Raw genomic sequence first — 57,671 nt, forward strand, 5'->3', positions numbered from 1 at the left:
TGTTTCCCCCAGAACGTAAATTTGGCCAGAATATATCCCGTAATGGAATCAAACACGCAGACGCTCACGGTGGCAATGACGGCTACATATAAACTGTTCAACATCCAGCGGGGAAATGGGGTTCCCTGAAAAATAGCTGCATAATTGTCCCATGTGACTCTAGAAGGGATGAGGCTTAGAGAGTAGATTTCATCCAACGTCTTGAACGATGTCGATATCATCCATAGAAACGGAAACACCATCAAACCAAGTCCGAGCGTAAGTAAACCATAACTGATCAGTGACCCGGAACGTTTCCAGCGGAGCGTTGTTCGGGTATCGGCCCATGCGGCAGATCTGCTCATGCTTGCAGAACACCGTCCTTTCCTTTTACTCCTGTTGAAAACGGCCGCCCAGCACTTTAAGCTGAACCAGTGTCAGCATGAATATGATGGCAAACAGAATGACGGTTGCTGCCGAGGCCAGGCCCATATCAAAACTCTTGAAAGCCAAATTGTATATATGAAGCACGACAGATATGGTGGAGTCCAACGGTCCGCCGCCAGTCATATTCAGCACCTGGGTAAAGGATTGCAGAAATCCAATGCTTGCCATGACAACGGAGAGAAGCATGACCGGATTCAACAGAGGGATCGTAATATGCACAAAGCGCTGCCATCCCGTGGCTCCGTCTATGGCAGCCGCCTCATAATACAGTTTGGGGATGTTTTGCAGACCCGCCAGGAAAATGAGCATCTGAAAACCGATATTTTGCCATACCATCACCGCAATAATCCAGAAAATTGCCTGTGAGGGCGAATACAGGAAAGATTGTGGTCCAAGGCCCAACTCAATAAATAAGGCATTTACAATCCCGTTCTTCATCAGCAGCCACCGGAATATCCAGCTTACCGCCACTACACTGGTTACATACGGGATAAAGTAGGCCGTCCTGAACAATCCGCGCAGCTTCACCACTTGCTGGAGAAGAAGAGCCACGATTAATCCGGCAATCAACTGTGCAGGCACACCAACAACGACGTAGATCCCTGTGTTCACCAGCGACTTGAGAAATAGAGGGTCACTTAGCAATGTCGCATAATTATCAAAGCCCACAAAGGGTTTATCCGGTGACAGCATGCCCCATTCGCGAAAGCTCACGTTAAAGGAATACAGAATGGGCAAGATGCGGATGACTACAAAATAGATCAGCGGAATCAACAAACCGCCATAAATGAATAACCGCTGTTTATGTCTGTAATTGAGTCTTCCTATTCCCGATCCGAACCATACACGTCGTTTCGGCCGCGAAGGGATCACCCCGGTAGTCCTCATAGCTGCGCAGCCTCCTTGAATGAGAGCTTATTTTTTCTTATCCTGTTTCGCCCAGTAGTCGTCATAGAGCTTCTGGGTTTTGGCCACCAGATCATTGAAGGCCTGTTCTTCCGGCACATGATTGAGCAGCACCTCATCCACAGCGTTCACAAACAACGTACGCTCCTGCGTCTCATCAATGAAAAAGTGGGCGTTGGCATCGTTTAGTTGGGAGATGAAAGGGCCAAGCAGCGGGTCATTCACATACTTATCCTGAAGAGCCACTTCTTTCTGTGCGGGAAGTTCACCGACCTTCTCCACCCATTGTTCCTGAACACCCTTGCTGATCAAAAACTGTAGGAATGTTGTCGCTGCTTCCAACTTCTCTCCGGTAACATTGGCTGGAATCGCATTGGCCCAGAATGAAGCCTGTGTAGATTTTCCTTTATAACCTGGCAGCGGTGCGACAGCAAAATTCAAATCGGGTGCGTCTTTTTTGATAGATCCCAATCGATATGAACCATCCACGTTAATTGCGGCATGGCCGGTTTTGAATGCATTGGCATCATCAGTGTAAAATCCGTTAATGCCCACCTTATGCACGGTTGCAAAATCAACCAGATACTTGAATGCTTCAAGCCCAGCGGGTGTATCATTCCACAGGATTTTCCGACGATCCTCGCTCGTATCTTTGCCTCCTGCTTGATATAACAATCCGTCTCGGAACCAGTGATGAAGTTGGGAGCCCGGTTCCCACGCGAAACCCTCTGTCACCAACTGGCCGTTTTTGTCCGTTTCCGTTAATGCCTTGGCATCCGAGACGAGCTCTTCCCAAGTCGTAGGCGGTTTGTCGGGATCAAGTCCAGCCTTAGTGAACAGGTCCTTGTTATAAAACAACCCCAGCGTTCTCACGCCTGTAGGCAGAGCATAATAGCTTCCATTTAATTTGGCTGTATCCACAAAAGGGAAAAATGCCTCGGCGATGCCTGGAAAGCTGCTTTCAGGCAACGGCTGTAAATAACCGGATTGCACATATTTGGGCAACCAGCCGTAATACAGATTGATGACATCCGGTCCTTTTCCGGCGGGAACAAGTGTAGCAACCTTTTGATTGTACTGGTCGTACGGAAAATTGGTTTGTTTGACTTTGATGTTGGGATGTTCAGTCTCAAATTCCTGGATTAAGGTATTGATCAGTTCAACCTTGGCTGGAAATTCGTACTGCCAGTACTCAATCGTGATGGGCTCCGTCTGATCACCCGAAGCTGTTACACCTGCCGAACCAGACTCTTCGGATGGCTTGGTTGAGCAAGCTGTAATGCTCAATAAGAGTAAACCTGCAATCAAAAATTGCAGAGTCTTGCTTGGCCTGAATGAAAAATAACCGGATTTCGTCAAGTGAAGCCACTCTCCCCTCTTTTGCAACAAAAGTGTTATAACGTTCTCTATTTCCTTGGCTTACGCGTTGGTAGAACCGACGGCTTTGCCAACAGGCAGCTTCAACAGACGTCTTGCGTTATTTCCGAAGATGAGTTCAATGTCCGCTTCAGGGAAGCGAAGTTCACGACATACCCGGACCTGATCCTGTAAATAACGATAGGGATAACCACGCGGAAATCCGCTCGCATCCGTTCCAAAGATGATTCGCTCTGGACCCAGCAGCTCGTATGTTTTGCGGAATAACGTCTCCAGGTTCAGCTCGTAGGGCATCCAACGTACCCACTGATTGGAACCCGAGGTGTCGATGTATACATTAGGGCAGCTCCAACTTAGATGCAGAAGCTCCTGGAAATACCCTGCGCCAAAATGAGGGATGATGAACGGAATATCCGGATAGGCACGGGCTGTATTAAAGATGGCAAGCGGATTGATGTTGGGATGATGAACGATGCCTCCGGCATGACCAAGCATGCCAAAATGAATCAGGACAGGCAGGCGGCGCTCTGCAAGAAATGCCCACACCGGGTCGAGCGAAGGAGAGTCAAAGGCAATCTGGGTGAGGGGACCAAACAACTTATATCCTCGCAATCCGAGCTCATCAACTGCCCTACGCAGCTCGATGGATGCATCTTCATTTTCAATGGGATGATAGGCGAATCCGGTAAACCGATCCGGGTATATGGATATTTGTTCAGCCAAGTTGTCATTATCCAGAGCCGTCAGAAAGTTAAGTCCAGCAATATTGTATTTGTCTAATTCCTCTACCCACCGTTCGATTAACGGCCGTGCAGCTTCCTCTCCCTGCTCCTCCACCGCCGGGAAGTCCCAGGTTAGTCTCATTCGCTCACTGCGTTCCTTGCCATATCGCGTCACCAACTCATGGTTTTTATATGAGGAAAGCAAAAGTTTATAAGGCAGATGGGCATGGATGTCAAAAACTCGAAAGTCGGGATTGGAGAACATTGATTTTGCTCCTTCCATTTAGATTCTGTTAAGCCAGCCGTTTAGAATTAAATCCAGTTTTGCATCTACAGAACGGAGTTTATTAGTGGTATCAAGACTCCATTGTTCCTGTTTGCCGAGACGGAGCGCTTGGGCCTCCAATGCTCTTGCAACTTCCTCCGGATTGGGGCCACCACGTACATGCCGAATGTGTACAAAATGCTCGGGGCATATCGCTTCCTCTAATTGCTCAACGGTTAAAGCAAGCGGCTTGGCCGCAATTTCCTGCACCGCTGTATTCACAACATCCCAGTTCAATCCCGAAATGGAAGTACCGGACTCAGTCAACTGTGTTACAATGCGGCTCACGATGGAATGAGCTTGTCGAAACGATAATCCTTCGGTGCGGACCAGCGTATCTGCAAGTTCGGTAACCATGGCAAAGCTATGCTCTGCCCGTTCACGCAGCAATGACACATTCACCTTAAGTGTATCCATCACTTCGGACAGCAAGCGATATACGGATTCAAGCGTATTCAGACTTCTCCATACATAGGGCTGCATATCATCTTCGGTATCTACAATGTCACCAAAGGGCGTGTTATGCATCATGTTAAGAGCAGTTGCTGCATCCCCTTTGGCACTTGAAAGGAGTGAACGGGCGTGTTCAATCGATACCGGATTCCGTTTTTGCGGCATGATTGAACTAATCTGAACGTAAGGGGCAGCTACAATTAATGCACCATATTCCTGTGTGCACCATAACAGCAGATCCTGGACGAAACGCCCCAGATTGATAGCTGCCAGTTGGGCTACAGAGGCGGATTCACCTGCATAATCTGCACCGCTGACGGCATCATAGGCATTCTCAATAATGCCATCAAAGCCAAGCAGTTCTGCGGTCCGGTCTCGACAGACCGGAAAACCAGAAGTAGTGAGAGCAGCCGCCCCAAGACTGCTGCGATTGCAGCCTATATAGGCGGATCTTAACCGAGTAAGATCCCGTTCAAGGGAATCGCTAACGGCACAGATGTAGTGGGCAAGTGTTGTCGGCTGGGCTTGTTGGGTGTGCGTGTGAGCAATCATGAGGGTATCGATATGACGTAATGCAAATTCTCTTAGGCTTCGATGTAATGACAGCCCTGAGGAAATCGTTGAGTTCAGCTTCTCCCTCAGTACCATACGATAAATGGCGATTCCCATATCGTTTCTGCTTCTGGCTAAATGCAGATTCCCGACAGAGGGTCCGCCAAACTTCTCTAGTTCAACTTCGACTTGGTAGAACAAATCTTCAACGTGGGAGGAATATTCGCTCGTTCGGAGCCCATCTACATCCAGACTCTGTATAGCCGAAGCGATGTGGCACGCCTCTTGCTCCGGAATGATGTGTTGTTCACGGAGCATAATCAGATGTGCTTTGTTTACGGCCATCATGGGGTTCAGCAGATGCTGTGTGGCCTGGTTATAGGCGGGTTCAAGTACAATTTCGGCATAGGTTTGACTGGGAAAACCAGACGTTTGTGTTGGATTCGTTGACGTTGACTTCACCTTCCTTGCTCTTCATCTGAATATACAGAGATCTGAAATACCAACTAATCAGGTCGGAATGTTTAGTTCAAAACTCTACCACTATTTTGGTATACATACAACTTTATCCTTAATCAAAATTTTCTATTGTCGTATCGGCTTTCTCTATAACCTGTTCTATTGACTGCCGTAGATTTGAAGACTAGATTATCCTGTATAAGATTGGTCTGTGAAAAATAAGCGGAAGGAGGGATGGTTATATCACATTCCTGTGATGTCATTATCGTTGGAGCCGGATCGATGGGCATGAGTGCAGGTTATTATCTTGCGCGCAGTGGATTAAAAACATTGCTGATTGATGCCTTTGATCCTCCGCATACGGAAGGCAGCCATCACGGAGAACCACGGCTTATCCGCCACGTGTATAGCGGGGGACCTGACTATATAGCGATGGCACTTCTGGCGCAGGAACTGTGGGAAGAACTGGAGGATACTACCGGGGCCAAATTGCTTGTACCATCGGGCGTCTTGAATATAGTTGACCCGGACATCCATTCTTTTCATAATCGTTTAACCCATGCTGACGATGCGGGGATTCGGTATGAAACCTTGCGCGCAGCCGAAATCATGAAACGCTGGCCAGGCATTGAAGTCCCCGAACATTATGAGGGAATGTATGAGCCTGATGCAGGTTATTTATTCAGTGAACGCTGCGTGCTCGCCTTCCGTCAGGCAGCCGAAGCATCGGGTGCCACTCTCTTAACGAACACACGTGTTGAACATATCGAGTGCAGTACAGATTCTGTTGGAGTCATCACATCTGCTGGCGAGACGTATTATGCGAACCAGGTCATTCTCAGTGCCGGGGCATGGTTTCAGACGCTGAAACCGTTCGTGAACCTTCCCATTCGAGCTGTACGCAAAACCGTGGGATGGTTCGATGCACCGGAGGCATTGTTCGCCGAGGATCACTTTCCCGGTTTCACGCTGGCTGGAAAAGAAGGCGGATATTATGGATTTCCTAGCATTGGCGGGTCGGGTCTGAAGATTGGACGTCACGATACGGGGCAGGAGTGGACACCAGGCGGTACACTGGCTTCATTTGGCTCTGATAAGACGGATGAGGGTGATCTGCGGAGATTGCTTGAACTTCGGATGCCTCTGGCAGCGGGAAAGCTGAAGCGTGGTGCGGTATGCAAATACGAGTTCACACCGGATGAAGATTTTATTATCGACCGTCACCCTGCCCATAACCATGTATGGCTGGCAGGCGGATTTTCCGGTCATGGCTTCAAATTTGCAAGTGCAGTGGGCAAAATATTGTCTGACTTGGTGCAAACAGGGCATACGGATCAGGGTATTGGACGATTTGCCCTTTCACGTTTTCAATAGAGCACTAGCCCCCGGAGAAGGCTGAACTAGTACTGAACGTAAGCTAACTCGATTTGGTGTATCAGGATGAACTCCTTTCTTGAGCCGTGCCGTGTGGCATAGCGCGCCCTACTTCAAGAAAGGAGTATCCTTACCTTAGCAACGTTGAATCATTCTAAAGCGAGAGCAGTCCGCGCAATGAATACTCTCCTTTTTAATTCACTTTAACCAAACTCCATTGCTGATTGGCTCCACCATTGTCTGCCCATTGAATGGTCGAGGCACCTGCGGTTGTGGAGCTCTGGTTGATATCAACGGTCAAGCCGCTATTGCGGTTCACGAGCACAAGATATCCTCCGACATCCACCGGTAACCATTGTTGATTGTTGCCCCCGTTATCCTGCCACTGAATTAAGGCTGCTCCTCCTTGAGTAGAGCTCTGATTCACATCCAGCAGCAGACCACTGCCTACGTTACGGATCTTATAATAACTGTTGCCCGCAGACTCCAACTTCCATTGTTGGTTTGCTGCGCCATTGTCGTTCCACTGGATGATCGTTGCACCCCCGGCAGTAGAAGCCCCATTCACATCCAAAGCGAGACCACTGTTCCGATTGATCAGCTTATAGATCGCCCCGGATTCATATCCTGTGCTGCCATTATACGTCGCGCCAGATATGACATAGGTCGTAACCGAGCCCGCTTTGGCGGTCGCTGTAAACTTTTTATTCTGAATGTTGATGTTGGTCAACTGCTGCAACTTCTCCGTAGAGGAGGTCCGGTGTACTTGAGCAGACGATCCAACACTTGTAAACTGACTCAAATCATACGTCACCGCTGTATCACTCGAATCCGAATTGGTAGTCACCAGCACCACTTTACCTGAAGTAGCATCATAGGCAGCAAGCGTATTGGCATCACTCATGCCGATGATCTTGTAACCAGGACGAATAAACTTGCTGTAGTTGCCCATGACATAATATTTCTGATTCACAGTGTAACTGGTCGTTTGCGTGTTATTCAGTACGTTTTTGAAAAATCCCCAGCCATCCGCACTATCTACGGCCTGCCAGTAGACCCACGCACTCGCCCCCATGTTGCGTATATCCTTAAGGATCGTGCGTGACATCGTTAGTCCGCTGGCATCCCCGTCTCCATATTCTGAGGTCCAGAGATGTTTTCCCGCTGAAGTCGCTGTATTCCGCAATGATGCACGATTGCTTCCGCCATAGGTATGTGTGTTAATTTGACTGATCGCAGACTTCACTGCACTGCTGTAACTGTTGAAGGAAGTGGTTGTGTCATCCAGACTGTATTCTTCTGGTGCGCTCAGCTTCGTGGACAATCCCTTTGCTGTAAGTGAAGATTGCACCTGGCTCAGAATCGTGTTCTGATCTGCCCGATCAAAGTGCATACCCTCCTGATTATTGCCCAGCTTCCACCAAGTGGAGATCGGTTCATTAAGCGGGGTAACTGTGTCAAACGTGATGCCCCAGTTATCTCTGAAATGCTTCACGACCTCTGTGAGATAATCAGCAAAATCATCATAATAATCCGGCTTGAGATTATTGCCACCATTCGCGGCCCCGGACACACTTCCGCTAATGGTCATCCAATAGGGTGCCGAGTTCGCAAAGGCTTCAAAGACGTTGACTCCATATGATTTGGCGGCTTGGAGCATATACCTCTGATTGGCATCTGCATTCCAGTCATACACGCCCGGGGAAGGTTGATATCCCGGCACGGCTTTGCGATATTCCAGCACATTTGATGAAGGATTATCGCCGCCTCCAATGTTGTAACGCAGGACGTTCAGACCTAGTCCTGTTGTTGGGCTAAACATCTTTTCCACATACTCATCCCGGTTGGAGTACTCTCCGACCACTTTGCCCCACCAGGCAAGGGATGTTCCCCAACCTTCGATAGTCTGATATTGCTTCGAGGGATCAGCCGTGGCTGTATAAGAACCCGCGGCGGATGCTTCCGTACCCAAGCTCCCTGTTATAAGACTTCCTGCCATTAGCAGGGTGCCCAACCGTTTCAACCATTTCATTTGATTCACTCCTTCTGAAGTAAATGAGTTCAGTTTCTTAAGATAAAATGAGTTCAATTTCAATGGAAGAATCCAGAAGATTACTGTGCAATCTCCCTGAACGTAGCATCTGCCTTGTCAATCGCCGTAACGATGGATTCCAGACGCAGCACGTTGTTGTAATGTCTCAGGTACAAATTCGGATTGCTGAAAGAGGCGTAAGATGTCCAGCTGGTATTCGCGAGTCCACTCACCCGTTTGAACGTGGCATCATTTCGAAACGTAGCACTGCCGTCATTTTTCACCAGTGTGATGTTGCCATTATTATTGCGCAGGAAATAGCCTGGATAATTCATAGACTCAAATGAAATGCCTGTTGCATTCGCCAGCCCGGGAACGATGCGAAACTGTGCGTCCTCTGCGGGACTGACACTGGCATCGATTCGGGCCTGATAGTTATAATGGCGAATGAAGCTGCCTGGCACATTATAGGACTCCAGCTTGCGGATATCGCCAGGCTGCCCGGTTTCTTTCAACACGGTCATGTGCCGAACCAATCCGGTCAGACCGGCAAGCTCCTGCTTTGCACTCCAGGTCTGAAACCCGTCAGCAGAGTCGCTGTAATAATATTTTTGTGTAGAGTATCCGTCAAAATAGATTCGCCAAGAACCGTTATCCAGCTGGACAAGCGCAGGTCCCTCTACCCAGGAGCCCCAGCCTGCCCAATCCCCTGTCCCTTTGAATGTGTAAGGTCCGGTGAGGGAAGTAGCTGTAGCATATTCGATATACTTGGTGGTCTCATTCTTGGTGAATGCATGGTAGGTTGATCCTGTCTTGACGATGAAGGTATCGATGTAATTGGGTGCAATGCCTGCAAGCTCTGTGGCAGCAGACCATGTTGTGGAAGACAGCGTTGCATTGGTCGCTGTGATAACATAAGGTTTGAAGTTCTCATAATTGCCTGGGGAGATGGACACGATGATGTTCAGACTGCCGTTGCTGTCTTTGAACCATTCCGGTGCCCAGGTATGTGCAATCGTGGTGGGTGCAGATAGGGTAATATTGCGGACAAACGTCCAATTCACCTTATCTGTGCTTGATGCGATGCCTATCGTATTACCTGACCAGTTCGTGGTATAAACGACATAATACAGCCCATCCGTATGCTTCATGATGCTGGGATCACGGATCAGATTGGCCGGGGGTGTATAGGCAGGCCCTTTAAGCAAACCGTAATTAGTCGCATTGTAGGATTCATAGATATACAGATTGGATTCGCTCGTATTGGTAAAAGCCGAAATCGTGTAAACACTTGTTGCTGCTCTGGCTGTATTCGGGAATAACGTGATGAATAAAAGCAATGCTCCAAGCAGCATGATCATGCCGGACTTACAAGTTTTGAATAATCTTGTACTCCATCTTTTCCTTGTGAACATGGGTCATCTCCTTATCGAAAATGTGGGACAGGCATACCATTTGCCAAACATCACCCCCTTCACAGAACACGTAGCCCACAACGCCCTCAATATGTAAACGGTTTCAATAAAAGATACTAGCTATTCTCGTCGTCCATTCACCGTGCAAGAGCTGCCCGGAGATTCAGAATCTATAGATCCAAACATCCGAGCAGTCTCCGCAAAGAGAATAAATACGACGAGCTAGAACAGGACACGACTGATCAGAACAGACCCGATTCCCTTGTACGTACAATGAAAAGAAGATCTATTCGATCACAACCCATGGATACTGGGACAAGTTATCATACAAGAAACGCACCTGTTCTGGCGTTCGGCCTTCCTCATCAAATAACAGCAATTCATTCTCATCCTGCAGCCAGGATAAAGGAATTTTGTAATCCTCTTGCGGACCGATCTGCCAATAACGTCCCAGATGGTGCCCGTTCAGATGAAGTGTTCCCTTGCTCATCCCGGTAAGACGAAGCATCAGGTTCACTCGGAAGTGTTCGGGCACAGCTGACTTGGAGAAACGCCAGCGGTACCAGACAGGTTGACCGTACGAACCATTCCCCACCGACATGGCATTCCAATTGCCACTATAATCCGCATCCTGCCGATAGGTATCGAGATGACCTGAGACGTTCGGTGGCTCATATAATCCCCATTGTCGTGGAAGCAAGGCATCCGTACCTGCCATGCGCCAATCCTTCAGCTCATCTTCACTCCGGTACAAGATCAGTTCCAGCCGATTCAGCGGCGTCCTGCTATAAGGCATCTCCAGCGTATTGATCTCTCCGGGCCGCAAATAAAGGGAAAGATCCAACGTGTTAAACGAAAACCAGTCCTGATACCCTTCCATTGGCATATCTATGCCATTAATGCGCAATCCTTGGCTCACCGCTCCAACGAGAGTCGCACGGTCCATGCCATCCAGCGTAAAGCTTCTGCTCAGAAGCGGGGCATCCTCAAGATGATTCACCTCATCGAGATGCACCACCCCATGCTCCGCATGCCAATTCCGGCGTAGGTCCTGAGCGGAACCACCGATGTACACCGATCCTGCCAGACCTTTGCTTTCACCCAAATATGGAGAAAAATTTAGCCTGCCCATATGCTGTACCAGCACCTGAAGTGTATTCTTTCCTTTCGTCGTCTGCACCTGAACACCCGCTGCACCAACTTGACGAACCAGTGCCTGCTCTACACGATTGACATATATTCTGGCCGTATCCTGAAGGTCCGGCAGAATAAGGGTGGTGATTCCATCCACCGAACGGTCGAAATCGCACTCGTATAATAGATACCCGAAATCTTGTCCGTACTGGGAAAAATGCTCTGGTTGACCACTCGAAGCACGCTGTTCCGCTGTTAATGACACACGAGACAACTCGGGGGAATCCGACAGTTTCGGTGGCATAGGCAGCGTGGTGAAAAGATCATGCTGAATTGCTGCGGATGACTCCTGAACATGTTCATCCTGTATGCCGCTCTGTGAATCGTTTGCTTCTCCATATATGAACTCACGTCCAGTCAACGACCGTTCACCATCCGTCCAGCTGCCGAGAAGCAAAATATTCCGATCCGGATCAGAGATCATACCCGTGACCTGCCCGGATAGGGAGACATCTACATCATCAAATCCGATTGCGTAACGCAGCTGATTCGCCCCTCCCTCACCATCAATTCTCCACATGCAATCCATCGTTTCCTTGTCCAGAACCACGAACCGAATGGGGATACCACTTGCCTCCAGATGAATGATGCCTGGCTCACGGAAATGTACCAGTTCGAAGCGATAGGCTCCATTTAACGGATCACGTTCAACCAGTACCTGCATGCTGCTATCCTGTACATTCAAGACATTCGTCTCCAGTTCCACAACTGAACGCTGTCCCGCCTCCGCAACGATGAACAGGGTCAATTCTCCATTCACCACTTCATTGCCCGTAATCATCGCGCCACCTGTCAGGTATACATTCTTGGCAATCTCTACCCTGTCAAGTATCGGGATAATCTGCCCTGGGTTCAGGGCAACGGGAAGTGTCCGGCCTTCCTCCAGCGTGACGTGAAACGTCTCACGCTCATCCTTGTGACTCTCCAAGAACCATATCTTCTCGCTGCCTTTAGACCTGCCTCGTACAGAAACGCCTTGCGGATGACGTACCTTGATCTGCTCTGCTGGTACTTCCTCCGTCTCTATCAGCAATGCGCCAAACGCATGGACAAAATAGGATAACTTCTTCGCTACAGCATACTTGGCCGTTACCCTCCCGTACTCGTTCAGCGGCGCATCATAATCGTAGGAGGTAATCATGAAAATATCGCTGCTGCCCACGGTTCTGCCACCATATCCGCCAAAGTTGGTTCCGCCGTAGAACATGTAATGACTGATTCCGGTATAGCCGGTGCGAAGAATTTCCATCATGCGTTTCTCAAACAGTGGCGCCGTCTTCTGAATGGCAGAAGGCCCACCCCAATTCTCGAACCATCCCGTCCAAAATTCCGTAACGATCTTCGGTGTATCCGGCTGTTTCTCCCGCAGCTTCGCATAATGACCGTCAGCACCTGACCAGAAGTTGGCCCCTTCAATCGTGCCCTCCGCGCCACCTACACAGGTGATAAGCGGAACGTCAATCCCTCGCTGAAGCAGCCCGTCCCGAAGGTGGTTCATATGATTACTTGCTGCTGCATCATCCATCAGATACCCGTATTCGTTCTCGACCTGTACAAGAATAACAGTGCCTCCGGCAGATAGCTGGCGCTCACGAATGATTGGAATGATTCGGTCAAAATACAGATCTACATAATGCAGATAGGCTTCATTATTTTGTCGGAACTTGATTCCCTGCTTCGTTTCCAGCCAATAGGGGAAGCCGCCGAAATCCCACTCTGCGCAAATAAACGGACCCGGCCTCGTGATTACATACATGCCCAACTCTGCACACAGGTCCAGAAAGGCTCCACAATCATTGTCTCCTTCGAACGACCATTGTCCTTCCTCCGGCTCATGCACGTTCCAGGCAAAATAGGTATCAATGCAATTCATGCCAGCCAGCTTCGCCTTCATCAGAACCTCCCGCCATTCCTCCCTCGGCATGCGGAAATAATGAATGGTGGCACTGTTCAGAAATACTCGTTCTCCATTCATCATGAAGCTGCGCTGATCGTAAGTCAGTTCAGATCGAACGCCGTGCTCAGCCCTCGTCTTTGTATTCTTCTCCTCCTCCTGAAGCAAAAGGGATGTTTTCTCTGTCAAAGATAAGCCCTCCTTCTCTGTGTTTGAGTTCATATGTCCTGTAATTCATTTACTTTATAAGTTCAACTAATGCATATTCATACCAGCACTCAGATGACAGAAAATGATATATTGCTTAACCCTCAGTTCGCCTGCAACGTTACGCCTTCTAATACAACGGTGGTGATGGAATTGTCCACTGTTAGCACTTCCAGTCCATTCGCATACACCGGAACATTTTCAAGCTGCTCCATGTTCCGATCCGGTGACGTCTGATAAACCTGTGCTGTAGAAGTACTGCTGTAGTCAAATGCCCCCAGTTTAAATGCTGTGGTTCCGGCAGATAACTCATTGCGAATCACCAGTACCAATCTCTTCTGCTCTGCATCATAGGCAGCCAGTGTTCGCCCATCATCTGTTGGAATAATCGTTGCACCTGGACGGATGAATTTCGTAAACTGGGCCATGCCATAATACTGTTTTGTCATCTCGTACTGCTCTTCTCCATTAAAATTCGCATGAATGAAGCCCCAGTTATTGTTGGCACCTTCATCTTCAATGGCCTGCCAATATACCCAGGCAGAAGGCTGCATGATTTTCAGATCGAACATGATGCGCTCCGCGAGCTCCTGCACGGAAGTCATGTCCTCATGACTATGGGGTTCGCTGCCACCCGTCCCATACTCGGACATCCACAGTTTCTTGCCATACCGTTCGGCCAACGTGCGTAGTTCTTCCATTTTGCTACCATTATAGGAGTGCGTGTTAATCTGGTCGATCACATCCAGCGTATCCTGATCATAGAGGCTGAAATTGTGCACCGTCTCGTCAATGCTATTATCGTCCGCAGCACTGATGACCGTACCGTCCAACCCTTTACTTTTGAGCGACGCCGCAACCTTCTTGATAATCTCGGCTTGTTTGTCATTGGTAAAATGACTGCCTTCCTGCATGTTGCCTTTCTTCCACCAGTCCGAGGAAGGTTCATTGAGGGGGTCAAGTGTACGGAACGTAATGCCCCACTCATCGCGATAATGCTTCACGACCTCGGTTAGATAATCGGCAAACGCATCATACTGATCCTCTCGCAGATTGTTGCTGCCATCTACAGCACCCGTAACCGAGCCGCTGATCGTCATCCAGTAAGGGGGTGAATTGGAGAACGCTTCAGCAATGTTGACCCCACGTTCCAGAGATCCCTGTAATACGGCACGTTGTCCTGCATCTGCCTCCCAGTCCCACACGCCGGGTTCAGGCTGGAAACCGGGAACATCTCCTCCGGGCCGAAGCGCCTTCATATCAGGATTCTCCTCGCCGCCAATATTGTAGCGAACAATGTTCAGACCTAGCCCTTTCTCTGCATCAAACACCAGATCCATTACTTCACTGACTTTTGCTTGATCTTTCCATCCTCCAAGATCGTTGGCCCACCACGCAAGCGACGTACCCCAGCCTTCAAAATGATCATAGGATTGCTCCAGCTTCAGACGTATCGGCTCACCTTGGAATGTAAGTGTTTTGGATGATTCATTGGCAAAATGATTGATGATAATCCCTCCTCCCGCAAGGAGCGCGAACAGGGCCACACCCATCAGGATGTAACTCCGGCTGCGCCACCTGCGCTGCTTGTGATGATTATTGTTGTCATTTTTGAAAGGGTCCTTGTTGTTATTCATGATTCATGCAGCCCTTTATCGATGTGCGATGTAGACAGTTCTTGGTTTTTACCATTGGCTTCAACACTGCGTTCACCTCCCGTTACTTGATCCCGCTGCTGCCACCACTGATATTCGCTTCATAGACATAACGCTGTCCGAACAGATATACCAACACCATCGGAATGGTCAGGAACAGGGAAGCAATCATAACGAGGTTCCATGGTGGCATCTGTCCGCCACCGACCGTGGTCAGAAGCTGAACACCGAGCGCCAGTGGCATTTTCTCCGGATCATTGATGTAAATGAGCGGCCCCATGAAGTTCCCCCAGTTATAGGAAAACGAGAAAATGGCGATGGCGGCAAGTATCGGATATGTGAGTGGCATAATGATCTTCCAGTAGATTCCCGGATGTCCCATGCCGTCGATCATGGCAGCTTCATCAAGCGACTTCGGAATGCTCATGACGAACTGCCGAATGAGAAATACGTTGAATGCTCCGGCGAAAAAACTAGGCACAATCAGTGGATAGAATGTATTGATCCAATCCAGATGACGGAAGATGATGAACTGCGGCACCATCGTCACCTCGCCCGGAATCATCATCGTACTAAGCAGTACAATGAAGAGGAACCGACTGCCTCTCGCCTTGATCCGAGCGAAGCCGTAAGATACGACCGATGCTGACAACACCGATCCGATAATGGTAATGACGGTAATAATGACTGAATTTTTCAGATAAGTACCCAGATTGTTATTCGTGAAGATCGTATAGAAATTGGACCATTGGAATTCGAGCGGTATGAAGGTAAAGGCCGATTTTACTGTTGTAGCGTCACTCGCCAGTGCGATGGAGATCATGTACAGGAAAGGGGAAGCAAGCAGCACCCCAACCAGAATCAGAAAAATGTAAGATATCGTTTTCTCTACAGTGGATGGATTACTCATTTGCTTTTCCCTCCTCGTAATGCACCCATAGCGCCGACGAACGGAACACAACCAGGGTGAGCGCCATGATGATGATGAACAGCACCCAGGCAATGGCCGATGCATATCCCATCTTGTAGAACTGGAACGCATTTTGGAACAGGTAAGGAACAACCATCTGGCTGGCATTGTCCGGTCCACCCGCTGTAACGATGAATACCTGTGCGAACGTCTGGAGCGCCCCGATCATCCCGGTGACGAGATTGAAGAAGATGACGGGAGTCAGCATTGGAAATGTAATGTGGAAGAACGATTGCGAGCTCTTCGCCCCATCAATGGCAGCGGCCTCGTACAGCTCCTGAGGAATACCTTTCATACCCGCCAGCAGCAGTACCACGCCGCCCCCGACGCCCCATAGCGACATGAGAATCAAGGCTGGTTTAACCCAGTTCGGATCAAGCAGCCAAGCAGGGCCTTGAATGCCGAAGATGGCAAGCGCCTGGTTGATCAAGCCTTCCGTTGGTGCAAGCAGATGGATGAAGAGCAGTGAGCTTGCAACTACCGGAACCACAGATGGCAGATAGAACAGGATGCGGAAGAAGGTAATACCTTTGATTTTTTTGTTGAGGTAATACGCAATCCAGAGCGAGATGGACATGCCCAGCGGAATCGATATTAAGGCGTAGAAGAAAGTATTGCCTACGGATTTCCAGAAGATCGGGTCATCGGTCAACAGGTTTTTGTAATTGTCTATACCGATGAATTCAGGAGACTGGAACAGATCCCAATTGGTGAAGCTCATGTAGATGGAAAACAGGATCGGACCCAGGGTAAGTCCAAGGAATCCAATCAGCCAAGGCGAGATGAATATATAAAACCATTTCCCGTCCTTTTTTCTCACGTTAAGCCCTCCCATAACGAAGCGAGCAGACGAAACCCGGATTCATTCATGCCGAATTCCGTCTGTCCCCTGTCGATGCTATTTGTAGATTCTTTCCAGTCCACTCTGAATTTCAGTCACGGTATCATCCAGTGAGGCTTTATTGTTGAAGTAGACACCCAGCTTGTCGTTAATGAGCTTCATCATTTCATTCCATTGCGGATTGAACGGCTCGGCGTAAATGGTGGACTCGCTGAAAGCAGCCATGTTGATTTTCTTGCCGCCATATTCTGCATTCAGGAACTCATCGCTGGACAGGCCTGCTTTCGTTGCCGGAGCATCCTGGCCCGCTTTGATCATTGGTAATTGAGCTTCTGGTGTAGTCAGCGCCTCTATGATTTTGAATGCCTCTTCCTTATGTTTGGACGCGTTCGTAATCGTAAAGCCATTGAAGAAAGCGTTGGTCTCTCCCCATATCGGAGAAATGTCCCAATTGATGCCTTCCACCTTGGCAAGTGAACCGATATTCCAGAATCCCGTCGTCTCCATAGCAATCTTGCCTTGGGCGAACAATGGGTCAGCACCGATATTTCCCATGTCAGCAATCTCTGTTGGCGTTGGTCCCACACCATGGGTGAAGGTCAGATCATTCATGAATTGCAGTGCTTTACGTACAGGTTCGGTATTGAAGGTTGGTTTGCCGCTCTCATCGAACAGGGAACCACCGTTTTGGTAGATCAACTGCATCCATTGCGGCCACCAGCTGCCTGGGTAGTACCCCCATTGAACCGTTTTGCCATTCTCCTTCACTGTCAGCTTCTGAGCAGCGGCGAGCAGGTCTTCCTGCGTCCATTCCTTGGTCGGGTATTCCACCCCGGCCTTGTCGAACAGGTCTTTGTTGTAAAAGAGTACCATCGCGCCTGCACGGTCAGGCATTCCGAACTGTTTCCCATCGAATTTCATCAGGCTGGCGATGTCGTCAGAATAGCGCTCTGACATGTTCACATTGTTGGCCTGGATCATATCATCCAGCGAAACAATTTGGTTTTTGGAGGCGTACGCCTGATAGTTCTCGGCAATCATCATGATGTCCGGTGCGGTTCCCCCGGCGATCATCGTCTGAACCTTTTGGTCATAGTCCCCGGCAACGACGTTCAGTTTCACGTTAATATCGGGATAGGTCTGCTTCACAATGTCGAGCCTCTCCTGATAAATCTTCTTCTCGTCCTCCGAGCCCCAGATCGTCATGCTCAGATCGACCTTGCCACCAGCTGCACCGCTGTCACCCTTGCTACAGGCTGTCAGACCCATTACCATGACCAGCATCAATAACGAAATGACCTTTAAACTTTTTCTCATACCGTGCGCCCCCTTGAAATATGAATGGAAGATCAGACAACTGAAACCCGTTTCATGAAATGGGTTTCATAAAGTTTAAAATTAAAACCCGTTCCAGTTTATGAAAGGGGTTTCATTCACGACCTCATTATATTTCACCCTCCGAAGGAATGTCAACGCTTTCTTTTTCAAACATTCCCCATTTATCGTGGTGCGGGTCCAGTACTCTGGCGGACAACAAGCTCTGGTTGCAGAATGGTCTGTTTCTTCGGATTAGCCTGATTAATCAGTTCATGCAGCTTGTCCACCGCCAGCTTGCCCAGCTGATACGTATTCTGGGACACAGTCGTCAGTTCCGGTATAACGGCACTGGCGAGCGGCGTATCATCAAAACCGACAATGGAAATGTCCTTTGGAATCGATAAGCCATGCTCAATGGTCGCCTTAATCGCACCAATCGCCGTGTAGTCGTTCACACAGATCACCGCAGTTGGAGGGTTTCCACGGTCCAGCAGCTTAGACATCTCCCGTTTGCCATCTTCAATGGAGAAGCTTCCAAGCAGTTGACGCTCTTTCGGAATTTCGAGTCCATGCTCACGCAGTTTTTTCTGAATGGCCTTGACCTTAACCATCGTGGTGGACAACTCCTTCAAACCGCCTACAAAAGCAATATCCCGATGTCCCAGTTCGAGTAAATGTTCAGTAGCCAAAACAGCCCCCGCCCCTTCATCCGTGTACACCCGATGGAATCCGCCTTTGGCAATATTGCCATTGACCAGCACGATCGGCATACGTTTGCCCATATCAATCAATTCCTGAGCCATCTCATCCGGACAGACCTGCATGTTGATTCGTCCACCGAGAAAAATAATGCCATCTACCCGCTTCTCGCGCAAAATAGACAGATACTCGGACTCCCGGCTGTAATCCCCGGCCGTATTGCACAGGAAGAATGTATATCCCAATCCACGTGCCTCGTTCTCAGCCCCCCAGAACACTTCTGGGAAGAACGGATTCGTAATGTCCGGCAGGATGATCGCAATGGTTCCCGTCTCTTTCTTGATCAGACTGCGCGCCTGCGCGTTGGGTTGGAACTGGTGTTTTTCAATGATAGACATGATCTTCTCCCTTGTGCTAGCACGCACAGGTGCCGTATCATTCAGCACACGGGAGACCGTGGATACGGATACGTTCGCTTCTTTGGCGATGTCATATATGGTAATCGGTGTCATATGTGGAACCATCCTTTTTCTCTAATATTCCTGCTTATCATACCAGATAAGGAATCGGGATGAAATGGGTTTCATTCCGAGGCTCCATCACAGCATCTCCACCGATGATATTCAAGTAATTGAACCATTCGATTGGATGATCCACCAAAGTTGTAATTTTCATCGGATTCAGCCTGCTTTCCCTTCTATTTCACACCATTGTTCCATATATTAGATTGTAAGCGAATTCATAAGGTGATTAGAGGAGTGTGAACGACGTTATGATCATTCAGGTCAGTCCGCTGGCAGAATCAAGACTTAACGCGATGCTGGGAGATCGGCCGGGCTATTTCAAGCTGTTTTATGACACCGATGGATGCGGATGTGATGGTACTGCTGTGCTTCTGATCGTTAACGAGCCAGACAGTGATGACATTCGGATTGAATCCGATTCGCTTCCTTTCCTTATCAACAAACAGCAACAGATCTATTTCGAGCCTTGCCTTCGCCTGCAATCAGAGAACAGTTTCCCTTCCTACCGATTGAGCAGTGATTCCATGATATACGGCAATCATGTCAAAGCCCATGATATACGGGATACCGCAGACACTTCGCCGCAGCCGCTCAGTTGGTTCGTACGATAAAAGTTGGAAAATATGGACCTACGAAAAAACCTCCCAACCCTTGAAAATTAACGGGCTGGGAGGTTTCTTCTTTGTTTGTTTTTGTATGGCCTGCATCAGTTGTGTGACTGGAAAGTTATCTCTTGGACCAATCGCAGCATACCTGATCTTGTCAAATGACCTCATGCGCTTATTTACTTTGTTTTGAACCGGGATGATGCTTCGGCAAGCTGTTTGGTCAATCCATCGATGGTCTGTACCATCTCTGACAGATGCTCGGTCATGCCTGACTGTTCCTCCATCGTCGCGGTTACTTCCTCCACGGATGCAGACACTTCTTCACCTGAAGCAGACAAGTTCTGTGCAGCTCCAATGACGTCATCCTTATCGCGTTCAATGGATTCAATCTCGGAGGCAATCGCCTGAACCTGGTCCATCATTTCATTCATATTTTGGGTGACAAAATTGAACGTTTCCTTTGTCTGACCTACACTGCTCTTATGCTGTTCAGCAATCGCCTCGATGGCTTGTACGCTCCGGTTATTCTGCTCGACATGATCAATCGTCTGCATCACAATCCGGCTGATATCCTCCGATTGGGCTGTGGTCTGCTCCGCCAATTTGCGGATCTCCGATGCAACGACGGCGAAGCCACGCCCATGCTCGCCTGCCCTAGCGGCTTCAATGGAGGCATTGAGTGCAAGCAGCTTCGTCTGATTCGCAATCTCGGTTATCGTACCTGTAATTTGGTGAATGCCGGAGGAACTTTCAGCGAGCTGCACTGTAATCTTGGAAATATTGTTCACTTCGGCCTCGTTCTGTTCGTTCACCGCAATCAACGCATCAATGACCTCATGGTTGCTCTTGAATGCATCCGTGATCTCATCTGCCTTGAGCTTCACCGACTGTGACATCTCATTGACGTTCTCAATTTTATTGCCCACGTTCATGAATTTATCCACGATCGCTTCCGTATCATTGGCCTGAGATTCCATCGCTCGTGAAATTTCAAACGCCGTTGTCGTTGTTTCGGCAATGGAGGTCGAAGTCTGCTGGGTGGACAGATCCAGTTCGGTTGTACTTGTTTTCAGTACGCTGATGGAATGATTCATGCTGGAAATCAGCTGTTGGTTGCCCGCCGCCATCGTGTTAAAGCTGTCCACCAGTTGTTTGAATTCTCCGCTATATTTGCCCTTAGCCTGCACCGTCAGATCCCCGTCTGCAAGTTGTCTGAACAATGCTGTTAGCCTTGTAATGGGTTTGGTAACCAGTAAGGAGATCAGTATTCCTGCGATGATAGACACCGTAATCGCGCTGAACAGGACAATATACATTTGTTTCGCCATTGCCCGTAACGGCTTCTGCACATCACTTAATTTGTCTTCAACAATGATGGTCCAATCCGATCTTGGGATTTTGGAATAGAATACGACTTTGTCCTCTGTGCTAATGTCACCTTGTTGCAACTGCTCGTTAGAAGGCAGATTAATCAGTGACTGATATTCACCAGACTCAAGCTTCTGCCCCGCCATCTTCTCATCCGCCGAATCGAACATCACCGTGCCCACGCGGTCCAGAATAATGACTTTTCCCTCTTCATTAATGTTGATGTTCTGAAGCTGGTCAACAAAGAAAGAGGTTGATGCGGTAGATACGAGTACGCCCTCCACTTGCTTGTTCTCATCGTAGATCGGCATCGCAAAAGCTGTACCCAGCGTGCCCAGTGATTTGGAGATAATCCCTTCACTAATCACGTTCTGACCTTGAACCGCCTGTTGAAAATACGCACGATCTGCACGTTCTCCCCCGAGGGCTTCAGGATCGTTCGCTGCAACGACGGTGCCTTTCCGGTCCAGCAATATGATATTGCTGTTACCCTCCATCCCCGCCAGGCTGTCTGCCAATATACCATTGGACTTATCCACGAGTTCACTATTTTCCGAGAAAAAGACATCATCATTCTGTCCTTCGCTATTTCGAATCTCCAGCAATTCCTGAAATGTGCCATGTGTTGTAATCAGGAATGTGGACTGTTCTTCCAACGTTAATGAGGTGAACAAGCCCGCACCAATCCGGTCAGAGGTTGCTTTAATCTCATCCTTGCTTTTGTCGAGGGTAATGACTGCTGCTACAGTGTAAGATAATACCGCAGTTACCGCCAATACGAGGGTTACCAGTAAACTGATCATTAGCGGCAATTTGACTCTGAACGACATGTTGATTATGCGTTCTCTCGCCTTCGCGAATACCAAATGAATCCACCTTCCATTTCTTCCTTGATTGTGTCCAATATTGTATGGGTTAACTTTATATCGGTAGATATCAATCAATTGTTCAGCAGGAAAAACATTTGCACTGAAAATGTTTTTTTAAACATCTCATATTCTTCTATATGAAAACAAAACTATATGTAACTAGTATTATATTTTTATCCTTTACTCGATTTGTAAAATAAAGGTATAATCCTATTTGAATTAATCTAACGTTTCTTCATAGGGAAAAGGATGTAGAGATAATGAAAAGAACGGTTTTACCCAACAAATTCATTGCAGTCGTAATGACTCTAGTTCTCTTCATTGCGGGGTGTAGTTCAGGAACAGAAGCACATCAATATCTTTCAATTACAAACACGGAATATGTTAATGGAACAGATACCGATGATGGTATGATCATGAGAGCATATACATACGACATCGTAACGAAGGCTCTAACTAAACTAGCTGATTTGCCTTATAACTCTCAATATCCCTTAACTGTAGCTTCCTTAGCAGATGGCACCATCTATTATTCAGGGGCAGGAAAAGATAAGGGTGACGAGTTGTTTTCCTATGATATTCAGGCACAAAAGACTCAACAATTAAGCTCAGGCTTATTTGCAATTAATTCAATTATTCCGGATACCACTGATCATACTTTGGTTATGGCTGCTGTTAAAAAGGGAGAACGTCCTGTCAAAGTCATTTTCTTTGATCAGAAAACGCAAGAGATGAACATCTTGAATGACGAGGATTCGGATACAACTACATGGGATATTTCGTTTAACCCGGAAACGAGCAAAACCTATGCCATCCAATATTCCGAAGAAGAGCAATATATTCATATGGAGCAGTCCAATAAGGCGCAAACACCGATGGTTCCTCCAAACCATACCATCATTGAAATAGACCCCATTTCTATGCTGACCCGTAAAGTCATTGAACTGGATAAGGAACAAATTTTAACTCTGTCCGCCCGTGGAGATCAGATCATGATTGCCACGGCAAAACACATCAATAAATATCCCATTGAATACAGTATGGTGAATATCAGAACAGGCGAAAGAACGAAAATGTCCCTTCCTATCAAGGTCAGTAGTGAATTGTACTTGTCCAAAGATGGACGAGGTTTTTATTTCCTTGGGGAATATGTAGATGCAAACGTCAAACATGAACGAGGAATCTATTACTATGATTTGAAAACGCAAGAATTCGAAGCCATATTTCTTCAAAAAGAGGGATTCATTAATAATTTTATACTTCTGTCGAATGCATAACCATTCCGTAATTAGGTTTTTACAAAAAACAATAGCAATATAGGGACGTTCCTGAGAAACACAGGAACGCCCTTGTGGAGTGTGCTCGTATATGAAGATGGTAACTGAACCTTTGTTCTCTTGATCCCTCCTCGGACAAAAAAGCTCCTGCCACCGGAAGTGGCAGGAGCTTACATGATAGGATTCAGCATGAACATTGAACATCTATGCTTCCATGACCTACATGGCTTACATTTTTCACAGATAATTATGAACTGGTGTTTAACCCAGATCTGCAATTCGCTGTTTAATGCGTGGAAATAAACCAAAAGCATTCTCGTAGAATACCTTCTCATGATGCTGCTCCGGCACAAGTCGACGGACGAATTCTGCATACAGATCGATCGGCGCGAGCGGCCAGTCGGTTCCGAACAGCATTTTCTCGTAATGATCCGAATACACAAGCGCCCGGCGGAAATGATCCATGAATAAGGGTTCGTTCATAAACCGTTCAAACTGGGGCCGATCACCGACAACGAGGCCGGACAAATCTGCGTAAACGTTAGGATTCTTCGCCACGACTTCAGCGGCATCCATCACCCAAGGATCACCCAAATGACAGATCATAAAATTCACACCGCGCTGTTGAAAGGCTAATTCGTCCACGGTCAGCGGATGTGCATACTTGAGCAATCCATTCATGGAGTACGTATCCCCCGTATGAATGACCACCGGCACGTTATACTTGGCTGCCAGTTCATAGACCGGTGTGTAAATCTTGTCATACACGTAGTGATGATAGTACCCCGCATATAGTTTGATTCCGGCTACCTCAGGAGCTTGCAATCGTGCTTCAATCCGGTCCAGCTCGTCCTGAGCGTGTTCACCACCAAGGTGGTTTGGATTAATGCCGACGCATTCCATGAGGAATGAAGGAACCGTTTCTTCCAAATCAAGTCCCATCGGGTTGGGAGAACTGGAATCCGGGAATGCTCCCTTCGTCTGCTCCGTAACCCCCATTCCGATGCCAAGTATAACGTCGTTCTTATCAAACTCCGCCTTGAGGCCAGCGGCAGAGTAATCCACTTTTGATAGATCTATCGCCGTTCGATGAAAGCTGTCGATGTCCGACAGATGAATGTGAATATCAATAATCGGCATGTTAAGCCTCCTTTTCACCTTTTGAAGTTGCAAAATCTAGCTGCAGAAGGCCACGTACATCCTCTGGATTCAGAGGAATTTGCCCCAAGATCAGATAGGTCGGCTCTGTCCAGACCGTTTCCCCGTTCAGCAGTGGCAGATTGTGATACACACTGTGACCGAGCACCACATTGTTCACAAACCCCGCTGCATTCTGATTAGGGTAACGATTCACTGCATGCAGCATGTCTTTACGCGAAACTGCACCCATTCGCAAGAAACCCTTGGACTGAAGATATCCGTCTACCTTTCCGAGAGGGTACCGCCCTTGCTCGGGGTGTTCCAGCCAACCATCAGCAAAGACAGGCGAGGGTTTGAAGAAATGTTCCTCTGCTAGCGAGTAATCCAGCGCCAATCCGCTTTCGTTCGTAACCGAATGCAACTCACAGAGAACAGGAACGCCGGGCAGCATGAGGTAATGTTGCTGTACCGTGATTCCCCGATTCGCTTCATGCTTCTCGATGCGGGTCGTGATCTGAATTCCTTTCCAGACGTTACCGTATTCATCCTTCCGCTCCGTCCAAGCCGCGCTTCTTTGTTCCAGCTGACGGCTGAAACCGTTCATACCAGGGATACCTACACCAAGTCCGCCGTACCATGGATTCCACCAGGAACGCGGGGCTGCTTCCGGATACGTGCTGTCCAGCCATTCTTGACCCTGATACTTCAAGGAATGCACGACACTTCCGAAGCGGGGGGCAGCTGCCATCGAAAGAACTCCGTTGCTCACCGTGTACACGGGACCTGCTGGACCTTCTTCAATCACGCAATCAACGGCTGTTCCTGTCTGTGGATACCAGAGGGCGGTCCGTTCGTGAATCCGATCCTCGCCTCGATATACGGCCCGAACCATCCAGCCAAATTCACGTTCTTCTGTCGCATCCTTTTCCTCAGGGGAGAACTCCAATTTAGCGGAGCGCAGATCCTGCTCTCGATTTAATTCCATATCAGCAGCTAAATGCTCTGGTGTGCCACCATTTTGCACGTACAGTTCCAGGTTTCCAGCGAGCGGAACCATCTTCCGTTCAATCAGTTCTGCTGTCAGTACATCCTGGGCGAACGGATTGCCACCACCCAATACCAGCTCAAGATGGTTGTCCAGCTTCGGTACAACCAGGCTCCGCCGTTTTTGGGCGAAAGATCGGAAATCCTGCCATTTGGCAAATGTGTTCAGCGCAAATACGGTCGCCTTCGTTTGCACAACGGCTCCTGCTGGAATCCGGCCAAGCTCATGCTGTAACCCCAGTGTGTGTTCCGGACGAAGCAGCTTCAGGGAAGGGTCCCAATAGATACCGCAAGCACCGTACTCTTCCTTGCAGAACAGCCAGTTCTCTGTAATTTGGGCGCTGTCCCAATGGCTCGGATCGCTAGAGTACGCATCGCCCATATCTACATAACGGCCTTGGTACGGGAGAATAAGCCGGTTGCCGAAGAAACCAAAGTTCGTCATCAAGAACATATTCTCTTCCAGCTCAGCGCTGCGCGTATTCCCAATTTCGTGGTAAAACTCCGCAATTCCGTTGGCAGACAATTTGACCACGGACTTGATCTCTATACCTGGGAAGTCTTCCGATTCATACAGTGCTTCGAGAACCTGGTTTTCTCCCTCCGGATAGATGTTCACTTCCTTGGCTTGTTTCTTGGAAAACTCTTCTGCAAATGGCTTACCCAGCTTCGGATAGGTCCACCAGAACGTGTGAACCGATCCAGGGTATTCAATCCACATGTTGTTCTCTTGCTTGCTCATATGGAGGGAGAATGCACCGTTCACGGCCACCCACTGTTCCCCGTTTTCCCCACCGTAACGGCCTTGTGTTCCCTTCATTAGAACAGACAGCTTGGTTGTAAAAGATACCGCTTGTCTATCCGTCGGAACAGCCGTTACCTCTACTTCTCGCGAATAGAGACCATACGAACGCAAGGTGAAGGCTACCGGTACAGATGCTTTGCCTTTTGCAGGGACCGTGAAGCGAACCGAACGTTCTGCCCACTCCAGGAATTCATCTTCTGGTAGGTCAAAAGTGAACACTGCTTCGGAATCAAAATTATTCTCCACGTTCAGGTATAGCTCAGCAGGAACGCTTGTATAGAGCTCTTTCACGGGCAACGCCGTGTTGATCTTGGCCGGGAATTTCGGGGCAACGCCCATACGAAACTCGGCTTTTCTGCCACCAATCAGCCATGTGCTTGTGACAACGGGATGGGTCTTATTCTGACTTTGCTCCTCTTGAACCGGATCAAGGTGGAATTCGCCCTCCACGATTACCGTTTCTCCCGGAGCAACTGCTCTTGCAACGTCCAGCGCAAAACGAATATTTTTGTTGTCCTGACCCTTGATCTCGAACTTCAGCTCGGATGCTGAGCGGTTCGTGATCCGGTAGCGAACCTTGTATGCGAAACCAAATACGAGATCATGATCGTCGATCTCTGTGGTAATTTCGTAATCCGGTGTTTCGAGAGCTGTCAGCCCGCGACCCGATTTCTCGAATTCGGCTCGCAAGGAGATATCTCCCTTTTTCCAGGAATAATCAAAGAAATCGAAACCACGCTCCCGTCGGCCATCCGGCTCGATGACGAGTTCGCGGGTGCTGTCTGCGTACCAATCCAGCTCCTCAAAATAAGGAGCAAGTGCTTCCGTCTGCAAGATGGTCGGGATGAAGTTCATCAGATGCACATTTTCATCCTTTTTCTCCCAGAAGAACCCGCATTTCTTGTACATCGGTACAGCCTTGGTGTTACCTGCCCAAGTAAACAGATCCAGGCGAGGCCATCCCGCTTCCACAGTCTTGCGAACGGCGTTCAGGATCAGATTACGTCCGACCTTGTAGCCGTGATAATCGGGGCGCACATTCAATAGCGGTACATACAGGGCATTCTCGTCATAACGGTAGTGGGCAAAACTGCAGAAGCCAACAACCTCTTTCTCATGAACGGCGAGAAATACATGAAGATTGGACGAAGTCTCCATCTCCCGGCGAACGGTATCCTCCGTTCTCTGGTTGGTGCCACCTCCCCAACTTTCGTTGCTGCGGTTCCACATATCAGCGACTGCGGCAGCGTAGGAGGGATCGTATTCGATAATACGGATTTGTTCGATAATCGAAGTTACGGTCATATTTGGATCTCCTTATCTTTATCTATAGGATGGTCTTCGTGATCATTCGATATGGCCTTTGCCCGATAGCCGCAGAGATAATACAGGCCATGTTTGAAGAAGCTAGCGATAGTCTTATCATACTATAAATGGAAGCTTTTTCAGAGGATTAAAAATCTTTCTTATCAACTTATAGGTGCCTTTCGACTCTTGTTCGAAGCGTCAGATAACACCACAAACAAAAAATGGCTCTTTCCGCCTTATTGGACGGAAAGAGCCATTTTGATAATACCGGGGTCCTGTGCCATCAGCTCGCCTTCGCGAGTTTCGTGCCGCGAATCGATGCTGTAGCGTATACGACGAGCGCTGTCCAGATAAGCGCAAAGCCAACGAGCAGAACCGGCGAGACCGATTCCTTGAATACGAATATGCTCAGTAACAGCATGATCGTCGGCCCGATGTATTGAACGAAGCCGAGCGTAGACAACGACATCCGGGCGGCTGCTCGCGCAAAAAAGAGCAGCGGCAGCGCCGTGACTACGCCGGAAAGGAGCAATTCGATGAACGTCGGCGCAGGCAGCGTCCATGCCGTCGTTTTCCCCACAACGGCCAAATAGATCCAGTAGCCGAGCGCGACAGGCAGGACTACAGCCGTCTCCGAGAATAAACCTATAGAAGCGTCTTGCTTGATCTTCTTCTTCGCCAGGCCGTACAAACCAAATGACGCAGCCAGCGAGATCGCGACCCACGGAAACCGTCCATAGTCAATCGCGATGATAAGCACCGCTGCGCCAGCGATGGCAATCGCGAGCCATTGACCGCGGTTTGGCTTCTCACGAAGGAAGAGAACCGCTAACAAGACGTTCAGCAACGGATTCAAATAATAGCCAAGGCTTGTCTCTACAACATGGCCGTTGTTGACCGCCCAGATGAAGATAAGCCAATTAACTGCAATCAGCATTCCGCTGGCGGTGAGGGACAGAAGAAGCGAGCGGTTAGTTGCAATCCGCTTTATGTCACCCCAGCGCCGCTGGGCGGCGACCAGAATACCCATAAAAACAAACGACCATACAACCCGATGCGATAGAATCTCGCCTGCCGGAACTTCGCTAAACAACTTCCAATAAAGCGGGAGAACCCCCCACATGATATACGCAATAATAGCGTTGACCAACCCGTTATTCATAATCATTTTTCCCCTCTTCTTGCTCTGATGTCTGAACGGATTATACGTCTCAATCCCCTTGCAAGTAAAGGAAATAATTGATTGGTTTGATTTAATTATTACTTATTAGTCAAGGTTAATAATCTTATCAAAGCAGTAAGAATCTTTGTCATAGCCATTATGCTCATAGAAAGCATGAGCGTCGGTTCGCTTGAATCCGCTGCATAAAATAATACTTGATATTCCGAGTTCTTTAGCATAATTTTCAGTGTGTCGTAATAGTTTTGTACCTATCCCACGATGCTGAAATTCCTTTTTTACGGCAAGAGCTTGTATATGTAAATAACCAATCGAAACCCCTATAGCTAATGCCTGAACTACAGTTACAAAACCAACCACATCATTTTCAAATAATGCAACAAATGTTTTGTAATTCCCGTCCTCATTCATTTTTTCTGTAGTAACTCGAAAGTTTTCATCATTAACATTACGAATCTCAAGGAGATCGTTCCATAAAAAAACAACTTCAGTATAATCATTCGCTACAATTTCTCGTATCTTAATTTCCATGCCTAACCTCCCTTAATAGAAATGTTCATTAGAGCATTCGATAATTAATGAAGCAATTCTGCCCGTTAGAGCCTCGCGAACGTGATGTAGTCGACTTGGACAGGCTCTGACGATTCGATCCGAAGTGCCCGGTTGATCTGTCCCCGGTGATATTGCCCATGTAAGAGAACCTGCAGCAGGATGTCCCGAACGGACGTACGGAACGGAACTCCGCTCTGATTCGCATAGTCTATCATCGCGTCCAACTCGGTTTCCTCGAGCCCTTCGATATAGACGCGATATTGCTCTGCATTTTCTTCGAACATCGTCCGGAGCGCCGTCAGGTCTTCCGCTTCTTCCCATAACGAATATTGCGCGCTGCCCTTGCCCTGCAATCGGGACAGCCAGACTCGTTCTGCGACCGCAACATGCCGAACCAGTTTCAGAAGGTCCTTGTTCTTCGTCCCACTCTCTTCGAGCGCGTCCAGGATACGTCCGTCTGCCCAGTACAGGTGTTCCATCATACACTTGATCGTCTTCATTTCGATTTCCCCCTCTTCATCTCATTGATTAATTTAACCTGCTGCCATCCGATAGTTTCATCAAAGAAGCTTTTCATTTGATTTAACTGATCTCTGTCTGGATGCCATAGCGTCTTGGTTGATTGCCATCTTTTAGCCCAGATCGATAAGGAGTTGTTTTGCATAAGCATCCCAGTCTGCTCCATCTGTGTCAATCCCCCTTTATTTCATTATCGTTCGGAATTATTCATCACGTTGACTTACCAACGATTCCTCTTTATAATTCGGACATCTAGAGCCAAGACGATCCCTAGTCGTTTGTTTGAAACTAAAGAAAAACAGTAGAAAAGATTTCTGCAGTTTTCGAAGAATGGATCTTTGGTCTTTTTACAAACTCAAAAGTGAAAGATGTGAAGAAGTTATGAGTAAAGAGAAAGTATACTACGGTAAAAATATCGAGGTAATGTTTAATTCAGAGGTATGCATTCATTCCGGTATTTGCGTAAAGGGCCTCCCTGAAGTCTTTGATTTAAGCAAGCGTCCTTGGGTTAATCCCGATGCTGACACTACAGAAGCAATTACCCGACATATTGACACATGTCCAAGCGGAGCACTGACGTATAAACGTCTGGACGGTGAATATTCAACAGAGAAAGAGGGATAAACATGCATATTGCAGAACATGATACCGACAACAAAAGATTTCTTATTCAAGATGATGGCGGAATTGCTGCGGTGATGACCTATGTAATCTCTAACCCGGAGCTTTACATCATTGATCATACCTTTGTGGAAAATGCTTACCGGGGACAAGGGCTTGGCGATAAGCTTATCCAAGCTATGGTGGAATACGCGCGAGAAAATGGTATTAAGATTTTACCCTTATGCCCGTTTGCCAAGGGACGATTCGAACGGATCTCCGAATACGCGGATGTCCTCCATAAATAATCCCTATTAATATAATTATGACAATAATAACAGAGAAGAGCCTGCAGGCACGAAATTTCTTCGTCCTCCTCTGGCTCTTTTTCTATCTGTGAATATCCCCGTATTCAGAAAAATAGGTCAACATTTTCTGATTTTGATACATGAAGAACTCCCACTCTCTATAGAGGTGGGAGTTCTATTCATATTAAACAACTAACTGTATAGATTAAGAATCGCGAGTACATGAATCTATCCATCCGTTAGGCCTTCTGAACAGAGGACGCGTAAAATACGTCACTATGCATATGTTTGATTTTATCCCAGTTACCGGGATTGGTTGTGTCTGGAGAGCGGTGCTCCATGATTGCTTGATATAAAGCAGTCTTTTGTTCCAAATGAGCGATGTGCTGTTTGGCTTCTTCGAGCTTATTAAGTGCCGCCTCTTTATGCTCCATCATAAGTTTGTAGCGTTGCGGAATAGTCGAATCCCCTTCGAGACAGAAATCAACGTACATTTTAATGACTTCAATAGACATCCCGGATTGCTTGAGGCATTTGATGCCATGCAGCCAGTTGATCGATTCTTCGTCGAACATCCGAATATTGTTTTGATTGCGCTGTACACTTGGCACCAGTCCTTTATCCGTATAGAAGCGGACAGCATGCTCGGTAAGTCCCGTGATCATCGCCGCTTCTTTGACCGTATGCATATAAAACCCTCCTTGAAAAATAAATGTTGGATGACGGCTTGCCTTCGTGTAACACGAAGGTGATAGGCTTATTGTAATGCAAATCTAGCGTATGCGGAAGCGCTGCTCTGAGGAGCCTGATTTTCCGAGTATCGAGGCCATTTGCATCTTACATTTAAACACTGGGAGGAATTACAATGCAAACCGTAACATTAAACAATGGAGTGAAAATGCCGATCATTGGCTTTGGTGTCTACCAAGTTCCAGATGCTGAAGAATGCGAGAACGCCGTATATGAAGCACTGATGGCTGGTTACCGCCTGATCGACACCGCTTCAGGTTATCTGAACGAGGAAGCGGTCGGTCGTGCGATTAAGCGCAGTGGCATACCACGTGAGGAACTGTTCATCACGACCAAACTCTGGGTTCAGGATGCCAACTATGAGAGAGCCAAGCTGTCTTTTGCTAAATCCTTGAAAAAGTTAGAGCTGGACTATCTCGATCTATACCTTATACACCAGCCGTTCGGCGATTACTACGGTGCTTGGCGTGCAATGGAAGAATTATACCGCGAGGGTAAGATCAAGGCGATCGGTGTCAGCAACTTCCTGCCTGACCGTCTGATGGACCTCATCATGCATAATGAAATCGTTCCAGCTGTTAACCAGATTGAAACGCATCCGTTCTACCAGCAGACAGAGAGCGCCGCTTTTATGAAAGAGCAGGGAGTGCAGCATCAGTCGTGGGCCCCGTTCGCTGAGGGACTTAATAACATGTTCAGCAACGAAGTGCTAGTCTCCATCGCAGAAAAACACAACAAATCCGTCGCTCAGGTCGTGTTGCGTTGGCTTGTTCAGCGTCAAATCGTTGTCATTCCAAAATCGACGAAAAAAGAACGGATCATCGAAAACTTTGACATTTTCGATTTTGAGCTGAGTACGGCTGATATCGAACAAATCTCAGCTCTCGATACGCGGGAAAGTCTCTTCTTATCCTACCACGATCCCGAAGTCGCCGAGAGAATGGGCAACTGGAAATTTGATCTGTAACCATGATCGAATCTTAAACTCATCACACGTTTATCCCTGTCTATAGAAGGGATAGGCCGGTGGTATTATCCCCTCATGGTAGACAGTGAAAAAGAGGACAGGTTACTTGGCATGGGAACTGTATTTCGTTTTACAACATGGAACGTTTCCAAAACAAACTGGGCGACCTTTCCCCGATTGATTCCGGGAGAGAGTCACCTTAATAAAATCTCTTTTTTATTGTCTACTTGACGGGGCTATGGCCACATTTCATTCTTCACTTTTTCTATTTCTATTTCTTTTTCTTTTTTTCTAAAGAAATCGAACTTGATCACTTAATCAAAAAGAGACGTAATTACAACAGCGCCAAGTGGAATCAATGAATATACCCATCGCGGATTATTTGGAGCTTCACCAGGGGGAGCATCAGTTAAAAAAACATAAAGGACAACACAATAAATTACTGCCACTACAATACCTGTTATGTTTCTATTTTTCATAGCTGTTTTCCACCTCTTGTTCATAGAGATTCAAAGTATTGTATTCCTCGCCTAAGAATATTGATACATATTTGGAATAATTTATCTCACCCTATTTAATACTCCGTAATATCGATTGTAAGAATACTAGATTCTGTGAACCCAGATATCCTCACAGAGAAATAGTCTATTTCCCACTGTGAGCGCCTTCGTTTAACGTAAATCCGTAAGGACTTGTTTCGCATAAACTTCCCAGTCTGCTTCATCTGTGTTAATCTCTAAAGTTGGAATCAATGATTGTTTCGTAGCCATTCGAAGATTTTCTTGATTATCTAAAAACGTTTCACATACTTGGGGAGTAGTAGAATTCCCCATCACATATGACTTCCAAGCTTCACCGCGACTTTCAATATACCTTGGCTCAACTGCATCCGGGGTCAAGGTTAAGAGTACACAATGTGCATTCATCCTGGATAGACGTTTCTCAAGCAACTCAATCTCAGGAGAGGCTTTAAATGCGGCTCTATGATTTGCATGAAACCTCTCTAAAAGAAAGAATATACCTTTTGATGGTTTTAAATGACCAAGAGAGTTAATCCAATCGTATTGTTGTTCAAGATAATCAACATGTCGACGTAGAAGTGAAATATGTTCATCCTTATCCATGGATCTTAAAACACCTTGGTATGAATGCAATACTTGTGAATAGTGTTCACTTATTGCAATTATAGTTTTTTCACTATTCTGTGTTTGACTATGTAATCTCTTTATTGCAGAAAATAATGATGTTTTCCCTACAGTAGACATCCCTTCGATAATTACACCCCGAATCATCTTCCTACTCCTCCTAAGCTTCTTAGTATTCTGCCCTTTAGTATAACTTAGCCCCCGCTCAAATAGTTTGTTCGACGTAAGAATTAAACTAACCTGCCCGTTAGCTTAGTGACTAATCGTTAATCGAACCATGTTTTTGTCCCATTTCGGCAACAGGTACAAGTTCTTTTCTTGACTCGAGACAAGAACATAAACCAATAAAACAAAAAAAGCCGCTAAATTAGCGACTTTAACGTCTATTGAAGAATAATGACAAAAGGAACGCTAGTCCGATTTTGTATCTTCATTTTCCGCTTTTTTGAGCTGCTTTCTCTCGATATGGGCCTTCCCCCATTGATGTAAAGTTTCCAAAATCGGAGAAAGGCTCATGCCGTATTCCGTGATGGAGTACTCCACTTTCGGAGGGACTTGAGGATAAATGACTCGCTTCACGATCTCTTCCTCCTCCAACTCGCGCAGATGGAGCGTAAGCATCCTTTGCGTGATATCAGGCAGCAATCTTTTTAATTCATTGAACCTCAAAGGTTCACCTTGAAACAAATGATAAAGAATCATCGGCTTCCATTTGCCAACAATTGAATCCAGCGCAACAACGAATTGACATTGGACAGGGTCCTTTTGCATGTGTTCTCCTCCGTTACAGTACCTTTTTTAATACTATACCACATGATTGTGCGTACTTCACAAATAGTATATATGCGATATGATTAATTCAGAAAGTGTATTTAATTTAATTACAGAAGGGAAGTTTTAAATCATGTCAACCGTACTATACATCACCGCACATCCTCTTGATCCTCAGTCATCTTATAGCCTCGCAGTTGGAAATGAATTTATTGAAGCATACCGTGAGGCAAATCCAACAGATGAAGTTGTTTATTTAGACCTGTACCAAGAGAACATTCCGCAAATCGATGCTGATGTCTTACGCGGTTGGGGAAAGATGCGATCAGGTTCGTCTTTCGATCAACTGACTGATGCTGAGAAATCAAAAGTGGCTCGTCATGAGACGATTATAGACCAATTCGTGGCTGCCGATAAGTATGTGTACGTTTCACCTATGTGGAATTTCTCGATCCCACCGGTTCTGAAAGCATACACGGATGTGACTTCAGTTCCGGGTAAGACTTTCAAATATACCAAGGATGGACCTGTGGGTCTGTTGTCCGGCAAAAAAGCATTACACATTCAAGCTTCCGGATCCGTTTATTCGGAAGGTCCACTTGCTCCGATTGAAATGGGATACAGCTATCTAAAGAAGATATTACACTTCTATGGAATTCAATCTATTGAGGCAATTTTTGTGGAGGGAACGGCATCATTAGAGCAAGCACCAATTATTAAGGAAAAAGCAATTGCAAAAGCAAAGGAAGTTGCCAAACGTTTCTAATCATTCACCCGTTTTTAGAAATATTATCCACGTTGATTAAACAAAAGAAGCCGATCATGTTGGTCGGCTGTCTTCTTGGTTTAATGAGTTATCGTTTTCCGTTAGCTTAAACCATATTCTCCAGATATCTGTTAAATAAGGCTAATGAGTATTTCTTTTGAGAGACTAAATTTTCTGTAATCTGATTAATTACTTCTTTATCACGTAGCTCCAGTAAATCTGGAGTCAACAGATCCTTGAGTGCTATCCATTTTGAATCAATGATCTCAGTTGTATCTAGCTGAAGAGAACCACCGATGATTTCACCAATAAAATGAAATAACCTGATGATTTGTACTACTAATAAAATTGTAAATACCTATACCTGTAGTGGCTGTAAGTCTAACATTATAGCCGGTTTCTTCTTTTACTTCTCTAAGTGCCGCCTCTAGAATATCTTCATTATACTTGATTCTCCCTGACGGGAAGTTCCATGTATTCTTTACAGATGCTTTGTTTTCTTTGATCATAAGTAGCTTATCTTCATGTATTATCGAAACACTCACAACCCAACACCATCCCGTTTTGAGTCACGTTAAAAAACCTCCATAGTTAGAAAATCAACCCATTATCACGGGAACATAAGTTCCATTTATTGTAAATAACTGAACTAGAGTTCGTACACTATCCTCCCCGTTTGTTGAACAAAAGCAGCAGATCGTTTGATCAGCTGCTTTCTTTGTTTTATAACGCTATTGTATCCCGTTAGTTGAATGCCTCAATAGAATTAAATGCAAACATTATTTCTGCTTCACAAACCAATTCATTGTTTACCATTGCAAAGCCTGTTCCTTTAACAATCTGTCCCTTGGTTCGGGTCACTTCGAATTCAAGATGGAGTTGATCCCCTGGTTTTACTTGCTTTTTGAACCGACAATTATCAATACCAGTAAGCAACCCTATCTTATAGTTATTGCTCTCTACGTTGGACATAGCGATACCACCCACCTGTGCCAGTGCTTCTACAATCAAGACTCCAGGCATGACAGGATACTCGAGAAAGTGACCAAGGAAATAAGGTTCATTTAAAGTCACATTTTTGATTCCAACGGCTTTCTTTCCCTCAACAATTTCTAAGATTCTATCGACCAAAAGAAAGGGATATCTATGGGGAATAAGCTCTTTAATTTGATTAATATCAAGCATGGGTTTCCTCCTCTAATATTGGCTTATAATCATTCTAACGGATATACTCATGAACCCATCTGATGGACCCATCTGATGGACCTCATCGTGCATAACAAAATCGTCCCTGCCGTCAACCAGGTTGAAACGCACCCGTTCTACCAGCAGATCCAGAGTGCCGCTTTTATGAAAGAGCAGAGAGTGCAGCACCAGTCTTGGGCGCCGTTCGCTGAAGGACAGGGCAACTTGTTCAGGTTGAAGTCGTTGTTATCCCAAAATCAGTGAGAAAAGAGCGGATCGTCGAAAACTTCGACATATTCGATTTTGAGTTGAGCGCAAATGATACGGAACAGATTTCCTCCCTTGATACACGGGAAAGTCTTTTCTTATCCTACCACGATCCGAAATTCGCCAAGATGCTAGGCACCTTGAAAGTCGATCTGTAAACCCTTGATTGACCGTAAACTCATCACGTAATAATTTATTAGTTACATCATTCGGAATTGAACCATCATTATAACGATAAGAGAAGAAATACAGCTTAGTATTGCAATCAAAATATGAAGACAACTGAATGAGATTTTTTCTAGAAAAATTCTTTCTTTTCTTTGAATGAAACACGAGTAAATTAACACAGTGATCACAATGGGCAAATATTGATGAAGATCCGGTCCATCCTTACTCGGTAATACTTTATTAATATATCCACCTATTGTTTCATCAATGATCATAAATGTATATATAACTCCGATTATCGCTGAAATAAAAAACTGAAATGCTAACTGAACTAGATTTTTCTTTAAAAAGAAAGGACCAATTTTTCGGTATAGGTCATTGACCATTATGTATTTGCTGCCTCCTCATTTTTTTGAATAGTACTCCTCCTATATTTTACCACACAGCTCGTTCTATTGATTCCGTGCAGCGATACCTCAAATTAAAACTAACCTGCCCGTTAGTTCAATAAGATAGAGGAGCAGTATCGTCCGGGTCTGAACCAGCTGCTCCCCATACTTCCCCATCAACGTTATAACCGCCACCACTCCATTGAAGCAAGTAGCCTCCAGTACGCATGCCTTGTGAGAAACCTTCATTAATATTTATCCAATCCAGAGATTCCCCGACAGCAATCGTTCTAGCGAAATACACTTTACTAGTATCTAAGTGTGTTAAACTAACATTGACTTCATGGCTACTATTGTTCTTCATTAGAAGTTTTATATGTACGAATTCAGATTTTACGGTAAAGGGTTGCTGTACCGTTGCGCCCCCAGAAGCAATATAGTGCGAGGGTTTATCCTCTTCTTCACTTAAAGAATCAGTAAGGGTTGTACTTGTTGACTTGCTTGATAATACACCAGACTTTGGAGTAGAGGTATTCTCTTGAGTTGAACTTGTTGAATCACAGGCAGTTACGGTCGCTGTTGTTAAAGATAATAATAAAACAGCAAAAAAAAGCCCCTTTTTTTTCACAACTTTATCCCTCGTATTCTTTTATTAGTTATTCTAGAATCTATAAGACGTTCCTCGTTATTAATAACGCTATCAAATCAATGAAAGTTACATCTGTAATTCACAAAATGGCACTGAGTTAACCTGTTAGTATATTTTATTGTTCAGTTTAGATTTTGCTGAATCTTTCACTTCATAAGGATAAATGATCATCCTCTACTTCTCCAGATAAGTTAAATATCATTTGATACATTGCAGCATATACTTCTTTATAGTGTACTCTAAGTGTAATTACTACATGATTATAGCCATCATCTGGCCAATTAGTAATACGAAGTGATACACTATCCACGAACAACTCTATTTTATGTGGATCATATTCGGGGAATTCTTTTTTAAATTCATCATTACATTCTTTCTTATAATTGTTAAAGTAGTTCCAAAATCCTGAGTAACTCCGATCTTCTAAATTATACTCTTCGACAAAATCTTTTATTTCTTGAACATTCATATTAATAGCCCCGCTCTTATTCGACGTAAGAATTCAACTAAGATTATTTAACAAGAATTTCAATTGGATTCATTGTTAATGAGATATCCCCTGCAATATTCACAAAGAGATTTTGTTTCCCTTTTTTCGTTACTATAAATTCATCTTCAACCTCAACTATTTGACCTGAATTAAACTCAGTTAAATATCCCTTATCCGTATAACTACGCTCCTCGTTACTACCCGAAAAGAAAAAACGAATGATTGGTTCTCCATGGGAAACTTCAACAGGTTTAATACCCGCATATTTAAGAGTCCCTTTTACTTTTATTGCTTCACCAGTAACTATAATAGTTGGCGTTATTACTTCAAGAACAAAATCAGATGCTACTACACTTTGAGTCACAGTATCTTCATTTTTTTCTGTTGATGAACACCCAGCAAATATCATGGGTACCACTAATACCAACATTAAGATCCAACTACTCAATTTTGTCACATCATATCACCTCTCTTGTACTACAACGAATTTATATAGAATTTGTTGCTTAATTTCAAAGATACAAGTCATTCCGCTTTCATAGTCTACTTAAAGTCAAATATAAAATAGGCTCCCATGTAAGATGACAGCCTTAATTGCTTTCGTTTTCCGTTAGTTTGAATTACTGAATCATCTCATTGATTTTGCTAACGCGATCATTTCCTCTTTAGTTAATTCTCCGCTGTCCATTTCAATGAAAGTATCATTTTGTACCCATCGTAGGTAACCTCCTGGTATATGGTTAGCCCATGGTTCAAATCTCCCTTCGATACCATTTATGTTAATTTTCTCTCCATGTTCATTAAATTTAAAATCCTCGACTATAGTTCGTGTTGTACTTGTTCGATTACGAACATCGACGCTAGTGACAACTCGGTTTATTTTATATCCAACCGCCTTATGTTCTTCAATTCCAAAAAAATATGTCTGTCCTGATTCATCAAAAAAATGAAGTCTAACTTTTGAAACTGATGGACTAAGAACAAACGGGTATGGTTCCTTAATTTCTAATTTATAGTTTTCAACCAAGTAAGACGGTGTTAGTAATTTGAAATCCGCAACAGTTTTCAGCTTGTCCAAATCCACATTTGAAAAAGCTTGCGTAGGTTTAGCTGATGCGAGGAGTAGGTCATTGTTGATTCCAACAGAAAGCGTAAAGATAAAAATCAATGAAACAATCCGTTTAAGCAAGGGCTTTCCCTCCATATTTTTTGGTAATATTATGCCATTGTTTAATTCAACTATTCTTCCCTTTAGTTTAAACACAAAAAAAAAACAGAGTCTGTTACTCTGAGATTTCCGCCATCATTCGAGTGGATCAGCTTATATTTAATGAAGGGCAAATGATTTTCAGTTGATAATCTTAAATGTTATTCTCTAACTCTCCCCAGCGTCATCATCTACTCTGAGGTATACTGATCCAAACATAGGAATCATCAATTGTTTAGTCTTATCGTTGACTCGATTTAATTCACGGGCTATTTCGGATTCGTTAAAAACCGTCTGTTTCTCTGCCCATGCAAAAGTTCCGTGTTCTGTAGATATCTGACCATTAAATCTGAATTTATCATGATCTAAGTGTGGACTTAGATCATGATCTTGTACTGGTTTGCTAGAACCTGTTGATTTTAGTTCCAAATCATTCTTACCCTCTGTAGGTTTTAATATCAAAGTTAATTGATGAGATTGAACATGATATTCTTCAAATAAATTCGTAGACTGCGTTATTCCTGAGATCAGCATTATTACAGTAAAATTAAAAAGTATTTTTCGTAACATACTTATTCACCTCCAGGTGAGTAAGGTAAAGTTGTCCATATCGAGCTTCACAACCTATGTCCATTACAGAACATGATAGATTATTGTAATTATATTCCAGTGAAGTACGCATGAAAGTGGCCATACAGGTCAAATTATTCCTGAATAACTTGCCAAAAGAATACGAAAATTCGAAGGGATTTTCGGATCAGTTTAATGCGGCAGCTGAGCATATTAAACCATTACTACATCCTAATTTCTAATTTATTTGAGCCGCGATTTGCGGCTCTTTTTTTGTATTTCAAGGGATAAGGTATTTAATACAAATGAAAAATGCTCAAAGTTGAAGAACCTGCTAACGTTCGGACTGTTGTTATTTGCCGTAGCATCTTTTTTTTACCGTAACACTTTTATGATTCTGTAATTAGAAAAGCCATTGTCTGTAAAAGACAATGGCTTTTCTAGCATATTGCTTTCGAGCGGATTCAAAAGTAATCACTTGACCCTTGTTAGATGGTTGATTAAAGAAGTAAATACTTCAATGCTGAATCTGTTATTAGAGCAAAGTCTGTGCCCTTAATGCCTTCTCATATTTTATATAGGACTGGATTCCAGTTACAACCACCTCCCACTCATATGGAGTTACTTGTGATCGTTATATCCCTAAATGATGCTTTCACCGTTTTGTTTTCATTATGCGAAGTGACAGCTAACCCTAAATAGACAGTTCGATCGATTTTCATTTCATGAATCGAATATAATATCCATGTCTCACCGTCTGTACTATAGAATCCATAAAAAACATTACCAGACCTCTTTAGCCTTAACCAAGTATTTGGATAATTAATTGGGAACTCTGCTGGTTCTGAGCTATAATCCTTAGGATATATTGCTAAAGAATCACCGCCAGACTTTTCCCGATATTGAAATTCATAACCACCATTATTTTTATTTCGTGAGCTATTATCAGGAAAAACCATAAAGAATACATGCTCACTATCAGCAAGTAAAGATTTACGAGCCATAAGGCCCGCTTTCGTATAGAGATCAGCCATACTAAGTGATTCTAACCTTACTACCATATCGAAATCATCATGAATCGTTACATAGCTAAAATGGAATTGATCTGACGTCCCCCAAATGTCTTGCCCGCCTGCAATTACATCGTATCCTGTATCAACCTTTTCAATTGAGCCTTCTATATCAACGTTTCCGATATCTTTATTTATAAAATTCACCTGATTCATAGATACCTCCAGCAACTCTATCGTGAGAATTGTTGATTTTAATTTTCATCGTAATTGTATGCGGATAACAACATATTCCTCCTATGGTAGTCGTCTGCCTCTTGAACTTACAAATAGAGAATACCACTCTTCTCTCGTCATAGTTAGATTCATTGCCTCCCCGCATTTTTGAATACGGTCTGGTCTAGTAGTACCTAAAATAGGTTGAATCCCTGCAGGATGTCTCAATAGCCATGCTAATAGAATTGCCTCGGGTGATGTTTCTTTTTGATCAGCCATATCTTTAACTAGTAATGCTGTTTCTTTTATAGATTCGGTTTGACCCTCTAAATTTCTTCCCGAAAACAGCCCTTGTGCTAAAGATCCCCAGGCTTGAATTTGTATATTTTCAAGACGACAGTATTCTAAAGTTTCTTCAGGGAAATGAGCATTTATACGTTCATTATGGTTTACAAGTACTCCCATTTCTAACCAATCAAGTTTAGCCAGACTCATCTCCAGTTGGTTGATGATTAATGGTTCATTAGAATAGGATTGTAGCAGTTTGATTTGTGCTGCACTCATATTCGAGACACCAAAGTTTCTTACTTTACCGGATTCTTTTAATTCATGAATTACTTCAGCAACTTCTTCCGGTTCCATCAGTGGATCTGGACGATGTAGTAGTAAAAAATCAATATATTCAACTCCAAGTCTTTTTAGGATTCCGTCGACGCTGTTGCGAATATAGTCAGAAGAAAAATCATATCTTCCGGGCCTTCCCGGACCGTCTTCAAATCGAATACCACATTTAGATTGAATTAATATTTTTTCTCTCAGATCTTTACGTTCCTTTAAGACTTGCCCAAATACTATTTCTGCCTTTCCAAAGGTATAGATATCCGCATGATCAAAAAAATTAATACCAATTGAGAGTGCTGCATCAACTGCCTGATGGGCCTGCTTTATATCTTCTACTGTGATTGGATTTTGATTCCAGCCACCGCCCAATCCCATACATCCCATTACCATACGACTAGTGAATATTCCTCGTTTTTCCAATTGCAATGGTTTCATTTTCCATCCTCCATATCACGATTTTTTTGTCATTCTTACATGCTTTTCTTACACCCGATATACAATGGCCTCGTAAGGCAGGAAATCGATCACCGTATCCTGATTGGTTCGTTCAGGGTTATTGCCGATGACGATGTCGCCCAGCTTCCCTACGCCGAGGTCGGAGATGCTGCAGGTCGCTTGTTGCTCCGAGATGTTCAGCAGTACCAACCATGACTCCTCTCCGAGCGTTCTCGTATAAGCGTAAATCTGCTCATGTTGATCCAGATATGTCTCGAACTCGCCATAAACCATGACCTCGTTACTCTTTCTTAAAGCGATGAGCTGCTTGTAGTAATAGAAAACAGAATTCTCGTCCGCCAGAGCCTGTTCGACATTGATGTCCTTGTAATTAGGATTGACGCCGATCCATGATTGTCCTTCCGTGAAGCCCGCTTGTGATCCGGCATTCCACTGCATAGGAGTGCGGGAATTATCGCGCGACAAATGCTGAAGCTCCTTCAGTACTGCCTCCGGATCGCGGCCTGTTCCGACCTCTTCCTTATACTTGTTCTTCATAGCAATATCGTTATATTCGTCGATAGAATCGAACCGGATACCCGTCATCCCGATTTCTTCGCCTTGATAAATATAAGGCATGCCCGGCAGGGTGTGAATGAGGGTGGCGAAGCATTTGGCCGATTGTTCTCGATATACGGTATCGTTGCCGAAACGCGATACAACCCGCGTATGGTCATGATTGTTCAAAAATTGGGAGTTCCACCCCTTCCCCCACAAGCACTTGTACCAGCGATCCTGGATTTTTTTGAAGCGCGGCAAATCCCAATGGGCCATATAATCGCACACTTCAAAGTGGAAAAGCGTGTTTAACTCTCCACGGTCCTCGCCGACGTAGAGCACGCCGTCCTTGGGGTTCACGAACGGAATTTCGCCGACCGTAAACACATCATAATGCTTTAACACTTTGTCGTGCATTTCCTGCAGATACTCGTGAATTCCCGGGTTGTTGCCCAAATATGAAATATCCTCGGGCCGCTCGGCGTCCGGGAAGCCCGGGATTTTGGCAAGCAAATTGATGACGTCCATCCGGAAGCCGTCGATCCCTTTATCCAGCCAAAAACGCATAAAATCATAGACTTCCTCCCGTACCTTCTCGTTCTCCCAATTTAAATCCGGCTGCTCCTCAGAGAAGGAATGGAAGTAATACTCGCCCGTTGTTTCATCGTATGTCCAAGCGGAGGGCGCGAAATAAGAACGCCAATTGTTCGGCTGCTTGCGCCAAATGTAGTAATCGCGCTTCTGTGATTCGATGCTGGATCGCGACTCCTGAAACCAGGCATGCTGATTGGAGGTGTGATTGACGACTAAATCCATAATAAGCTTCATTCCGCGGTCATGGACGGCAGCCAGCAACTTCTCGTATATGGCCATCGTGCCCGCCTTTGGCATAACCGAACGGTAATCCGCAATATCGTAGCCGTTGTCGACGTCAGGCGAATCGTAGCATGGATTCAGCCAGATGACGTCCACACCTAGGCTTTGAATATAATCCAGCTTGCTATATACCCCCTCAAGATCCCCATATCCATCGCCGTTGCTGTCATAAAAGCTGCGCCAATACACCTGATAGACAACCGCTTCTTTCCACCATGTTTTGTTCATTTATTCTCTCCCCTTTGCAATTCAACGCTATAAATAATGACACCATCTATATCACAATAAGAGCCAGAACAAGGAACTTGGCTTGTACAAATGATAAATTTCACTTTACTGCCCCTGCTGCAATCCCTTTAATAATATATTTTTGTGCTATAGAATAAAAAATAACAATAGGGATAATGGTTAATGTCAAGCCTGCCATCGCTTGATTCCAAACAATTGTAAACTCGCCGAAGAAATAGAACGTTGATAATTGAATAGTTCGCAAACCTTTTTCAGATAGCACCAGTGACGGAAGCAAGTAATCATTCCATGAAGCAATAACATCGAGAATCGCTACTGTTACTGATATGCTTTTTAGTAAAGGAAATACAATTCTCCAGAATACGCCTAATGTACTGCAACCATCAAGAACAGCCGCTTCCTCTAAAGCTACAGGGATTGATTTAATAAAACCGTGATATAGAAATACAGCTATGCCAGCGTGGAAGCCAATATTCATAAAGATCAATCCTCCATGCGTATTAAGAACTGGCAAATGTAAATGAGTACGTATCCAATCCATTACTTGCATAAGTGGCATCATTAATGTTTGAAATGGAATAAGCATCGTCGCTACAAACAAGAAGAAAATGATTTTACTCATGACATTGTCGCGACGTACAAGCATCCACGCCGTCATTGAAGCAAGCACAATGACAAAAATAACAGTTACAATCGTCACATATAGTGAATTTCCAAGTGCAACTAGGAAGTTCATTTTCTTAATTGCTGTTATATAATATTCGAAGCTGAAGGTGCCTGGTAAGGAGAGTACATTTTCATATAATTCGGCCCGTGTTTTAAATGAATTAACAATCACAATGTAAATTGGTGATAAAAACACCAGTGAGATAATTACGATTAATAAAGAGAGTATTCCATTTTTAGTCTTACTCATTACATCTGCACCTCTCTTCGCTTGGTAATGATGACTTGAGTAATCGTTACAAGCGCAATAATGACAAAGAACAGAATTGCTTTTGCTTGACCAAGCCCATAATTACCATATCCAAATATCTCATTAAATACATTCATAGCAAACAACTCGGTATGGTGAATTGGGCCGCCATTAGTTAATGACAAGTTAACATCATAGATTTTGAACGCACCCGACAAAGTTAAAAATAAGCAAACTGTGAACGATGGCATTAATAATGGAAATACGATTTTGGTCATGCGATGCCATATATTTGCTCCGTCAACTTTAGCTGCCTCCATCACTTCATCAGAAATCCCTTGAATACCAGCAATATAGATAACCATCGTATAACCTGCCATCTGCCAAGTGAAGACAACTACCAATGCAAGCAAAGCATAATTTGGATGTATAAGCCAATTGAAGAATATATTATCCAATCCAGTTAATAATCCTAATTGGTTACCTCCATCTGTAAAAATGAAGCGCCAGATGTATCCAAGAATCAAGCCACCAATAAGATTCGGCATAAACAATAGCGTGCGAACAAGATTACTTGTTTTGAATCCAGAAGTAACCAGCAAAGCAAAAACTAAACCCAATAAATTAACGCTAATCAGTGCGAATATAGTGAATTTTATTGTATTCCACGAAGATGCAAGAAAACGCTTATCCTGCAACAAGGCAGTATAATTATCAAAGCCAACAAATACTTTAGGGGTACCATCAATTCCCCCCCAATCAATGAAGGAATAGTAAATTCCAATCAAAAACGGAACAAGAACAACAATAAAAAAAACCAAAAACAGCGGCATAGTGAATATGAAATACCATAGTTTTTTATTTGGCATACGAAACTCCCTTTTATCAAGTTTGACTTAGAAGAAAATAGGAAAATCTAACACCTTTTATAAGGGTTTAGGCTTTCAACAATGTATGTCATTGTCTTACTTAGCAGCTTTTACCCAAACATCACGAAGTTTATCAAGGAATTGTTCTGGGGTCATTGAAGGATTAAGAAAAAATTCAGATGCTAGCGGTGCAAGATCATTAATGATAATTCCTTGTGGGAAATAATTCAAAGCCCGAGGAATTGTATTCCCAGATTGTGCTGCTTCATAAACTTGCTGTGATAACGGATCTAAACCAGTTGGTTCAATCGTTGTAACCGCTGGAACAAACCCAAAATCATTAAGAATTGTATTTTTACCTGTCTCGCTAGTATACAACCACTCTAAGAATGCATTAGCTGCTGTAATTTGCTCTTGAGATGCTTTGTTATTGATAACCCAACCAGCGGGGATGCCCACTTCCAATTTATCGTTTCCAACGATCGGAATAGGAGCCATACTAATATTAATATCATCATAGTCAGCAAGCATACTGTAACTCCAGTTACCTTGGTGCACAATTGCAGTTTTGCCTGTTGCCAGATCACCCATTTGTCTATCATAAGTTACTTCAAGTGGATTAACAGTATAAGCACGAATAGCTGCCATCAATTCGGAAAACTCCTGGAATTCTGGTATTTCTTTTAAATCAACTTCACCTTTGTTTACTTTCTTAATGAAAGCTACAGGATCTTCTTGCAATGCAAATGGCGCGTTAATAATATGTCCAATCAAGAAATACGCTGTTTGAGACAGACCCAAACCATTGATACCATCAGCATTGAATTTTTCAAGAGCTTGTATTAATGACTTTGTGTCTTTAACAGTTGAAGGATCATATAAGTTTTTATTGTAAACAAGTCCAAATCCCTCTATTCCAATCGGAACACCTACAATTTTACCGTCAATTTCCAATTCCATATTTGGAACGATATACTTCGCATAAGATTCATTCGTCATGTCATAGAAATATGATGCAAATTTTTCAGCTTCAACACCTTGTTGCACAGAAAAAATGGTTGGACCTTCATTAGCAGCTAACTTTGTTTGTAACTGTGTAATGTAGGAATCACCTGCGGAACCCCAGACCTCAACTTCATTTCCTGTTTCTTTTTTATACTTAGATGCCAAGTTCTCAAGTGACTCAGCAATTTCAACTTTACTTTGGAATAAAGTAATTTTAGCAAGCTTCTCAACATTATTTCTGCCATCACCTGTTCCTTCATCCGTATTGTTACTACATGCTGTTAAAAAAATAAAAAGCATAGTAGTAAGTAATACAAGACCCCATCTTCTCTTCATTAATTCTTCCCCCTATCACGTATTTGGAATTTATTTCACAACATAAGCTTGATTATAACTATAAAAAATTACCGATTACAGGTGTAATATTCGCCTAAATGAGTAAATTATGAACCTGAATTGCTTAATAAAGTATTAATAATAAAACACATTCATTTCCAACAACTGCTGTCAATATTTTCGACAGAAGTAATCTGGAAACGAATGTGTTCTATGTTACATATTTAATTCTTTCGATAAGCGCTAGGTGTGATACCAGTATGTTTTTTAAATACTTTACTGAAATAATTTAAATTTTCAAAGCCACTTTCACTCGCAACCTCTTGAATGGATAACTCGGTATGATCAAGCAATGAGAATGCTTTTTCTATTCTTAATTGAGTAAGATAATTCATAATCGTTGTGCCATACTCTTCTTTAAACTTTTTCGCCAGATATTGCGGTGAAAAATGAAATATCTCTGCCAAACCTGATAATGTAACCTCTTCCTTCATATGATCGTTAATGTAATTTCTTACCGCAGCGATAGACTGAACATGAGTTATTTCCAGCCTACTGTAGTTGATTGATTCTAGCATATCACTAAAAATTTGTTTAAGTTTTGAGGACCATTCTTCCAGTTGTGATATCCAAAGCGGCATCGTCTCATGAAAGTTATCACTGTTAATTTGACTATAAATCCGCACGAGCAGAAGGTTGATTTCTACGGTATAGTGCTGGAGCTCTCTTATGCTTACAAACTCATACGAAGCCAACTCTATTTTAAAAGATTCAACTAATTCATGAAGATATTGTTTATTTTTTGCGAGAATTGCTTCTAAAATAACTCGTTCCTTATCTATAAAAAAGTTAATGGCTGATGACTTTCGGCCACTCTTAATATGATCAAAAATATTGCAATTAAGAATCATCGATTTTTCCTCAAACAAAGCTAATTGAAGTCTACTAGCTGTCAGGCTCATTTTATAGAAACCAGAAAATGAAGATAGGCGCAAAGTTCTTTTCCATGAATCCTGTATTTTTTTTACTGATATCTCTATATCTGCAAGTAAATAATTAGAACTTATAAACACAATGATAAATTCTTCATGTTTAAGCACATACCAACTACCCAGCGATTCAACCAGCTCTTTAACAATATTTTTCATCGAATAATTAAACAGTTGCTCGTCTCGAGCAAAATGTTTCTTTACGATTGCATCTTTATTTCTGGGCAAAAAAGTAACAACATAAAAATAATCAGGGTTGATTCCAATGGTAGTAAGAAAAGTATTAAGCTCTTCTTTAGAAACCTGTTCTTCCTCAATTAAGCGAGAAAACCGCTGCTCCATAACAAGATTATTCACTTCATTTAAACGAAAATTAGTGCTAAGTTCCTTTAGCCTTACTTCCTGCTCTTGTTTTATTTGATTGCATGCTTTTTGAATAGCCTTTTCCAAATCACGAATTTTAAATGGTTTTAGTAAGTAATCCACACCGTTAGCTAGCAGAGCTGCCCTAGTGTAATGGAACTTTTGATAACCGCTTAGCACAATAACTTTGGAGCCCCAGCCTTCCTCCCGAAGCTTCTCTAAAAACTCTGTGCCATCCATAAGGTGCATGCTCATATCGCAAATTATTAACTCGGGAATATGCTTCCGTACAAGTTCCAATGCCTCTAATCCATTTTCGGCCATAAATATTTGATTGATTTTATAATGTTGCCAATCAATCGATAGCTCAACACCTTCACGTACATGCTCTTCATCATCTACGATTAATAACTTCATCTGCTTGTCCCTCTCTTGATGATTCAATTGGCAAGGATAATGCTACTATGGTTTTTTTATAGGGCTTACTAGAAATCGACCAAGTGAATCCGTTTCCATAATAAAGCATTAATCGCTTCAATACATTGGACAAGCCAATTCCACGCTTCTCCGATACAACAACTTGCTCAAGGTAACCAGCTTTGACCTGTTCAATTTGCTGATCTGTAAAGCCTTTTCCGTTATCAATTACCTCAATCAACAATGAATGCTTAGTCAAAACAATGTTTACCACTATATGAATTTGACCATTTCCTCGTTCTAAACCATGTATAATACTATTCTCAACAAGCGGCTGCAAAGTCATTTTGGGTACAAGAACACAACTCGCTTCATTGGAATATTCTAACTCAAATTGAAGCCTTTGCTTATAGCGACCTTGCTGAAGTACCATGTAATGCTGTATATGTTCGATTTCTTCTTCTAGCGAAACATCCTCGTTCTCAATATCCATAGAATAGCGAAACATAGCTGCAAAGTCAGCAAGTCGATCACTGACGTCATGAGCTTTAGATTTAATTGCTAAAGTTGCAATCGATTGCAACGTGTTATATAAGAAATGAGGATTGATTTGAGCTTGCAGCATTTTCAAACGGGCTTGCGATAACTCAAGCTGATGACGATATTGCTTATTCCATAGCTCGTCTAGCTCACCAGCCATTTCATGCAATCTAATTTCCAACAAATCTAACTCATCCGGTGTTTTCTGTACAGGCTTGCGCTTTAATTGAAAGTTACCCATTTGCAATTGCTTAATGTGCTGAAACATTATTTTAATCCTACGCAACATGTAATAAGAGATTAAAGCCGCCAAAATGGAAATAAAAATAATCGAAACTGCTTGAATTAACAAAGTTTTACCAAGTGCAGAATTACGTGCCTTATTAATAAGTGTGCGAGGTATAAACTTAACTATTGTCATGATTAAACCATTTTCATCTGTCTTGGTAAAATAGACATAACTGCCTTCAGTAGTTTGAAGTTCCCCTTTATCTGTAGATAGTTGGGATGTATGAAGCCTTTGATAAAGTTCTACCTGCCATGGTTCTCTAGTTTTTTGTGCAGTCTCCTGTTGCGTGGGTTGTTTAACTCCTTTTGAGAGTGATAGCTCGGTCGAATCCATCTCATCTGCAGTTGTATAGAGTAGTTCGAGATTATTTCCGATAAATAAGTATACAGGTCCTTGCTCACTTGTTGTTAAGGAAGTAAGAAAATTTTTGATTTGTAATGGTTTAACATCAAAGGTAGTCAAACCGATTACTTCTCGAGTATAAATATCTATGAATGGCTTATTGACACGCAATCTTGGCTCTCTATTATTAAGTGTAACTTGAAACGGTTGCTTCAGCTCACTATGTGCATCCGACATCTCATGATCTTTAAAGTCAGGAATGATCACTATTTCATTATAATGATTTCGAATATTAAACTGCTTGTTTGTTAGCGCGCTCTTGTAAGAAACTGCACCTATCTCGCTATAATTCGCATATATTTTTTCAAGCCTTTGCTCAATATAGACACTTTCAGCAGGATTTTGAGGTTTTTTTTCCGACAACAGTCTAACAAGCTCAGGATCAGAAAAGTACGTCAAGCCAAGTAGTGACAATTCATGTAAATAAGACTGCAATGCTGACATCGTAATTGACATAGAATTTTGATTCAGCTCAACTAGCTGGCGTTTGATTGAGTTGCCTGTAATCTGATACGACAAATAATTTGAAATAATGAATGGAACAGTTGTCGCTACGATCAAGCTAACAATAATTTTTGTTATAATACTCACTTTGACAAGCTTCATCTAGGCATCCTCCACTCATTCCCCCGTACATTGTAGCACAGCAATAAGGAAACTTGTAAATACCTGAGATCATCCATCAGCACGGCGAAGAAGCTTCAAAAGCGAAGATACTGTTGTCTGGAGTTTCTCGATAAGCTTCCGGCTGAAGAACTTCTCACCCACCCAGTACGACGGTTTCATCCAGACGCTGACACGCCTTGCACACTTGCCGTTTCGTAAGACGCTGAATCAGTTCGACTTTGCCTTATAGCAGCCGGTCGACCTACCTTCTGACTTGACCAACATTCAGGTCATTCATGCTTCAACTGTACACAAGCGAATGCTGATTTATAGCTCATTTAGCTCTAGTAGTGCTACAATATAAATCTTTAATGCAGTGATCAGATTAGGAATAGACTGCACCTCATCTGGGCCGTGAATTTGACCATGACCAGGAGGCAAGTCAAGCAATGACACATCGGTCGGCAAACCAGGGCCAAAGCCTACCGCATAAGGTAGCTTTCTGGCATAAGTACCTCCACCCATTACAAATGGCTCCGCTTGCTCTCCTGTTACGACTTGATATACTTGCATGAGACACTTAACCTCTGGCGTATCAGGATTATAATAACTCGGCTCACTGTCATGAACATTAGTCAGGGTAAAGCCGCTTTCCTGCAACTGCTGCAGCAGCATCTTGGATGACTGATGAATAGGGTAGCGAATATTCAGCTCTATCTCCAGTCTTCCATCCCGCCCTTGTAACAAAGTTCCGACGCATGTTAAAGCTCCAGATAGCTTATCCTCACAATGTATCCCTAATGCCCGTCCATCATAATGCTTGCAAATATCATAAATTTTCTCAAGCTGGTAATGTGTAGACTCCTCAAACCATGTACTCCGCAACAATGGCTCAAAAAGGATCGCTATCGCATTACTAGTGCCTTGAGGAAACGCGGCATGCCCGGACTTGCCGACTGCGAATAATGTAATCTCTTCATCAGTCTGACTATACTGAATATGAGATGGCAGGAGGCTTAGCTTGGCGGTCGCTGCTTCATCACGTCGTATAATAAGCTCAGCATAACCAGGTACACTATTAGAAGCCACTCCCCCCTGTATGCGAAGGATTGACGAATCAGCAATATCACAGCATAAGGTAACAGAGAGCATTCCCTTCTCTCCATAACAGACCGGAAATCCGCTATCCGCCACAATATTAAAATCAGGGGCATGATAATGCTTACGATAATACGTAGCATCAAACATCCCTATTTCCTCACCACTACCGATAATATGCTGAAGCTGATAGTTTAAGGGGATACCCAGTTCCTGAATAAATCTTAGTGCATAAAGAACAGCAATGACTGCACCTTTATTATCTTGTACTCCTCTGCCTATGAGAAAATTGCCCTTTTGTGTACAAAAAAAAGGGGGGTAGATCCACCCCTCCCCTGCAGGAACAACATCGACATGCCCCCAAATTCCAATAGACCGCTTTGCCTCATCTCCCATACGAATTTCTGCACAATAATACTCCCGATTAAACGTTTGCAATCCATATCGTTGACCTAAATCCAATATATACTGAATAGCCTCTGCACATTTCTCCCCAAAAGGATAAGGAGAGGATGGATCATAGCTTGCCACACTTGGAATACTTACTAATCCAGCAATGTCTTCTAATAGCTCTGTCTTATGCTTCTCCATCCATTGTTCAATCTGTTCTTCAATAACAAAACCTCTCATTTACTTCCCCCCCGATCTTGGAGTATCTTGTTCATTATCCTTTAATTGCACCTTCAGTTAGTCCGGCGATTATGTACTTCTGGCCAGCTGCATAGATCACAATAATAGGCAACATCGCCATTAAATAAGAAGTGAAGGCCATTGTATAGTTAAAGGAATATTCAGTCTTGAAGTTGTATTGATATAAGGGGAGTGTCCAAAATTCCTTCGCTTTATTCAAAATTAGTAGTGGAAGCATAAAATCATTCCAGAACCATAATGAATCCATAATGACAAGCGTAACTAGCATCGGCATAATTAAACGTAAAGTAATAAGATAATAGATTTTAAAAGTGCTGCAGCCATCAATTCTTGCCGCCTCTTCAATTTCAGTTGGCATTCCTTCAATATAGTTGACGAGTAGGAATACCCCTCTTGTTAAGCTAAGCGCTCCATATAATAAAATGAGTCCAAAAGGATTTAATAGATTAATATTGGTCATAATTTTTGTTAAAGGAAGCATAATCACTTGAAATGGTACAAACAATCCTAACAGGATATAGAGATATAAAAATTTATAATATTTCTTATGTCGATTACGAGCAATAGCATAAGCAACGGTAGGATTAATAACAAGAACTATGATTACAGATCCAATTGTAATCAAGGTCGTATTCCATACAACTCTCCAGTAATTCCCCTTAGAAAGTAGTTCTGAGTAATTAGAAAAATTCAGTGCTTTGGGAAAACTGAAAAACCCTTTGCCTGCCTCCTCTAATGTCTTAAAGGAATTAACTATGACAAGATATATTGGCCCCATTATAATGATGATTCCAATAAGTAAAATGATATTTCGGAGAATACGCCAGCCAAGCCCTTCTTTTCGTATCGCTAAATTCATACTTAATGGACACCACCTTTACGTGTTAATTTAATTTGGATAAAGGATAACACTGCAATAATAATAAACAATATAACTGATTCCGCATTAGCCATCGCAAACTTTAGATTCTGAAATGCATCATTGTATATCATGATCCCAATAACATTAGTAGATTTCACTGGACCTCCACCTGTCAGCGTATAGGCATAATCAAAGGAAGTGATACCTGATTTAATCGCAAGCACCATATTTACGGTAATCGTAGGAATTAGAAATGGAAATGTGATATAACGAAAACGATTAAAGGTGCTGGCCCCATCGATTCTACCCGCTTCATACAGCTCGGAGGGAACAGATTGTAAGCCTGCAATAAAGATAAGGGTCGGCAAGGCCACAGCCTGCCAAATATTAACGATCACAACAGCAATTAAAGCATATTTGGGATGGGCTAAAGGACTTTGATATAATCCCATAATATTCAAGCTCTGACCAATCGGAGGAATGACTCGAACAAATACCTGGTCCCAAATTAATGAAATGGTTACAGCACTAATGATGGCCGGTAGGAAATATATCGACTTTGTAAAGGTTTGAAGCTTCTTAAGAGAGTTTAAGCTTAAAGCTAGAATTAATGACAGACTCATTACTCCTGCTACAAGCATCACCGCATACTTTCCAGTAACTAATAATGATTGCCTAAAATTCGGGTTGTTCCATAGCTCCGTATAGTTACTAAACCCTACATAATTATAGCTAGAACTAATCCCATTCCAATCCGTAAAGCTATATTGAATACCTACAATAACTGCATAAGCGAAAAATAGTGTATACAGAATGATAGCCGGAACCGTGAATAAGAAATAAGTTGAGCGTTCTAGAAATTTGCCTATCATGCTGCACCTTCCTCATCTCAATGTTACGTAGAGCTAGTAAATAGGGAGCGACAATTTGAATTCTCAAATTGTCGCTCCGATCAAAGCTATTATATTTACTTAACAGCGTTAAGCTTGATTGTTTCATCAATGTTCTTCAGGTATTGCTCAGGCGTCTCGTTATTAATGAGATAACCTTGAGTTGTACTATATAATTCCGTTACAATCGCACTTTCAAGCGTTGAAGACATCCAGTCATGAACTCTACCATTGTCGATAAAATCAAGTATAGGCTGTAAATATTGATCGCCATAGCTTGTACCATTAATAATGGAAGGTTCGCCAGATAGATCAGACCATTTCTGAGCAACCTCTGGTCGAGCTATATATTTTAAGAAGGTAAGCGCAGCTTCTTTTTCCTCAGGCTTAGCTTTTGCAGAGATGGACAGGGAAGCATTGACACCTGATAAAGCTGTCGTTGTATCAACAGTATCATTCGGAAGAGGGAACGCACCGAATTTCAAATTAGGGTTAGCAACCTTAATATTCCCACGACCGTATGAGCCAGAAATAATCATAGCGGCTTGACCATTAGCAAATGCTTCTTGCATCATTTGAGCGCTCACACCAAAAGCATCCTTATTAGCATATTGCGTTAACTCTCTTAGCTTGTTGGCAAATTCCAAGAATAGCGGATTGCCTTCCACTTGACCTTCACCCTTAGCCACTTTAACCATCTCTTCAACACCACCAGGTGCAAAAGCAATGTTCGTAGCTTGGAAGATGTGACCTACATCCTTCAATGGAAGATAGAGCGGTGTAATACCTTTGCTTTGAAACAATTTGCATGCTTCGATAAATTCAGCATAGGTGGTTGGGATTTTCACGTTATTTTGTTCAAATAGATTGATATTATAGTATACTGCCATATAATTTCGAGCGTACGGCAAAGAGTAGTATCCACCGTCATCTGCTACAGTCATATCCAAATATGTTTCGTTAACATCTTTAATAAAGGGTTGATCGCTTAAGTTTTCGATATAGCCATTTTTTACTTTTTCCTTAAATTGAAGCTGTGTAGGATAATCAGTAAATAGTGGTGGAATATCATTTGTTGCAAACCGAGACGTTAATACTTTAACTGGGTCAGGCACGGTATTCATATTAATTGCAATATTCGGATATTCCTTTGTAAAATCAGCAATAATTTCGTGATAGGCATTTTGAATGGCTTCCTCACCCTGCTGCTGGAAAAACTCGATTTTAACAACATCGCTCTTGCTTGAATTTCCGTTATCTGCTACGTTTTCCTTCCCGCATGCCGTCAGAATTATGGACATTAATAACATAGCTGTAACAGCTAGCTTTGCACTTCTTTTCATCTCTTTCTCCCCTAACTACTTCTTTTTATGTACCATTTAGAGATTATTTCCCTAATGCGCGATTAGCCAGATTCGTAATGACAACATCGTCCATTGGCGGATTATGAAGCCCTGCACGAACATCGCGATACATACGCTCAAGCGGGAAAGCCTTAGAAAGGCTCAAGCCGCCTACAATTCTCATCGCGTGATCAACAACACGTAGTGCCGCATTGGTAGCAAGATGCTTGGCAACACCTAGCTCAATCTTCAAATTTTCGCGATTACCCGTTTCCTTATCCCAACGATCTGCAGTATCATAAAGGAAGGTTCTTGCTGTAATTAAATCAAGTTCAATTTCTCCAATTAAACGCTTAATATTTGGCAAGTCAGCAATTGGAACTTGTAATGAATTAGGCTGATGTTTAGCAGCAAAAGAAAGGGCGAAATCCCTGGCACCATGTGCAATTCCAAGATAACACGCAGGAATATGAAGCATGTTACCGTCTGTGGGGACTGGTTTGCGCAGCTGGTCACTTGCTTTACCACGGATGTGATATCGATCTGGAACAAATACCTCATTCATGGCAATATCATGACTGCCTGTTGAACGCATTCCCATCGTATTCCATGTCTCCAGCACTTTGACGCCATCGCCAGCTTCTACGATAAATGATCCTACAGTATCGGTATCCGACATCGTAGCCGCAACAATAAACTTGTTAAGAATCGGACTTAACGTACAGTACGATTTCTGACCCGTTATCAGCCAGCCACCCTCAACTTTAACTGCTTTTGTTTCAGGTTTTCCACCACGAGTCGGGCTACCCATTGCTCGCTCACTTACCAGTTCGTTCAATACTAGCCCATCATGTACAACCTCAAGACATAGCTCACTAAAAAGTTCTTCTGGAATTGCTCCTGATAGATGAAGCTGCTTCAATAAACCAATATGCCACCCGATTGCTAGTGCAGTGGAGCCGTCTCCTCTTGCCAGTCGCTCTTGAGAAAGAACCAGTTCATAAATTGATGCTTCCTCTCCTCCATATTGCTTTGGTACGGTAAGAGCAAGGTATCCGCTACCTCTTAACTCATTAAAATTCTCAAAGGGAAATGTTCCTTCAAGATCATGCTTAGGAGCTCGCTCTGCAAAAATCCCTGCTAGCTGATCTGCTCTTGCTGCAATTTTCGCTTCCCGCTCATTTCGTATAAAACGATCTGAAGAATCAGAGTATGTCATCATTAACAACTGCCTTTCTAATAATCCTCATTGGTTTACTTTGTTTAATAGTAATGTTATTTCCTTAAAATTTGAATATAAAAAATCCGAGTTTTTTATTGTAAAAAACCGTACTAGTTAGTTGTTCTCCCAATGCTGTTTACGATATTCATTAGGTGTAAACCCATAAAATTTCTTGAATACATTGGAAAAATACTGTGGATCTTGCTCAAATCCACACTGTTCAGCTACTTCATAAATTTTCATTGTAGGATGTGAAAGCAATAGCTCCTTCGCCTTTTTCATGCGAACAGAGGTCAAGAACTGGGTATACTTCTCTCCTGTGTCTTGTCGAAACAGCTTGCCTAAATATTCGGAGTTAAGAAATAAATAATGCTGAGCTAGCCATTGCAAAGAAAGCCGTCTACTCTGAATATGCTGGATGGTTAATTGCTTTATTTTTATAACCAGCATCGCCTTCTTATCAGTCTTACGATAATGATAGCTTGTATACAGCTCGCCTAACTCCTTCTGGAACGCTTGTATATCTTGACTCTCTACAACTGCAGGTGCTGTACTAATGCCATATTCTGATTTCAACTGATTGCGGATATAGGACAGGACATGATTATTATTGTCTTGGATGGCTTGTAATGATACCCCCTCGCTTAATAATTGCTCGATCCAT

At 43.8% G+C, this 57,671-nt stretch carries 53 protein-coding genes and 1 pseudogene (2 of these 54 only partly in view); 8 read left to right on the forward strand and 46 right to left on the reverse strand.

What is annotated here, in order from left to right:
* The 5 genes in view from ACDJ58_RS21905 to argH are tightly spaced (at most 60 nt apart) and all read right to left on the reverse strand, a layout consistent with a single transcriptional unit that may run on beyond the window.
* Positions 1–344, reverse strand: partial view of a carbohydrate ABC transporter permease gene (locus ACDJ58_RS21905; RefSeq protein ID WP_413372908.1) — the beginning only. 517 nt of this gene lie to the left of the window's left edge; the window shows 344 of its 861 coding nt (coding positions 1–344); it begins with the start codon at positions 342–344; its stop codon lies beyond the left edge, outside the window.
* A gap of 25 nt (positions 345–369) precedes the next feature.
* A complete protein-coding gene (locus tag ACDJ58_RS21910; protein ID WP_413372910.1) occupies positions 370–1,314 on the reverse strand; it encodes a carbohydrate ABC transporter permease in 945 nt (314 codons plus the stop codon).
* Positions 1,315–1,341: 27 nt separating this feature from the next.
* Complete coding sequence (locus ACDJ58_RS21915; protein WP_413372912.1) at positions 1,342–2,691, reverse strand: extracellular solute-binding protein; 1,350 nt, start codon at positions 2,689–2,691, stop codon at positions 1,342–1,344.
* A 60-nt stretch (positions 2,692–2,751) separates the two neighbouring features.
* Entirely contained in the window at positions 2,752–3,696 is a 945-nt protein-coding gene (locus tag ACDJ58_RS21920; RefSeq protein WP_413372914.1) for an amidohydrolase family protein, read from the reverse strand.
* Between the two features lie 18 nt (positions 3,697–3,714).
* Positions 3,715–5,223 (reverse strand): argininosuccinate lyase, encoded by a 1,509-nt coding sequence (argH, locus tag ACDJ58_RS21925; protein ID WP_413372915.1) that lies wholly within the window; start codon positions 5,221–5,223, stop codon positions 3,715–3,717.
* A 231-nt stretch (positions 5,224–5,454) separates the two neighbouring features.
* On the opposite strand from argH, the gene solA reads away from it, so the two are divergent.
* A complete protein-coding gene (solA, locus tag ACDJ58_RS21930; RefSeq protein ID WP_413372916.1) occupies positions 5,455–6,594 on the forward strand; it encodes an N-methyl-L-tryptophan oxidase in 1,140 nt (379 codons plus the stop codon).
* A 193-nt stretch (positions 6,595–6,787) separates the two neighbouring features.
* On the opposite strand, the gene ACDJ58_RS21935 is transcribed toward solA, so the two are convergent.
* The 9 genes from ACDJ58_RS21935 to ACDJ58_RS21975 all read right to left on the reverse strand — a co-directional run bounded on the left by ACDJ58_RS21935 (position 6,788) and on the right by ACDJ58_RS21975 (position 19,493).
* On the reverse strand, positions 6,788–8,626 hold the full coding sequence (locus ACDJ58_RS21935) for an RICIN domain-containing protein (protein ID WP_413372917.1): 1,839 nt from the start codon (positions 8,624–8,626) through the stop codon (positions 6,788–6,790).
* An 80-nt stretch (positions 8,627–8,706) separates the two neighbouring features.
* Positions 8,707–10,041: an AbfB domain-containing protein gene (locus ACDJ58_RS21940; protein WP_413372918.1), complete on the reverse strand. Its 1,335-nt coding sequence runs from the start codon at positions 10,039–10,041 to the stop codon at positions 8,707–8,709.
* 286 nt (positions 10,042–10,327) lie between these two features.
* A complete protein-coding gene (locus ACDJ58_RS21945; RefSeq protein WP_413372919.1) occupies positions 10,328–13,318 on the reverse strand; it encodes a beta-galactosidase in 2,991 nt (996 codons plus the stop codon).
* A gap of 122 nt (positions 13,319–13,440) precedes the next feature.
* Positions 13,441–14,973 carry a glycoside hydrolase family 30 protein gene (locus tag ACDJ58_RS21950; RefSeq protein ID WP_413372920.1) on the reverse strand — a complete coding sequence of 511 codons (1,533 nt, stop codon included), beginning with the start codon at positions 14,971–14,973 and terminating at the stop codon, positions 13,441–13,443.
* Between the two features lie 82 nt (positions 14,974–15,055).
* The gene (locus tag ACDJ58_RS21955) at positions 15,056–15,901 is read right to left on the reverse strand and encodes a carbohydrate ABC transporter permease (RefSeq protein WP_072734634.1); all 846 of its coding nucleotides are present in this window, start codon (positions 15,899–15,901) and stop codon (positions 15,056–15,058) included.
* Positions 15,894–16,781 (reverse strand): carbohydrate ABC transporter permease, encoded by an 888-nt coding sequence (locus ACDJ58_RS21960; RefSeq protein WP_063565348.1) that lies wholly within the window; start codon positions 16,779–16,781, stop codon positions 15,894–15,896. Before ACDJ58_RS21960 ends, ACDJ58_RS21955 begins: the two co-directional genes overlap by 8 nt.
* Before the next feature lie 78 nt (positions 16,782–16,859).
* Positions 16,860–18,119, reverse strand: coding sequence for an ABC transporter substrate-binding protein (locus ACDJ58_RS21965; protein ID WP_076287912.1), 1,260 nt, complete (start codon positions 18,117–18,119; stop codon positions 16,860–16,862).
* A 182-nt stretch (positions 18,120–18,301) separates the two neighbouring features.
* A complete protein-coding gene (locus tag ACDJ58_RS21970; RefSeq protein WP_413372921.1) occupies positions 18,302–19,330 on the reverse strand; it encodes a LacI family DNA-binding transcriptional regulator in 1,029 nt (342 codons plus the stop codon).
* A gap of 37 nt (positions 19,331–19,367) precedes the next feature.
* A complete protein-coding gene (locus ACDJ58_RS21975; RefSeq protein ID WP_256336611.1) occupies positions 19,368–19,493 on the reverse strand; it encodes a hypothetical protein in 126 nt (41 codons plus the stop codon).
* 85 nt (positions 19,494–19,578) lie between these two features.
* Between ACDJ58_RS21975 and ACDJ58_RS21980 the strand changes: the two genes are divergently transcribed.
* Positions 19,579–19,953 carry an iron-sulfur cluster biosynthesis family protein gene (locus ACDJ58_RS21980; RefSeq protein ID WP_413372923.1) on the forward strand — a complete coding sequence of 125 codons (375 nt, stop codon included), beginning with the start codon at positions 19,579–19,581 and terminating at the stop codon, positions 19,951–19,953.
* Between the two features lie 173 nt (positions 19,954–20,126).
* On the opposite strand, the gene ACDJ58_RS21985 is transcribed toward ACDJ58_RS21980, so the two are convergent.
* On the reverse strand, positions 20,127–22,184 hold the full coding sequence (locus ACDJ58_RS21985; protein WP_413372924.1) for a methyl-accepting chemotaxis protein: 2,058 nt from the start codon (positions 22,182–22,184) through the stop codon (positions 20,127–20,129).
* Positions 22,185–22,447: 263 nt separating this feature from the next.
* On the opposite strand from ACDJ58_RS21985, the gene ACDJ58_RS21990 reads away from it, so the two are divergent.
* On the forward strand, positions 22,448–23,464 hold the full coding sequence (locus ACDJ58_RS21990) for a hypothetical protein (RefSeq protein WP_413372925.1): 1,017 nt from the start codon (positions 22,448–22,450) through the stop codon (positions 23,462–23,464).
* 261 nt (positions 23,465–23,725) lie between these two features.
* Here ACDJ58_RS21990 and ACDJ58_RS21995 read toward each other — a convergent pair whose 3' ends face one another.
* The 6 genes from ACDJ58_RS21995 to ACDJ58_RS22020 form a co-directional block, all read right to left on the reverse strand.
* Positions 23,726–24,604 (reverse strand): amidohydrolase family protein, encoded by an 879-nt coding sequence (locus tag ACDJ58_RS21995; RefSeq protein ID WP_413372926.1) that lies wholly within the window; start codon positions 24,602–24,604, stop codon positions 23,726–23,728.
* 1 nt (position 24,605) lies between these two features.
* On the reverse strand, positions 24,606–27,758 hold the full coding sequence (locus ACDJ58_RS22000; RefSeq protein WP_413372927.1) for a GNAT family N-acetyltransferase: 3,153 nt from the start codon (positions 27,756–27,758) through the stop codon (positions 24,606–24,608).
* A 286-nt stretch (positions 27,759–28,044) separates the two neighbouring features.
* Positions 28,045–28,923, reverse strand: coding sequence for an EamA family transporter RarD (rarD, locus tag ACDJ58_RS22005; RefSeq protein WP_064640718.1), 879 nt, complete (start codon positions 28,921–28,923; stop codon positions 28,045–28,047).
* A gap of 105 nt (positions 28,924–29,028) precedes the next feature.
* Positions 29,029–29,472 carry a GNAT family N-acetyltransferase gene (locus tag ACDJ58_RS22010; protein WP_413372928.1) on the reverse strand — a complete coding sequence of 148 codons (444 nt, stop codon included), beginning with the start codon at positions 29,470–29,472 and terminating at the stop codon, positions 29,029–29,031.
* 65 nt (positions 29,473–29,537) lie between these two features.
* Entirely contained in the window at positions 29,538–29,993 is a 456-nt protein-coding gene (locus tag ACDJ58_RS22015; RefSeq protein ID WP_413372929.1) for a DinB family protein, read from the reverse strand.
* Complete coding sequence (locus ACDJ58_RS22020) at positions 29,990–30,178, reverse strand: hypothetical protein (RefSeq protein WP_413372930.1); 189 nt, start codon at positions 30,176–30,178, stop codon at positions 29,990–29,992. The genes ACDJ58_RS22015 and ACDJ58_RS22020 overlap by 4 nt, the downstream gene beginning before the upstream one ends.
* A 215-nt stretch (positions 30,179–30,393) precedes the next feature.
* Between ACDJ58_RS22020 and ACDJ58_RS22025 the strand changes: the two genes are divergently transcribed.
* Together ACDJ58_RS22025 and ACDJ58_RS22030 are read left to right on the forward strand one after the other, a co-directional pair.
* Positions 30,394–30,636: a (4Fe-4S)-binding protein gene (locus tag ACDJ58_RS22025; RefSeq protein WP_413028382.1), complete on the forward strand. Its 243-nt coding sequence runs from the start codon at positions 30,394–30,396 to the stop codon at positions 30,634–30,636.
* 2 nt (positions 30,637–30,638) lie between these two features.
* Complete coding sequence (locus ACDJ58_RS22030; protein WP_163757837.1) at positions 30,639–30,920, forward strand: GNAT family N-acetyltransferase; 282 nt, start codon at positions 30,639–30,641, stop codon at positions 30,918–30,920.
* A 239-nt stretch (positions 30,921–31,159) separates the two neighbouring features.
* Here ACDJ58_RS22030 and ACDJ58_RS22035 read toward each other — a convergent pair whose 3' ends face one another.
* The gene (locus tag ACDJ58_RS22035; RefSeq protein WP_413372931.1) at positions 31,160–31,609 is read right to left on the reverse strand and encodes a MerR family transcriptional regulator; all 450 of its coding nucleotides are present in this window, start codon (positions 31,607–31,609) and stop codon (positions 31,160–31,162) included.
* Between the two features lie 176 nt (positions 31,610–31,785).
* Between ACDJ58_RS22035 and ACDJ58_RS22040 the strand changes: the two genes are divergently transcribed.
* On the forward strand, positions 31,786–32,637 hold the full coding sequence (locus ACDJ58_RS22040; protein WP_413372932.1) for an aldo/keto reductase: 852 nt from the start codon (positions 31,786–31,788) through the stop codon (positions 32,635–32,637).
* A gap of 314 nt (positions 32,638–32,951) precedes the next feature.
* On the opposite strand, the gene ACDJ58_RS22045 is transcribed toward ACDJ58_RS22040, so the two are convergent.
* From ACDJ58_RS22045 to ACDJ58_RS22055, 3 genes are all read right to left on the reverse strand, one after another.
* Positions 32,952–33,116, reverse strand: a complete 165-nt coding sequence (locus ACDJ58_RS22045) for a hypothetical protein (RefSeq protein ID WP_413372933.1) — start codon at positions 33,114–33,116, stop codon at positions 32,952–32,954.
* A gap of 192 nt (positions 33,117–33,308) precedes the next feature.
* Positions 33,309–33,929 carry a hypothetical protein gene (locus ACDJ58_RS22050; protein WP_413372935.1) on the reverse strand — a complete coding sequence of 207 codons (621 nt, stop codon included), beginning with the start codon at positions 33,927–33,929 and terminating at the stop codon, positions 33,309–33,311.
* 264 nt (positions 33,930–34,193) lie between these two features.
* Positions 34,194–34,553: a winged helix-turn-helix transcriptional regulator gene (locus tag ACDJ58_RS22055; RefSeq protein WP_413372937.1), complete on the reverse strand. Its 360-nt coding sequence runs from the start codon at positions 34,551–34,553 to the stop codon at positions 34,194–34,196.
* 133 nt (positions 34,554–34,686) lie between these two features.
* On the opposite strand from ACDJ58_RS22055, the gene ACDJ58_RS22060 reads away from it, so the two are divergent.
* On the forward strand, positions 34,687–35,319 hold the full coding sequence (locus ACDJ58_RS22060; protein ID WP_413372938.1) for an FMN-dependent NADH-azoreductase: 633 nt from the start codon (positions 34,687–34,689) through the stop codon (positions 35,317–35,319).
* Between the two features lie 302 nt (positions 35,320–35,621).
* Here the strand turns inward: ACDJ58_RS22060 and ACDJ58_RS22065 are convergent, their stop codons facing one another.
* Both ACDJ58_RS22065 and fabZ read right to left on the reverse strand, forming a co-directional pair.
* Positions 35,622–35,864, reverse strand: a complete 243-nt coding sequence (locus ACDJ58_RS22065; protein WP_413372939.1) for an NUDIX hydrolase — start codon at positions 35,862–35,864, stop codon at positions 35,622–35,624.
* A 199-nt stretch (positions 35,865–36,063) separates the two neighbouring features.
* Positions 36,064–36,504, reverse strand: a complete 441-nt coding sequence (gene fabZ / locus ACDJ58_RS22070; RefSeq protein WP_413372940.1) for a 3-hydroxyacyl-ACP dehydratase FabZ — start codon at positions 36,502–36,504, stop codon at positions 36,064–36,066.
* 72 nt (positions 36,505–36,576) lie between these two features.
* Between fabZ and ACDJ58_RS22075 the strand changes: the two are divergent.
* A pseudogene (locus tag ACDJ58_RS22075) lies at positions 36,577–36,929 on the forward strand (aldo/keto reductase); the annotation flags it as partial.
* Positions 36,930–37,443: 514 nt separating this feature from the next.
* Here ACDJ58_RS22075 and ACDJ58_RS22080 read toward each other — a convergent pair.
* From ACDJ58_RS22080 to ACDJ58_RS22170, 19 genes are all read right to left on the reverse strand, one after another.
* Entirely contained in the window at positions 37,444–37,956 is a 513-nt protein-coding gene (locus ACDJ58_RS22080; RefSeq protein WP_413372941.1) for a pilus assembly protein, read from the reverse strand.
* A 172-nt stretch (positions 37,957–38,128) separates the two neighbouring features.
* Positions 38,129–38,446, reverse strand: coding sequence for a hypothetical protein (locus tag ACDJ58_RS22085; protein ID WP_413372942.1), 318 nt, complete (start codon positions 38,444–38,446; stop codon positions 38,129–38,131).
* Between the two features lie 43 nt (positions 38,447–38,489).
* Positions 38,490–38,924, reverse strand: a complete 435-nt coding sequence (locus ACDJ58_RS22090; protein ID WP_413372943.1) for a hypothetical protein — start codon at positions 38,922–38,924, stop codon at positions 38,490–38,492.
* Positions 38,925–39,095: 171 nt separating this feature from the next.
* On the reverse strand, positions 39,096–39,656 hold the full coding sequence (locus ACDJ58_RS22095) for a DUF4367 domain-containing protein (RefSeq protein WP_413372944.1): 561 nt from the start codon (positions 39,654–39,656) through the stop codon (positions 39,096–39,098).
* Between the two features lie 186 nt (positions 39,657–39,842).
* Positions 39,843–40,244 carry a hypothetical protein gene (locus tag ACDJ58_RS22100; RefSeq protein ID WP_413372945.1) on the reverse strand — a complete coding sequence of 134 codons (402 nt, stop codon included), beginning with the start codon at positions 40,242–40,244 and terminating at the stop codon, positions 39,843–39,845.
* Between the two features lie 611 nt (positions 40,245–40,855).
* Entirely contained in the window at positions 40,856–41,470 is a 615-nt protein-coding gene (locus ACDJ58_RS22105; RefSeq protein WP_413372946.1) for a DUF1349 domain-containing protein, read from the reverse strand.
* 81 nt (positions 41,471–41,551) lie between these two features.
* The gene (locus ACDJ58_RS22110; RefSeq protein WP_413372948.1) at positions 41,552–42,526 is read right to left on the reverse strand and encodes an aldo/keto reductase; all 975 of its coding nucleotides are present in this window, start codon (positions 42,524–42,526) and stop codon (positions 41,552–41,554) included.
* 48 nt (positions 42,527–42,574) lie between these two features.
* Positions 42,575–44,188 (reverse strand): glycoside hydrolase family 13 protein, encoded by a 1,614-nt coding sequence (locus tag ACDJ58_RS22115; RefSeq protein WP_413372949.1) that lies wholly within the window; start codon positions 44,186–44,188, stop codon positions 42,575–42,577.
* A gap of 100 nt (positions 44,189–44,288) precedes the next feature.
* Complete coding sequence (locus ACDJ58_RS22120) at positions 44,289–45,125, reverse strand: carbohydrate ABC transporter permease (RefSeq protein ID WP_413372950.1); 837 nt, start codon at positions 45,123–45,125, stop codon at positions 44,289–44,291.
* Positions 45,125–45,994, reverse strand: a complete 870-nt coding sequence (locus tag ACDJ58_RS22125; protein WP_413372951.1) for a carbohydrate ABC transporter permease — start codon at positions 45,992–45,994, stop codon at positions 45,125–45,127. Before ACDJ58_RS22125 ends, ACDJ58_RS22120 begins: the two co-directional genes overlap by 1 nt.
* A 96-nt stretch (positions 45,995–46,090) precedes the next feature.
* Positions 46,091–47,335 carry an extracellular solute-binding protein gene (locus ACDJ58_RS22130; protein ID WP_413372952.1) on the reverse strand — a complete coding sequence of 415 codons (1,245 nt, stop codon included), beginning with the start codon at positions 47,333–47,335 and terminating at the stop codon, positions 46,091–46,093.
* A 224-nt stretch (positions 47,336–47,559) separates the two neighbouring features.
* Positions 47,560–49,104: a response regulator transcription factor gene (locus tag ACDJ58_RS22135; RefSeq protein WP_413372954.1), complete on the reverse strand. Its 1,545-nt coding sequence runs from the start codon at positions 49,102–49,104 to the stop codon at positions 47,560–47,562.
* Complete coding sequence (locus ACDJ58_RS22140; protein WP_413372955.1) at positions 49,082–50,941, reverse strand: histidine kinase; 1,860 nt, start codon at positions 50,939–50,941, stop codon at positions 49,082–49,084. The genes ACDJ58_RS22135 and ACDJ58_RS22140 overlap by 23 nt, the downstream gene beginning before the upstream one ends.
* A 327-nt stretch (positions 50,942–51,268) precedes the next feature.
* A complete protein-coding gene (locus ACDJ58_RS22145; protein WP_413372956.1) occupies positions 51,269–52,669 on the reverse strand; it encodes a Sapep family Mn(2+)-dependent dipeptidase in 1,401 nt (466 codons plus the stop codon).
* Positions 52,670–52,703: 34 nt separating this feature from the next.
* Positions 52,704–53,549 carry a carbohydrate ABC transporter permease gene (locus tag ACDJ58_RS22150; RefSeq protein ID WP_053781503.1) on the reverse strand — a complete coding sequence of 282 codons (846 nt, stop codon included), beginning with the start codon at positions 53,547–53,549 and terminating at the stop codon, positions 52,704–52,706.
* A gap of 2 nt (positions 53,550–53,551) precedes the next feature.
* Positions 53,552–54,424, reverse strand: a complete 873-nt coding sequence (locus tag ACDJ58_RS22155; protein WP_053781504.1) for a carbohydrate ABC transporter permease — start codon at positions 54,422–54,424, stop codon at positions 53,552–53,554.
* Positions 54,425–54,519: 95 nt separating this feature from the next.
* Positions 54,520–55,785: an ABC transporter substrate-binding protein gene (locus ACDJ58_RS22160; protein WP_053781505.1), complete on the reverse strand. Its 1,266-nt coding sequence runs from the start codon at positions 55,783–55,785 to the stop codon at positions 54,520–54,522.
* 43 nt (positions 55,786–55,828) lie between these two features.
* On the reverse strand, positions 55,829–57,004 hold the full coding sequence (locus tag ACDJ58_RS22165) for an acyl-CoA dehydrogenase family protein (RefSeq protein WP_053781637.1): 1,176 nt from the start codon (positions 57,002–57,004) through the stop codon (positions 55,829–55,831).
* Positions 57,005–57,121: 117 nt separating this feature from the next.
* On the reverse strand, positions 57,122–57,671 hold the 3' portion of the coding sequence (locus ACDJ58_RS22170) for a response regulator transcription factor (protein ID WP_053781506.1). 527 nt of this gene lie beyond the right edge of the window; 550 of the gene's 1,077 nt are visible here — the last part of the coding sequence; its start codon lies off the right edge, out of view; its stop codon occupies positions 57,122–57,124.

Source organism: Paenibacillus taichungensis, from assembly GCF_047302525.1.
Taxonomy (GTDB): domain Bacteria; phylum Bacillota; class Bacilli; order Paenibacillales; family Paenibacillaceae; genus Paenibacillus; species Paenibacillus taichungensis_B.

What these genes read in the sequence shown, in the direction of transcription:
- ACDJ58_RS21910 (WP_413372910.1), bottom strand. Translation starts at nt 1,314, where the DNA reads ATGAGGACTACCGGGGTGATCCCTTCGCGGCCGAAACGACGTGTATGG.
- ACDJ58_RS21920 (WP_413372914.1), bottom strand. Translation starts at nt 3,696, where the DNA reads ATGTTCTCCAATCCCGACTTTCGAGTTTTTGACATCCATGCCCATCTG.
- solA (WP_413372916.1), top strand. Translation starts at nt 5,455, where the DNA reads ATGGTTATATCACATTCCTGTGATGTCATTATCGTTGGAGCCGGATCG.
- ACDJ58_RS21935 (WP_413372917.1), bottom strand. Translation starts at nt 8,626, where the DNA reads ATGAAATGGTTGAAACGGTTGGGCACCCTGCTAATGGCAGGAAGTCTT.
- ACDJ58_RS21940 (WP_413372918.1), bottom strand. Translation starts at nt 10,041, where the DNA reads ATGTTCACAAGGAAAAGATGGAGTACAAGATTATTCAAAACTTGTAAG.
- ACDJ58_RS21950 (WP_413372920.1), bottom strand. Translation starts at nt 14,973, where the DNA reads ATGAATAACAACAAGGACCCTTTCAAAAATGACAACAATAATCATCAC.
- ACDJ58_RS21955 (WP_072734634.1), bottom strand. Translation starts at nt 15,901, where the DNA reads ATGAGTAATCCATCCACTGTAGAGAAAACGATATCTTACATTTTTCTG.
- ACDJ58_RS21965 (WP_076287912.1), bottom strand. Translation starts at nt 18,119, where the DNA reads ATGAGAAAAAGTTTAAAGGTCATTTCGTTATTGATGCTGGTCATGGTA.
- ACDJ58_RS21970 (WP_413372921.1), bottom strand. Translation starts at nt 19,330, where the DNA reads ATGACACCGATTACCATATATGACATCGCCAAAGAAGCGAACGTATCC.
- ACDJ58_RS21975 (WP_256336611.1), bottom strand. Translation starts at nt 19,493, where the DNA reads ATGAAAATTACAACTTTGGTGGATCATCCAATCGAATGGTTCAATTAC.
- ACDJ58_RS21990 (WP_413372925.1), top strand. Translation starts at nt 22,448, where the DNA reads ATGAAAAGAACGGTTTTACCCAACAAATTCATTGCAGTCGTAATGACT.
- ACDJ58_RS21995 (WP_413372926.1), bottom strand. Translation starts at nt 24,604, where the DNA reads ATGCCGATTATTGATATTCACATTCATCTGTCGGACATCGACAGCTTT.
- ACDJ58_RS22000 (WP_413372927.1), bottom strand. Translation starts at nt 27,758, where the DNA reads ATGACCGTAACTTCGATTATCGAACAAATCCGTATTATCGAATACGAT.
- rarD (WP_064640718.1), bottom strand. Translation starts at nt 28,923, where the DNA reads ATGAATAACGGGTTGGTCAACGCTATTATTGCGTATATCATGTGGGGG.
- ACDJ58_RS22010 (WP_413372928.1), bottom strand. Translation starts at nt 29,472, where the DNA reads ATGGAAATTAAGATACGAGAAATTGTAGCGAATGATTATACTGAAGTT.
- ACDJ58_RS22015 (WP_413372929.1), bottom strand. Translation starts at nt 29,993, where the DNA reads ATGAAGACGATCAAGTGTATGATGGAACACCTGTACTGGGCAGACGGA.
- ACDJ58_RS22020 (WP_413372930.1), bottom strand. Translation starts at nt 30,178, where the DNA reads ATGGAGCAGACTGGGATGCTTATGCAAAACAACTCCTTATCGATCTGG.
- ACDJ58_RS22025 (WP_413028382.1), top strand. Translation starts at nt 30,394, where the DNA reads ATGAGTAAAGAGAAAGTATACTACGGTAAAAATATCGAGGTAATGTTT.
- ACDJ58_RS22030 (WP_163757837.1), top strand. Translation starts at nt 30,639, where the DNA reads ATGCATATTGCAGAACATGATACCGACAACAAAAGATTTCTTATTCAA.
- ACDJ58_RS22035 (WP_413372931.1), bottom strand. Translation starts at nt 31,609, where the DNA reads ATGCATACGGTCAAAGAAGCGGCGATGATCACGGGACTTACCGAGCAT.
- ACDJ58_RS22040 (WP_413372932.1), top strand. Translation starts at nt 31,786, where the DNA reads ATGCAAACCGTAACATTAAACAATGGAGTGAAAATGCCGATCATTGGC.
- ACDJ58_RS22045 (WP_413372933.1), bottom strand. Translation starts at nt 33,116, where the DNA reads ATGAAAAATAGAAACATAACAGGTATTGTAGTGGCAGTAATTTATTGT.
- ACDJ58_RS22050 (WP_413372935.1), bottom strand. Translation starts at nt 33,929, where the DNA reads ATGATTCGGGGTGTAATTATCGAAGGGATGTCTACTGTAGGGAAAACA.
- ACDJ58_RS22055 (WP_413372937.1), bottom strand. Translation starts at nt 34,553, where the DNA reads ATGCAAAAGGACCCTGTCCAATGTCAATTCGTTGTTGCGCTGGATTCA.
- ACDJ58_RS22060 (WP_413372938.1), top strand. Translation starts at nt 34,687, where the DNA reads ATGTCAACCGTACTATACATCACCGCACATCCTCTTGATCCTCAGTCA.
- fabZ (WP_413372940.1), bottom strand. Translation starts at nt 36,504, where the DNA reads ATGCTTGATATTAATCAAATTAAAGAGCTTATTCCCCATAGATATCCC.
- ACDJ58_RS22085 (WP_413372942.1), bottom strand. Translation starts at nt 38,446, where the DNA reads ATGAATGTTCAAGAAATAAAAGATTTTGTCGAAGAGTATAATTTAGAA.
- ACDJ58_RS22100 (WP_413372945.1), bottom strand. Translation starts at nt 40,244, where the DNA reads ATGTTACGAAAAATACTTTTTAATTTTACTGTAATAATGCTGATCTCA.
- ACDJ58_RS22105 (WP_413372946.1), bottom strand. Translation starts at nt 41,470, where the DNA reads ATGAATCAGGTGAATTTTATAAATAAAGATATCGGAAACGTTGATATA.
- ACDJ58_RS22110 (WP_413372948.1), bottom strand. Translation starts at nt 42,526, where the DNA reads ATGAAACCATTGCAATTGGAAAAACGAGGAATATTCACTAGTCGTATG.
- ACDJ58_RS22115 (WP_413372949.1), bottom strand. Translation starts at nt 44,188, where the DNA reads ATGAACAAAACATGGTGGAAAGAAGCGGTTGTCTATCAGGTGTATTGG.
- ACDJ58_RS22120 (WP_413372950.1), bottom strand. Translation starts at nt 45,125, where the DNA reads ATGAGTAAGACTAAAAATGGAATACTCTCTTTATTAATCGTAATTATC.
- ACDJ58_RS22125 (WP_413372951.1), bottom strand. Translation starts at nt 45,994, where the DNA reads ATGCCAAATAAAAAACTATGGTATTTCATATTCACTATGCCGCTGTTT.
- ACDJ58_RS22130 (WP_413372952.1), bottom strand. Translation starts at nt 47,335, where the DNA reads ATGAAGAGAAGATGGGGTCTTGTATTACTTACTACTATGCTTTTTATT.
- ACDJ58_RS22135 (WP_413372954.1), bottom strand. Translation starts at nt 49,104, where the DNA reads ATGAAGTTATTAATCGTAGATGATGAAGAGCATGTACGTGAAGGTGTT.
- ACDJ58_RS22140 (WP_413372955.1), bottom strand. Translation starts at nt 50,941, where the DNA reads ATGAAGCTTGTCAAAGTGAGTATTATAACAAAAATTATTGTTAGCTTG.
- ACDJ58_RS22145 (WP_413372956.1), bottom strand. Translation starts at nt 52,669, where the DNA reads ATGAGAGGTTTTGTTATTGAAGAACAGATTGAACAATGGATGGAGAAG.
- ACDJ58_RS22150 (WP_053781503.1), bottom strand. Translation starts at nt 53,549, where the DNA reads ATGAATTTAGCGATACGAAAAGAAGGGCTTGGCTGGCGTATTCTCCGA.
- ACDJ58_RS22155 (WP_053781504.1), bottom strand. Translation starts at nt 54,424, where the DNA reads ATGATAGGCAAATTTCTAGAACGCTCAACTTATTTCTTATTCACGGTT.
- ACDJ58_RS22160 (WP_053781505.1), bottom strand. Translation starts at nt 55,785, where the DNA reads ATGAAAAGAAGTGCAAAGCTAGCTGTTACAGCTATGTTATTAATGTCC.
- ACDJ58_RS22165 (WP_053781637.1), bottom strand. Translation starts at nt 57,004, where the DNA reads ATGACATACTCTGATTCTTCAGATCGTTTTATACGAAATGAGCGGGAA.